The sequence below is a fragment of the Streptomyces sp. NPDC015242 genome, from assembly GCF_043079125.1.
GTDB lineage: Bacteria > Actinomycetota > Actinomycetes > Streptomycetales > Streptomycetaceae > Streptomyces.
Genome location: NZ_JBIBUF010000003.1, coordinates 168,829 through 226,499, shown reverse-complemented (window position 1 = coordinate 226,499; position 57,671 = coordinate 168,829). Strand labels below are relative to the sequence as shown.

The following is a 57,671-nucleotide window of genomic DNA, read 5'->3' as shown; positions in this document are numbered from 1 at the left end:
CCTGGTTCGCCACGTACACCAAGGACTACGCGGTCGTCATGACGATCTCCCAGGGTGGTACGGGCTCCGGCGCCTCGGGTCCGGCCGTGCGCAACATCTACAACGCGCTGTACGGCGTGTCCCCGGACGGCGACATCGACACGAAGAAGGCCCTGCTGCCCACGCCCCAGAAGACCCTGCCGAAGGTCAAGGTCGACGGCACCATCGCCTCCCCGAAGATGCCCAAGGACCCGGCCAAGGACCAGCAGGCGAACAAGAAGGACCCGAACGCCCCGGCCGACCCGCTCCAGCCGGCGACGGCGGCCCCGCCGACGCCCGAGAACCGTGACACCCGAAGGCGCCGGCGCCGGCGGGGAAGCCGGAGGTTGCCGACATGACCGGCGGTGTGAACAGCTTCCAGGTCTCCGGCTACGGGCCCGAGCGCTCCGGCTGGACCCGGCTGCTGGCCCGCGACTCGGTGGCCCGGCGGCTCGACTGGCCGATCCTGCTGTCGGCCCTGGCCCTGTCCCTGCTCGGCACGCTGCTCGTCTACTCGGCGACCCGCAACCGCACCGAGCTCAACCAGGGCGACCCGTACTACTTCCTCGTCCGGCACCTGCTGAACACCGGCATCGGCCTCGCGCTGATGGCCGGCACGATCTGGCTCGGCCACCGCGCCCTGCGCACGGCCGTGCCGGTCCTGTACGGCCTCTCGGTGCTGCTGATCCTGCTGGTGCTCACCCCGCTCGGCTCGACGATCAACGGCGCCCACTCCTGGATCAAGCTCCCCGGCGGCTTCTCGCTCCAGCCCTCCGAATTCGTGAAGGTCACGATCATCCTGGGCATGGCGATGCTGCTGGCGGCCCGGGTCGACGCGGGCGACAAGCAGTACCCCGACCACCGCACGGTCGTGCAGGCCCTCGGCCTGGCCGCCGTGCCCATGGTGATCGTGATGCTCATGCCCGACCTCGGGTCGGTCATGGTCATGGTCATCATCGTGCTGGGCGTCCTGCTCGCCTCCGGCGCCACCAACCGGTGGGTGTTCGGCCTGCTGGGCACTGGCGCCGCCGGCGCGATCGCCGTCTGGCAGCTCGGCGTGCTCGACGACTACCAGATCGCCCGCTTCGCCGCCTTCGCCAACCCCGAGCTGGACCCGGCCGGCGTCGGCTACAACACCAACCAGGCCCGCATCGCCATCGGCTCCGGCGGCCTGACCGGCTCCGGCCTCTTCCACGGCTCGCAGACCACCGGACAGTTCGTCCCCGAGCAGCAGACCGACTTCGTCTTCACGGTCGCGGGGGAGGAGCTGGGCTTCCTCGGCGGCGGCCTGATCATCCTGCTGCTCGGCATCGTGCTGTGGCGGGCCTGCCGCATCGCCCGGGAGACGACCGACCTGTACGGCACGATCGTGGCCGCCGGCATCGTCGCCTGGTTCGCCTTCCAGACGTTCGAGAACATCGGCATGACCCTCGGCATCATGCCGGTCACCGGCCTGCCGCTGCCGTTCGTGTCGTACGGCGGCTCGTCGATGTTCGCCGTGTGGATAGCGGTAGGCCTGCTGCAGTCGATCCGGGTGCAGCGGCCGATGTCGGCATGACCGCGCGCGGGGTGGCCCCCTGCCGCCCCGCGCCCGGTCCGACTAGATTCGGTCCATGGCGGACACCAAGCGTGAGATCGAGCGGAAGTACGAGGCCGGGGACCGCGGCCTGCCGGACCTGACCGGCGTGGCCGGAGTCGCGAACGTGGTCGACAGGGGGGTCGCCCATCTCGACGCGACCTACTACGACACCGCCGACGAACGCCTCGCGGCGACCTCCGTCACCCTGCGTCGACGCACCGGCGGCTCGGACGCGGGCTGGCACCTGAAGTTCCCGGCCGGCCCGGACACCCGGGACGAGATCCACGCCCCGCTCTCCGACACCCTCCCCGGCGAACTCGCCGGGCTCGTCCGCTCCCGCGTCCGCGACGGCGAGCTGCTGCCCCTGGTCCGGCTGCGCTCCGAGCGGGACGTACGGCACCTCGTCGACGCCGAGGGCCGCCTCCTCGCCGAGGTCAGCGTGGACGCCGTGCACGCCGAGCGGCTCACGGAGGGCGGCGGCCGGGCGCAGTGGACCGAGCTGGAGGTCGAGCTGGCCGACGGCGGCGACCCGGCCTTCCTCGACCGGGTGGAGAAGCGGCTGCGCAAGGCGGGCGTACGGCCGTCGAAGTCGCCGTCCAAGCTGGCACGGGCGCTGGCCGAGACGGCGCTCGGCAAGCGGCGCCCCACCGCGGAGCCGGGGGAGCCGGTGACCGCGGGAGACCACGTGCTCGCCTACGTACGCGTGCAGCGCGACGCGATCGTCGCGCTCGACCCCGCCGTGCGTCAGGACGCCGAGGACGCCGTGCACAGCATGCGCGTGGCCACCCGGCGGCTGCGCAGCACCTTCAAGTCCTTCCCGGACATCCTCGACCGGGCCGTCACCGATCCGGTCGCCGACGAGCTGAAGTGGCTGGCCGGGGAGCTGGGCCTGGACCGCGACCGCGAGGTGCTGGCCGGGCGGCTGACGGCGGCCCTGGAGGAGGTGCCCGACGGCCTGGTCCGCGGCCCCGTGGCCGAGCGTCTGCGCGACTGGTCCAGCGCCGAGCACCACACGGCCCGCGGCCGGCTCCTCGGGATCCTGGACTCGCGCCGGTACCTCGCCCTGCTCGACACCCTGGACGCGCTGGTCGCCGATCCGCCGCTGCTGAAGGCGGCCGGGAAGAAGCCGGGCAAGCCGCTCGCCGGGGCCGTGAAGAAGGACTTCCGCAAGGTGGCCCGGCTGGTCGAGCGGGCGCTGGAGCTGGAGAGCGGCACCGAGCGGGACGTCGCCGTGCACGAGGCCCGCAAGAAGGCCAAGCGCGCCCGCTACGCCGCCGAGGCGGCCGAGCCCGCCCTCGGCAAGCCCGCCGGCACCATGCTCAAGTCCATGAAGTCCCTGCAGAAACTGCTCGGCGAGCACCAGGACAGCGTGATGGCCCGGCAGACTCTGCGCGAGCTGTCGGCGGTCGCCCACGCGGCGGGCGAGAGCGCCTTCACCTACGGCCTGCTGCACGAGCGCGAGGAGCAGCGGGCCCTGCGCACGGAGGCCGGGCTGCCCGCGCTGTGGAAGGAGATCAAGGGCGCCGCCGCGGGGCTGTGAGGCGCACGGCGTACGGAGGCGCCCCGCGGCCGCGTTAGGCTGGATGGTCACCCCTGTCCGTTCAGTCCAGCTCACGAAGGTGCGCGACATGCCTGCCGAAGTCGCTGCGTCGGTGTTCCCGCAGCTCGAAGCTCTGCTCCCGCATGTGCAGAAGCCGATCCAGTACGTCGGCGGAGAACTCAACTCCACGGTCAAGGACTGGGAGTCCTGCGACGTCCGCTGGGCGCTCATGTACCCGGACGCGTACGAGGTCGGTCTGCCCAACCAGGGCGTCCAGATCCTCTACGAGGTCCTGAACGAGCAGCAGGGCGTCCTCGCCGAGCGCACGTACAGCGTGTGGCCGGACCTGGAGGAGCTGATGCGCGAGCACGGCGTCCCCCAGTTCACGGTCGACAGCCACCGGCCGGTGAAGGCGTTCGACGTGCTCGGCCTCTCCTTCTCCACCGAGCTCGGCTACACGAACATGCTGGCCGCCCTGGACCTGGCGGGCATCCCGCTGGAGTCGAAGGACCGCGGCCTGGACGACCCGATCGTCCTGGCCGGCGGCCACGCCGCGTTCAACCCCGAGCCGATCGCGGACTTCATCGACTGCGCCGTGATCGGCGACGGCGAGCAGGCCGTCCTGGAGATCACCGCCATCGTCCGCGCCTGGAAGGCGGAGGGCCGCCCCGGCGGCCGCGAGGAGCTGCTGTTCCGCCTGGCGAAGACGGGCGGCGTGTACGTCCCCGGCTTCTACGACGTCGAGTACCTGCCCGACGGCCGGATCGCCCGCGTCGTGCCCAACCGCAGCGGCGTCCCGTGGCGCGTGTCCAAGCACACCGTCATGGACCTGGACGAGTGGCCCTACCCCAAGCAGCCGCTGGTGCCCCTGGCCGAGACGGTCCACGAGCGCATGTCCGTGGAGATCTTCCGCGGCTGCACCCGCGGCTGCCGCTTCTGCCAGGCCGGCATGATCACCCGCCCGGTCCGGGAGCGGTCCATCACGGGTATCGGCGACATGGTCGAGCAGGGCCTGAAGGCGACCGGCTTCGAGGAGGTCGGCCTGCTGTCGCTGTCCTCCGCGGACCACAGCGAGATCGGCGACATCGCCAAGGGCCTCGCCGACCGCTACGAGGACGACAAGATCGGCCTGTCGCTGCCGTCGACCCGCGTGGACGCGTTCAACATCGACCTGGCCAACGAGCTGACCCGCAACGGCCGGCGCTCGGGCCTGACCTTCGCCCCCGAGGGCGGCTCGGAGCGCATCCGCAAGGTCATCAACAAGATGGTCTCGGAGGAGGACCTCATCCGGACCGTTGCGACGGCCTACGGCAACGGCTGGCGCCAGGTGAAGCTGTACTTCATGTGCGGCCTGCCCACCGAGACCGACGAGGACGTGCTGCAGATCGCGGACATGGCGACCAAGGTCATCGCCAAGGGCCGTGAGGTCTCCCGCTCGAACGACATCCGCTGCACGGTCTCCATCGGCGGCTTCGTCCCCAAGCCGCACACGCCCTTCCAGTGGGCCCCGCAGCTGTCCGCCGAGGAGACCGACGCGCGCCTGGCCAAGCTCCGGGACAAGATCCGCGGCGACAAGAAGTACGGCCGCTCCATCGGCTTCCGCTACCACGACGGCAAGCCCGGCATCGTCGAGGGCCTGCTCTCCCGGGGCGACCGCCGCATCGGCGCGGTCATCCGCGCGGTCTACGACGACGGCGGCCGCTTCGACGGCTGGCGCGAGCACTTCTCCTACGACCGCTGGATGGCCTGCGCGGACAAGGCCCTGGAGCCGTTCGGCGTGGACGTCGACTGGTACACCACCCGCGAGCGCACCTACGAGGAGGTCCTGCCCTGGGACCACCTCGACTCGGGCCTGGACAAGGACTGGCTCTGGGAGGACTGGCAGGACGCCCTCGACGAGACGGAGGTCGAGGACTGCCGCTGGACGCCGTGCTTCGACTGTGGCGTGTGCCCGCAGATGGACACCCACATCCAGATCGGCCCGACGGGCAAGAAGCTGCTGCCCCTGACGGTGAAGAACGCGGCCCCGGCACCGAGCGGGCACGCGCACTGACCCGGGCGCCGCGAGGGGTGAGACACCCGTCCCGGGGGACCCGCTGAAGAGGCGGCGTCGGTGACGCTCCCCCGGGGGACCGGCGCCGCCAGGTTCCCCCAGTTCAGACTGTGTGCTGGGGGAGCCGTCACCTCAGTCCGCCGTGCTCGCAGACGCGGCGGGCGACCTCCCGGAGCTTGATGTTGTTCTCCTGGGAGAACCGGCGCAGCACGTCGAAGGCCTGCTCCTCGGTGAGGCGGTGGCTGCCCATGAGGATGCCCATCGCCTCGCCGATGACGTGCCGGGTGGAGACGGCCTGCTCCAGCTGGGCGTGGCTGCGGGCGCTGGAGAAGGCGACGGCGGCGTGCGAGGCCAGCAGCCAGCCGGCGGTCTCGCTGTGCTCGGTGAAGGCGCCGGGGCGGCGGGAGTACAGGTTGAGCGCGCCGAGGTCCTCGTCCTCGGTGTACAGCAGGAAGCCCATCATGCTGCCGATGCCGAGTTCCTCGGCCCCCGTGGCGTAGTCCCGCCAGCGGGACCGTCCGGTGGTGAGGTCGCCGATGCGGAACACGCGCTCGCGGGTGCTGGTGCGGGCCGCGTCGAAGCAGGGGCCCTCGCCGAGGCGCTCCTGGAGCCGGTCGCTCTCCACCACCAGGTCGTGGGTCGGGGCGAGCGACTCCACGGCCTTGCCGCGCAGCAGCAGGATGCCGGCCGCGTCGCACCCCGAGACCAGGTCGACGGCCGCGTGGGTGATGCGCCCCAGAGTGGCCTCGACCGAGTTCTGGGCGAGCAGGTCCCGCGCCATGGAGGCCATCTCCCGTGCGAACAGGCGCCAGTCCACCGTCTCCTCCTCGGTCCGGGTGCCGGCCTTGGATGCCTGTTGCCACGCTTTCACGGGTCGCACGCCTCCGTGAGGGCGACCGCTTGCCATGTCTATCGAATCTCGATAGATTTCCATCGTAGGTCGATCGGGGAATGGGGGCTGGGATGGGAAAGATGGCCGTGGCCGCGTTGCGGGCGGTGCTGGTGGTGCTGCTCGCCGGGTCGTTGTTCGTGCAGGGCGTGATGGTCCCGCTGCTGGCGGTCGACATGAACGGGCTCAAGCCCGAGTACGCCCACCTGCGGACACCGATCCTGGTGATCCTGGTGCTGGGGGTCGTGACGGCCCAGGTGGTGCTGGTGTGCGTGTGGCGGCTGGTGACGATGGTGCGGCGGGGGACGGTGTTCTCCACGGGTGCCTTCCGGTACGTGCACCTCGTGATCGGCGCGTTCGTGGTGGCCGCCTGCCTGGTGTTCGCGCTCGGGGTGGTGCTCGCGCCGGGCGAGGCCGTCGCCCCGGGGGTGGTGCTGCTGCTCGGCGGGGCCGGCCTGGCGGTGCTCGGGGTGGCGCTCGTCGTGCTGGTGCTGCGGATGCTGCTGGCGCAGGCCGTCGACCGCGACATCGAGGCGGCCCGGATGCGGGCCGAGCTGGAAGAGGTCATCTGATGCCGATCGCCGTCGACATCGACGTGATGCTGGCCAAGCGGAAGATGTCCGTGGGCGAACTCGCCGAACGCGTCGGCATCACCCCGGCCAACCTGGCCGTCCTGAAGAACGGCCGCGCCAAGGCGGTCCGCTTCTCCACCCTCGCCGCGCTCTGCGAGGTGCTGGAGTGCCAGCCGGGCGATCTGCTCCGCTTCGAGCCGGACGGGGACGCACCCGCGACGACGTCCTGAGGGGCGGTGATGATGTCGACGTCGTCCCCGGGCCGCGGCACGGCGGCCCGGGCGGGCGGCTCGTCCGGGCCGTGCCGGCGGGGCGCGCGAGCCCGGAAGTCGCCCCGGCCGCTGCAGGCCGGTGCCGCCGGGACCCGGGCCGTGTGGGCGCGGGCGCGGGGGAGGACCCACGGTGAACGGGGCGGGATCGTGCGGAACGGGATCCGTACGGGACCCTGCGGCGTCTTCCACGGTATGGATCCGCAGAAACCGCCCGGCGAGGGCACCGAGCCGCGGGCCGATCCGCGGCAGAGCCCGGCCGGGCCGCCCGCCCGGCGGCAGCCCGAGGCGCCCGGGGCGCCCAGGGCGCCCGAAGGGTGTCTCGCCGTCGCGATCCGGATTCCCGTGCGGATCGTCGTCCTCGTCCTGGTCGTCCCCGTGCGGATGCTCTGGGACGCGCTCGCCGTCAGCGGCCGGTTCCTGTACGACACCCTGCTCCGGCCGCTCGGGCGGGCCCTGGTGTGGCTGGCGCGAGCGGTGTTCGTCCGGCCCTTCACCGGGCTGTGGCGATACCTCGTGGTGCCCCTGGGCACGGTCCTGGCCCGCCTCGGGAAGGTCCTCGTCGTCGTACCGCTCGTCTGGCTGTACCGGCACGCGCTGACGCCCGTGGGGCACGCGATCGCCTGGGCCGGGCGGGGCGCCGGCGCCGGCCTCGGCCTGGTGTACGCCCATCTGCTCACGCCCGTCGGGCACGCAGTGACGTGGGTCCTGAGGGGCGCCGGCGCCGTGCTCGCCGCGCTCGGGCTCGGCGTGTACACGGGCGTGGCCCGGCTCGGCCGGTACCTCGTCGTCCTACCGGCCCTCTTGGTGTACACCTGGGTGCTCACGCCCGTCGGGCACGCCCTGCTGTGGTGCGGCAAGGGGCTGGTGTGGCTGGTGAGCGGGATCGTCACCGGCGTCGGGACGGCCCTGTACTGGGTCGCGCGCATCCTGTTCGTCCTGCCCGCGCACGCCCTGTGGCGCTGGGTCCTCACGCCCGTCGGCCGCGCCCTCGCCGTCGTCGGACGGGAGGTGGGCGACGCCCTGGGCCACGCCTGGCGCGTCGCCGGGCACCTCTCGCTCGCCGTCGGGCGGTTCCTCGGCACGCTCCTGCGGTGGATCTTCGTCGAGCCGGCGCGCTGGGCGTACCGCACCCTGCTCACCCCCGTCGGGCACGCGGTGCGCGACCACGTCCTGCGGCCCGCCGCCGAGGCCGCCCGCGGTGCCGGACGGGCCGTCCGGCAGGCGCTGGCCGCCGCCCGCGCAACCGCACGGCAGGCCCGCGCCGACGTGTGGCGGACGCTGTTCGGGGAACGCGGACGACCCGCGCCGGTCGCCCGGAGGGAACCTTCCGGCCGCGAGGCACGTACTCTTGGTAGCAGTACGACCGCTCTCACGAAGGACTGAACGACACTGGGCAAGCGACAGCCCGAAGGCCCGCCGCCCGCACCCGCGGTGCAGCGCATCCGACTGCGCTACACCAAGCGCGGCCGCCTCCGGTTCACCAGCCACCGTGACTTCCAGCGCGCCTTCGAGCGTGCGTTGCGCCGTGCCGAGGTGCCGATGGCCTACTCGGCCGGATTCACGCCGCACCCGAAGGTGTCGTACGCCAATGCCGCACCCACCGGCACGGGCAGTGAGGCGGAGTACCTGGAGATCGCGCTGACCGCGCCCCGGGACCCGGAGCAGCTCAGGGCCCTCCTCGACGAGTCGCTGCCCGCCGGGCTCGACATCGTCGACGCGGTCGAGGCCCGTACCTCGGGCCTCGCCGACCGGCTGACCGCTTCCGTGTGGGAGCTGCGGCTGGACGGCGTGTCGCCGGAGGAGGCCCGCCGAGCGGCGGACGCCTTCACCGCGGCGGAGACCGTGGAGGTCCAGCGACTCGCCAAGAACGGCGTGCGCACGTTCGACGCCCGTTCCGCGGTCGTGAGCCTGGAGGTCCGCGACCTCTCGGAAACGCAGAGTGCGCTGGCTGATAGGCCGACCGACCAGCCCTGTGCGATACTGCGGCTGGTTGTTCGGCACGTGACGCCTGCCGTACGACCCGACGACGTCCTGTCCGGTCTCCGCGCCGTGGCCGACCTGGCGCCGCCGGTCCCCGCAGCGGTGACCAGGCTGGCGCAGGGGCTGTTCGATGAAGAGACCGGCACGGTGACCGACCCGCTCGCGCCCGACCGCGAGGCAGCGCAGGCCCCCTCAACGGCCGAACAGCCTGCCACCGCGACGGCGCCGGCGTAAGGAAGGTCCCGCGTAGGGACGGACGTCGTAGCGCCGCCCTCGGACTCGGGAGCCACCTGGGTCGGGCAGCGCACCGACCAGAAGACTTTCGCCAGGCCGTGCGCATTCGGCGTACGGAACCGGCGAGACAGGACACGGAGAGCTCCCGTGCGGCGCCCGCGCCCCGGACGGCGGCGACGCGCACAGCGCGAGCCGCGGACGTCACCGGCATCGCCGGACCAGGCGCGGCGCCCGGGAGCCTGACGGGAGAAAAGCCCGCATGCTCGAACCGACCGAACCCACAGAGTCCTCCGAGGGCTCCGAACAGAACACCCCGAGCGACACCCTGCCGCCCCGCCGGCGGCGCCGTGCCGCGTCCCGCCCGGCCGGCCCGCCCGCCGGTGGCGCGGACGCGCCGGCCGAGACCGTCGCGTCGGCCATACCGGCCGCCGAGGCCGATGAGCTCGCGGCCGACGCCGCGGACACCGGCGAGGCGGAGGAGACCGCCGAGGAGACCGTCGACGGGAAGACCGCCGCGGAGGAAGCCGCCCCCGAGGCCGCCCCCGAGGCCGCCGCCGACGTGCCGGAGCCCGTCGAGGCCCCCGCCGAGGACGCTCCGTCCGCCGGCCGCAAGCGGCGCCGTGTGGTGCGCCGCGCCGCCGCGCCGGCCGGTTCCCCGGCCGCCGAGGCCGCCGCCGAGACCGTGGTGCCCGCGACTGCCGCAGCTCCCGCCGCCCCCGAGGCGCCGGAGCCCGCCACCGAGGCGCCGGAGCCCGCCACCGAGGCGCCGGAGCCCGCCACCGAGACCTCCGCACCCGCCGAAGGCGCCGCTCCCCGGCGCACCCGGCGCCGCGCCACCCGCAGCGTCACCTCGCCCGCCGCCACTCCGGCCGAAACCGGCACGCCGGTCGGGACCGACGAGACGGCGCAGACCGCGCAGGCAGACTCCGCGCCGGCCGGCGAGCCGGCCGCCGAGGTCGCCCCTGCCACCGGCACCGCCGGTGCCGAGACCGCCGACGACGCCGCCCCGCGCCGCACCCGTCGGCGCGCGACGCGGCGCGTGTCCGCGCCCGCCGGGACGCCCGCGCCCGCCGAGACGGCCGACGCCGACGCCGGCCCGTCCGGCCCCACCGCCGCGCCCGCCGAGGCGCCCGCGGAATCGCCCGAGGAGGCGAAGGCCCCTGTGACCGAGAACCCCGCCGCCGAGCCGGCCCGCAGGTCCAGGTCCCGCTCCCGCGCCAAGGCCGCCGCCGAGCCGGCCCCCGCGTCCGAGGCCGCCGAGACGGCTGCGACCGAGACCGCGCCCGCCGCGCAGACCACCGACCCGGCCCCCGCCGCGTCCGAGGCCCCCGCCGCGACCGCCGCCCAGGCCCCCGCCGCCGAGCCCGCCGAGGACGCCGCCCCGCGGCGCCGGCGCCGGGTCGTGCGCCGGGCCGCCGGCGGGTTCGCCGAGCCGGCCCAGCCCTCCCGGCGCGCATCCGGAGAGGCCGCCGGCGACAGCGAGGGTGTGGCCCGCCCCGCGCGGCCCGCCGTCGCCCTCTTCCAGCCGCCGGTCTTCACCGAGCCCCAGTTCCAGACGCCCGAGCGGGCCGCCGCCGCGGCCGCCGCAGAGGCGGCCGGGGGAGCCGAGGAGCCCGAGGACGGCACGCAGGACGCGCCGGACGTACGGGACGACCGCTCCGACCGGGACGAGCAGGCCTCCGGATCCCGCCGCCGTCGCAGGCGCCGGGGCGGCGAGGAGACCGAGGCCCCGGCCGCCGAGGTGGCCGAGACCGCCGTCGAGGAGCCGGAGGAGGCCGAGGACTCCGCCGAGGACCAGGCCGACGCCGACGACCAGGACGACGCCGAGGGGCCCGGCTCGCGCCGTCGCCGCCGCCGGGGTGGCCGCCGCCGCCGGCGCGGTGAACTGAGCGAGCACGACGGCGACGCGGACACCGACACGGACTCCGACGACGTCGCCGCCGCTCAGGCCGCGCAGGACGCCGAGGACACCGCCGAGCAGACCGAGGAGGACCGGGAGGACGCCGACGAGGCCGCCGACCGGGACGACTCGGCCGGCGGGGGCGGCTCCAGCAGCAGCCGCCGTCGCCGTCGCCGCCGTCGCCGCGCCGGTGACTCCGGCCTCGAGGCCGAGCCCGGCGACGACGACCCCGAGCGCACCGTCGTCAAGGTCCGCGAGCCCCGCCCCGCCCGGGAGAAGGGCGCCGAGCCGTCCGACGAGGTGCAGTCCATCAAGGGCTCGACCCGTCTGGAGGCCAAGAAGCAGCGCCGCCGCGAAGGCCGCGAGCAGGGCCGCCGCCGCGTGCCGATCATCACCGAGGCGGAGTTCCTCGCCCGCCGCGAGGCCGTCGAGCGCGTGATGGTCGTACGCCAGCACGGCGACCGCACCCAGATCGGCGTCCTGGAGGACGGCGTGCTCGTCGAGCACTACGTCAACAAGGAGCAGTCGACCTCGTACGTCGGCAACGTCTACCTCGGCAAGGTGCAGAACGTGCTGCCGTCGATGGAGGCCGCCTTCATCGACATCGGCAAGGGCCGCAACGCCGTGCTGTACGCCGGCGAGGTCAACTTCGAGGCGCTCGGCATGGCCAACGGGCCGCGCCGCATCGAGACCGCCCTGAAGTCCGGGCAGTCCGTCCTCGTCCAGGTGACCAAGGACCCCATCGGGCACAAGGGCGCGCGTCTGACCAGCCAGGTCTCCCTGCCCGGCCGCTACCTGGTCTACGTCCCCGAGGGGTCGATGACCGGCATCAGCCGCAAGCTGCCCGACACCGAGCGGGCCCGGCTGAAGACGATCCTCAAGAAGATCGTCCCCGAGGACGCGGGCGTCATCGTGCGCACCGCCGCCGAGGGCGCGAGCGAGGACGAGCTGCGCCGGGACGTCGAGCGGCTGCAGCAGCAGTGGGAGGACATCCAGAAGAAGGCCAAGAACGGCAACGCGCCGACGCTGCTGTACGGCGAGCCGGACATGACCGTCCGGGTCGTGCGCGACATCTTCAACGAGGACTTCTCCAAGGTCGTCGTCAGCGGCGACGAGGCCTGGTCGACGATCCACGGGTACGTCTCGCACGTCGCGCCCGACCTCGCCGAGCGGCTGCAGCGGTGGACCTCCGAGGTCGACGTCTTCGCCACGTACCGGATCGACGAGCAGCTCGCCAAGGCCCTGGACCGCAAGGTCTGGCTGCCCAGCGGCGGCTCGCTGGTGATCGACCGGACCGAGGCGATGGTCGTGGTCGACGTCAACACCGGCAAGTTCACCGGCCAGGGCGGCAACCTGGAGGAGACCGTCACCAGGAACAACCTGGAGGCGGCCGAGGAGATCGTCCGCCAGCTGCGGCTGCGCGACCTCGGCGGCATCATCGTCATCGACTTCATCGACATGGTGCTGGAGTCCAACCGGGACCTGGTGCTGCGGCGCCTGCTGGAGTGCCTGGGCCGGGACCGTACGAAGCACCAGGTCGCCGAGGTGACCTCGCTGGGCCTGGTGCAGATGACCCGCAAGCGGGTGGGCCAGGGCCTGCTGGAGTCCTTCTCCGAGACCTGCGTCCACTGCAACGGGCGCGGTGTCATCGTGCACATGGAGCAGCCGACCTCCACCGGGGGCGGCGGCAAGCGCAAGAAGCGCGCGCGTGCCGGTGCCGCCGACCAGCCGCACGTCCACGAGGCGGCCGTCGAGACCGCCGAGCAGGAGGCGGAGACGGAGGCCGAGGTCGTCGCCGAGGCCGCCGAGCCGATCGCGCTGCCCGAGCCGGCCTTCGAGCCCGACGAGGAGCTGTACAGCAGCGCCGCCGAGGCGGAGGCCGCGGCCACCCGCGGGCGGTCGCGGCGCCGGGCGAGCCGGCGTGCGTCGGCCCCGGCGGGCGCGCCGCGCGGCGAGTCCGCCAAGGCGGAGCGCAGGACGCCCGAGCCGGTCGCCGAGGCGGCCGAGCAGACCGGCGTTCCCACGGCCCAGGACGTGACCGCGGCGGACGAGGCCGCGCGTCCCGTGCAGCCGGAGCCGGCCGCCGAGGCGCACGCCGAGCCGGCGGCCGTGGAGGACCCGGTGGTCGAGTCGGCACGGGCCGAGCAGCCCGCGCAGGCCGCCGCCGACGGGACCGAGGAGGCCGCGCCCAAGGGCCGCACCCGGCGGCGGGCCACCCGCAAGGTGTCCGCCCCTGCCGGTTCCCCCGCGGGGGCCGAGGCGGCCGTCGTGACGGTGACGGAGACCGCGCCCGCGGTGTCCGAAGTGCCGGAGGCCGAGGCCGCCGAGCAGGCCGCACAGCCCGCGCCGGCCGCCGAGGCACCCGCCGAGAGCGCGGCCCCGGCCCGTCCGCGGCGCCGCGCCGTGCGCAAGTCGACGGCGCCCACCGCGCCCGAGGAGGCGGCCGTCGTGGTCGTCCCGTCGGCCCCGGCGGAGGAGCAGCCGGCGCAGGCCGACGTCCCGGCCGCCGACGCGGGCGGGACGGCCGAGGCCGCCGAGGAGCCGGCCGCGGCCAAGAAGACGGCCCGCAAGACGGCGAAGAAGGCCACGGCGAAGAAGGCCGCCACCAAGAAGACCGCGGCGAAGAAGACCACCGCGGCGAAGAAGACGACGGCCAAGAAGGCGGCGAAGACCACCAAGACGGCCGCCAAGAAGGCCACGTCGAAGAAGACCGCGGCGGCGGAGCAGACGGTCTCCTCCGTCACGGCCTCCACCGACGAGGACTGATCCGTACGGCGCCTGACGGGGCGTGCGCGACCACGCGTACGCCCCGCCAGGCGGGCCGTGGGTCCGGAGTGACCGGACGCACAGCCCGCGGGCCCGGCTCGGTTTGACCCCCTCGACCGCGGCCCCGTAACCTTGACCGTCGGCGTGTCGACTGACACGTCACATCCCCGTAAACCTCATCCTCCGGGCGCCGGGCGCCCAGGAGAGGCCGCCCGCTCTGCCGGGCGGCTGGCCTGCGGGGGTGCCGTTTCCCGAGCGAGAGAGTGAGTTCCGCGTGTACGCCATCGTGCGCAGCGGTGGTCGCCAGCACAAGGTTGCTGTCGGCGACATCGTTGAGGTTGACAAGATTTCCACTGCCAAGGTTGGCGACACGGTCGAGCTCTCGACCCTGCTCGTTGTCGACGGCGACGCCGTGACCAGCGACCCGTGGGTGCTGGCCGGCATCAAGGTCCAGGCCGAGGTCGTGGACCACCACAAGGGGCAGAAGATCGACATTCTGCGCTACAAGAACAAGACCGGTTACCGCCGTCGCCAGGGCCACCGTCAGCAGTACACGGCGATCAAGGTCACCGAGATCCCCACGGCTGCGAAGTAAGGGACTGAGGAGAAATGGCACACAAGAAGGGCGCATCGTCCACTCGGAACGGTCGCGACTCCAATGCCCAGCGGCTCGGCGTGAAGCGCTTCGGCGGTCAGGTCGTCAACGCTGGTGAGATCCTGGTCCGTCAGCGCGGCACCCACTTCCACCCGGGTGCGGGCGTCGGCCGTGGCGGCGACGACACGCTGTTCGCGCTGCAGGCCGGTTCGGTGCAGTTCGGCACGCACCGTGGCCGCAAGGTCGTGAACATCGTTCCGGTCGCCTGATCGGACACTCTCGCGAGGCGGACCTCACTTCCCGTTGCGGGAAGGCGGGTCCGCCTTTCGCTTGTTGAACAAGTACATCTCGTTGAACAAGTAAATCTCGCACGTACTTCTGGAGGCACCCACCATGACCACCTTCGTGGACCGCGTCGAGCTGCACGTCGCCGCGGGTAACGGAGGCCACGGCTGTGCCTCCGTCCACCGTGAGAAGTTCAAGCCGCTGGGCGGCCCGGACGGCGGCAACGGCGGTCGCGGCGGGGACGTGATCCTCACCGTCGACCAGTCCGTCACCACGCTGCTCGACTACCACCACTCCCCGCACCGCAAGGCCACCAACGGCAAGCCCGGCGAGGGCGGCAACCGCTCCGGCAAGGACGGGCAGGACCTGATCCTGCCGGTGCCGGACGGCACGGTCGTGCTGGACAAGGCGGGCAACGTCCTCGCCGACCTGGTCGGGCACGGCACCTCCTACGTCGCCGCGCAGGGCGGCCGGGGCGGGCTCGGCAACGCGGCCCTGGCCTCGGCCCGGCGCAAGGCGCCCGGGTTCGCGCTGCTCGGCGAGCCGGGCGATCTGCAGGACATCGTCCTGGAGCTGAAGACGGTCGCCGACGTGGCGCTCGTGGGATACCCGAGCGCCGGCAAGTCGTCGCTGATCTCGGTGCTCAGCGCCGCCAAGCCGAAGATCGCCGACTACCCCTTCACCACGCTCGTGCCGAACCTCGGCGTCGTCACGGCCGGCTCCACGGTCTACACGATCGCCGACGTGCCGGGCCTGATCCCGGGCGCCAGCCAGGGCCGCGGCCTCGGACTGGAGTTCCTGCGGCACGTGGAGCGGTGCAGTGTGCTGGTGCACGTCCTGGACACCGCGACGCTGGAGTCCGAGCGCGACCCGGCCTCCGACCTCGACGTCATCGAGGAGGAGCTGCGGCAGTACGGCGGCCTGGACGACCGTCCCCGTCTCGTCGTGCTGAACAAGATCGACGTACCGGACGGCAAGGACCTCGCCGAGATGGTGCGGCCCGAGCTGGAGGCGCGCGGCTACCGGGTGTTCGAGGTGTCGGCCGTGGCGCACCTCGGCCTGAAGGAGCTGTCGTTCGCGCTCGCCGAGCTGGTGGCCAAGGCCCGGGCGGCGAAGCCCCGCGAGGAGGCCACGCGCATCGTGATCCGGCCCAAGGCCGTGGACGACACCGGCTTCACGGTGACGCGCGAGGCCGACGGACTGTTCCGGGTGCGCGGCGAGAAGCCCGAGCGCTGGGTGCGGCAGACCGACTTCAACAACGACGAGGCCGTCGGCTACCTGGCGGACCGGCTCAACCGGCTCGGTGTCGAGGCGGAGCTGATGAAGGCGGGCGCCCGCGGCGGCGACGGCGTGGCGATCGGCCCCGAGGAGAACGCGGTCGTCTTCGACTGGGAGCCGTCCGTGACGGCCGGGGCGGAGATGCTCGGCCGGCGTGGCGAGGACCACCGCCTGGAGGAGTCGCGTCCGGCGGCGCAGCGCCGCAGGGACCGGCAGGCCGAGCGGGACGAGGCGCAGCAGGAGTTCGACGACTTCGAGCCGTTCTGAGTGAACGCGCGGCGAACGCGCGACGGACTGCGGGGCAACCAAGTCGCCCCGCGGTGAGTCGTACGGGGCGGTGCGGAACTGATCTTGTCATTTCCGCACCGTCAATCGCCCGCAATCACCGGAGTTCACGTGCCCCCGTACATGAGCAAGCGCAGGCTCGGCCGGACGGCCGCGGCGGCCGTCGCCGTCGTCGCGGCCGTCACCGCCCCGACGATCGCGCACGCCGCGCCCACCGCCGCGGCCACCACGGCGAAGCTCCACGACGATCTCAACGGAGACGGCTACTCCGACCTGGTGGTGGCCGCCCCGAGCGCGACCGTCGACGGCACGAAGGGCGCCGGCTACGTCGCCGTCGTCTACGGCTCGGCGAACGGGCTGAACGTCACCACGCGGCAGGTCGTCAGCCAGAGCACGGCCGGCGTGCCCGGCAGCCCCGAGACGGGCGACGCCTTCGGCAGCGCGCTCACCACCGCCGACCTCGACCGCGACGGATACGCGGACCTGGTCGTCGGCGTGGGCGGCGAGGACACCGCCGACGGCGGCGCCGAGTCCGGGCTCGTCGAGGTGGTGTGGGGCGGCCCGAAGGGGCTGACCGGCAGCGCGGTCCTGGCCACCGGCAAGGCGTACGACGGCCTCGGGGCCCGGGGGCGCCTGGCCGTCGGCGATGTGAACGGGGACGGCGCCGGGGATCTGCTGACCGTCGAGAACCAGTTCAACCTGCGCGTGCTGAACGGGCCCTTCTCCCGGGACGGCTCCACCGCCCACGGCGGGCAGCTCGTCACGGACGAGTTCGACAGCCGCGTCCTCGACCTGGCCACCGGCGACCTCAACGGCGACGGCGTCAGCGACGTGGCCGCCACCGAGAACGACGGCGACGAGTACGACGCCCGGCGGGTCGTGTACTGGCTGGGCGGCGAGCGGGGGCTCGCGCCCTACACCACCGTGCGGGGCGGTGACGGTCACCGGCTCCAGGGCGGCGAGAACCTCGACATCGGGGACATCGACCGGGACGGCTTCGCCGACATCGTGGTCGGCCGGGCCGTCGACGGCTACGACAGCGACCTCGACACCCCCGCCGCCAAGGGCGGCCGGGTCACCTTCATACCGGGCGGCGCGGGCGGCGCCGACGGCACCAGGGCCGTGCACCTCAACCAGGACAGCCCCGGCGTGCCCGGCTCCGCCGAGAGGGGCGACGGCTTCGGCACCGACGTCCAGGTCGCCGACGTCACCGGCGACGGGCACCCGGACGTGGTGACCGGCCTGCCCGGCGAGGACCTGGGCACGGTCTCCGGGGCGGGCGCGGTCGTCGTCCTGCGCGGCGGCGCGGGCGGGCTCACCGGCACAGGCGCCCGGGTGGTCACACAGAACACGCCCGACGTGCCGGGTGCCGGCGAGGCGGGCGACGCCTTCGGCCAGGCCGTGCACCTGGCGGACGCGGACCGGGACGGCCGGGCCGACCTGGCCGCGGGCGCTCCGGGGGAGAACGGCAACGCCGGGTTCGTGTGGTGCTTCGAGTCCGGTCCCACGACCGTCGTGAGCCCCGACGGCACCACGGCCTTCGGCAACACGCTCCTCGGCACGACCGCCACGGGCGCCCGGCTCGGCACCGGCTTCGCTCACTGATCACTCGTCAGACCCGCCCCGGCAAAGGCTTGTTCCAGCGCTGGCGGCGGGTCTTCTTTTGTCTGCTTAGTTGTCATGTACGTGAACCCCGGCGTTCAGCGGGCGGACCGCCCGCGAGCATGAAGCTTCCCCGTGTCCAAGTGGCCAGCGAGGTAAGGGAGTCAGCCGATGACCGGAGCAGTATCCCCCGACCGACGCCGCTTTCTGACCGCGGGCGCCGCGGTGCTCGGCACCGCGGCCTCCGCCCAGCTGTGGCTCCCGGCCGCCGCGCGCGCGGCCGAGACGCCGCTGCCCGACGGGGTGTTCAGCCTCGGCGTCGCCTCCGGGGACCCGCTCCCGGACGGCGTCGTGCTGTGGACCAGGCTCGCTCCCGACCCGCTGAACGGCGGCGGTATGCCGGACCGCGTGGTGCCGGTGGAGTGGCAGATCGCGGAGGACCACCGGTTCAGAAAGGTCGTCCGCCGGGGCACCGCCCAGGCACGGCCCGAGTACGGGCACAGCGTTCACGTGGACGTCCGCGGGCTGCGCCCCGACCGCGTCCACTGGTACCGCTTCCGCACCGGCGGCCAGCTCTCGCCCGTCGGCCGCACCCGCACCGCGCCCCACCCCTTCAGCGCCGGCGGCTCCCTGCGCATGGCCCTCGCCTCCTGCCAGAACTGGCAGCACGGCTACTTCACGCCCTACGCGGACATGCTCGACCAGGACCCGGACGTCGTGGTGTTCGTCGGTGATTACATCTACGAGTCCACGCCCTCGGCGACGGCCCTGCGGCGGCACGAGGGCACCGGCGAGCCGTTCAGCCTTGTGCAGTACCGCAACCGGTACGCCCAGTACCGCACCGACCCGGACCTCGCGGCGATGCACGCGAACGCGCCCTTCGTGGTCACGTTCGACGACCACGAGGTGGACAACGACTTCGCCGGCGAGATCCCGCAGGATCCGGACAAGCAGCCGCACGACGCGTTCGTGGCCCGGCTCACCGCGGCCTACCAGGCGTTCTACGAGCACATGCCGGTCCGCGCCACCGCCGTCCCGAACGGCCCCCACATCCGGATGTACCGCCGCCTGGAGTTCGGCCGCCTGGCCCGCCTCAACGTCCTGGACACCCGCCAGTACCGCAGCGACCAGGCCACGAGCCAGGAAGGCGCCCAGGACCCGTCGCTGACCATGCTGGGCGCGCGGCAGAGGCAGTGGCTGCTGAACGGCCTGCAGGACTCGCCGGCCCGCTGGAACCTCATCGCCTCGCAGATCATGATGGCCGAGACGGACCTCAAGGTCGGCGAGGGCAAGCTCTGGTTCTACGACGCCTGGGACGGCTACCAGGCCGAACGCAACCGGTTCCTGGAGGAGTTCAAGCAGGTCCGCAATCCGGTGGTGCTCTCCGGCGACCGGCACCTGACGATGATCAGCGACCTCAAGGCGGACTACGCCGACCCGGACTCCGCGGTCGTCGGCGCCGAGTTCGTCGGCACCTCCATCTCCAGCAACGGCGACCAGGACCAGGAGGCCTTCCGCAGGGAGTGGGACCCGCGGCGGCCGGACAACCCGCACTGGAAGCTGCTCGACGCGCACCGCGGCTACCACCTGTTCGACATCCGCCGGGCCGGCATCGACGCGCAGGTGCGGGTGGTCGACACCGTGCGGCAGCCGCAGGCGACGCCCAGCACACTGGCCCGGCTGCGCGTCGAGGCGGGCCGGCCGGGCGTGGAGGTCGTCTGACCGCGGCGCCGGTACGCCGGGGCACACCGACGGGAGCCGTTCCGGCGCGCGGGTGCCACCTTGCCCGCGCCGAGACCGAATTGCTGCGGAATCTTGATCCAGAACTCCTTGTGGAGTTACTCACAGCAATGGGAGGGGCCCGCGCGACGGGCTGGAATCGTCTCGCCAATCACCAGCAGTACCAGGTGAATGACAGGTTGCGCGCACATATGCGGTGGAGGGCGCTCACCTTGCACTGCGGTAACCAAGAGTGGGACCATTTCGAAGTTCCCTGTCGCCCCAAGGTAGGTCACCTGTGTCCCAGCACATAGCCAAGCCCCGTACCACCGCAGTGATCCTGGCCGGTGGCACCGGTCAGCGGGTGGGTCTGTCGATCCCCAAGCAGCTGCTGAAGATCGCCGGCAAGGCAGTCATCGAGCACACGCTGACCACCTTCGAGAACGCCGACTCGATCGACGACATCATCGTGCTGATGGCGCAGGGCTACGTGCCCGACATCGAGAAGATCGTCGCGAAGGCCGGATTCAAGAAGGTCTCGAAGGTCATCGAGGGCGGTTCCACGCGGAACGAGACCACCGAGCGCGCCATCGCGGCCCTCGGTGAGGGTCTCGCCGAGGGCGAGGACGTCAACGTCCTCTTCCACGACGCCGTGCGCCCCCTGCTGTCGCAGCGCGTCATCGACGACTGCGTCGCCGCGCTGGAGCGCTACCAGGCCGTCGACGTGGCCATCCCGTCCGCGGACACCATCATCGTCACGCGCACGCACGGCGAGGACGGCGAGTTCATCACCGAGATCCCGGACCGCTCCCGGCTGCGCCGCGGCCAGACGCCGCAGGCCTTCAAGCTGTCCACGATCAAGCGGGCCTACGAGGTCGCCGCCGGCGACCCCAACTTCCAGGCCACCGACGACTGCTCCGTCGTTCTCAAGTACCTGCCCGACGTGCCGATCCACGTCGTCGCGGGCGACGAGTACAACATGAAGGTCACCCAGCCGGTCGACGTCTTCATCGCCGACAAGCTCTTCCAGCTGGCTTCCACGGCCGCGCCCGAGCAGGTCTCCGAGCAGGCCTACCGCGAGCTGCTCACCGGCAAGACGGTCGTCGTCTTCGGCGGCAGCTACGGCATCGGCAAGGACATCGCCGAACTGGCCGAGTCCTACGGCGCCTCGGTCTACGCCCTGGGCCGCTCCACCACCGGCACGCACGTGGAGAACCCGGAGGAGGTCGACGACGCGCTGTCCAAGGCGTACGCCGAGACCGGCCGGATCGACTACGTGGTGAACACCGCGGGCGTGCTGCGCATCGGCAAGCTCGCCGAGACCGACAACGCCACCATCGAGGAGGCGCTGAAGGTCAACTACCTGGCCCCGGTGCAGATCGCGCGCTCGTCGTACAAGTACCTGTCGGAGACCAAGGGCCAGCTGCTGCTCTACACCTCCAGCAGCTACACCCGCGGCCGGGCCGAGTACAGCCTGTACTCCTCGACCAAGGCCGCGATGGTGAACCTCACCCAGGCCCTGTCCGACGAGTGGGCCGGCGACGGCGTCCGGGTCAACTGCATCAACCCCGAGCGCACCGCGACCCCCATGCGCACCAAGGCCTTCGGCCAGGAGCCCGCCGGTTCCCTGCTGTCGTCCGAGGCGGTCGCCCGCACGTCGCTCGACGTGCTGCTGTCCGAGCTGACCGGGCACGTCATCGACGTCCGCCAGCAGGACCCGACGGCCGGCGCGGCCCGTGCGTCCGGCTTCGAGCAGGCCCTGGCCTCGGTGCTGGACCGGCAGGACGGCGTGTAATAATTGGCGCCAATTAGACTTCGGTAATTCAGGCCTCTGCGCCCTCCTGTTAACGGGGATCCGTCAACGGGAGTGTTCGCAGGGGCCTGAATCCATACAGTCCCGCGAATATTCACAGACCAGCCGCATTCAGAACCAAGACCGGCACACCCCTCTCAAGAGCAGGTTTCTCCGTGATATCCACCGCTATTCGCGTCGCCCGGGTGGGCAGCGCGGCCGAGCTGGCCGCGGCGGTCCTCATGGTGGCGGGGTTCCCCGCCCTCATGCTGGCCGCGCTCGTCCCGAGCGTTCCCGCCTTCGCGGCAGCGGCCGCCGTGACGTACCTGGCGGACCACTATCTGCACCGCAAGGGCAGCTACCTGATCAACCGCCTCGGCAAGGTCCGGGCCGGCCTGTCGATCCGCTTCCTGATCCGGCAGCTGCTCCTGGTCCTGCTGCTGGCCCGGCTGTCCCTCGCGGACAACCTGATCTACTACGGCGCGATCGCCTGCTTCATCGCCTTCTACGGTCTGCAGGCCCCGCACGGCGCGCTGGTGCAGCTCATCCGCAACCGGCGCCGTATGCCGGTCGCCACGCGCAACGTCGACCTGAAGTCCCGCATCCGCATCCCGGACGCCCCGCCGCGCCGGCTGCTGCACCGCTCCGCCGAGAAGATGCTCCACCTCGACCTCGCGGCGGTCGTCGGAGTCCTGCTCGCCGCGGAGCTGAAGTCGTCCCTGATCGGCTTCGCCGGCATCGGCCTCACGGTGGCCCTGGCCACCCTGTACGTCCTCGCGCTGGTGCCGTACGTGCGCGGCCGGAAGATCCCGCCGAACGCCGAGCGCGTGCTGGCCGCCGTCGACGACTGGCTGGGCGAGTACAAGCCGGAGACGGTGCTGTACTTCTCCGGTTCCAAGGACTCCGCGTACCAGGTCAACATGTGGCTGGACACCATGGAGAAGCTGGACTCCAAGCCGCTGATCATCCTGCGCGAGCGGGTCATCCTGAACAACCTGGCGCCCACCACGGTCCCCGTCATCTGCGTGCCCGGAGGGGTGCACCTGATGAACCTGGACCTGTCCACGGTGCGCGTCGCGCTGTACGCGGCCAACGTCGGCAAGAACATCCACCTGCTGCGCGTGCCCACCATGAAGCACGTCTTCATCGGCCACGGCGACAGCGACAAGCTCGCCAGCGTCAACCCGTTCAGCAAGGTCTACGACGAGGTGTGGACGGCCGGCCGCGCGGGCCGCGACCGCTACGCCATCGCCGACGTCGGTGTCCGCGACGACGACATCGTCGAGGTCGGCCGCCCGCAGCTGGCCCCCATCCAGCCCTGGCAGGGCGTCCCCGAGGGCCGCATCCCCACGGTGCTGTACGCGCCCACCTGGGAGGGCTGGGACGGCAACCCGGGGAACACCTCGATCGTGCTGGCCGGCGAGAACATCGTGCGCAAGCTGGTCGCCGCCGACCCGCCCGTGCGCGTGCTGTACAAGCCGCACCCGTTCACCGGCACGGTCAGCAAGGAGGCCGGCGCCGCGCACCAGCGGATCACCGCCCTGGTCCGCAAGGCCGCGGCCGAGCGCGCCATGGACCCGCGCTTCGTCGCCGACACAGCCACCCAGGCGCAGGCCAAGGCCGAGCTGGAGCGGATCGAGACCCGGCTGGCGCAGCTGTCGGGCGCCGGCAACGACCGCGGCGACGAGGCCGAGGCCACCCGTGAAGGGCTGATCGACCTCGCCCGCCACGAGGAGGTCGCCCGGCTGCGCGCCGAGTGGAACGACGCCTACTGGCGTTCCTTCCCGAGCTGGGAGCACCGGGTCATCACGGGCGCCGAGCCGCGGCTGTACGACTGCTTCAACGTCTCCGACGCGATGGTCTCGGACATCTCCAGCGTGGTCTCCGACTTCATCGCCAGCGGCAAGCCGTACGCGGTGACGGACTCCGCGGAGGTGGGCGTCGAGGAGTTCAAGCGGAACAACACCGCGGTGCGTGCCGCGGTGATCCTCTCCAACAGCGCGAGCGAGCTGGGCGAGCTGCTGGGCGCCGTGCGCGACCCGGCCGCCGACCCGCTGGCCGAGGACCGCAAGGAGCTCAAGCAGTACCTGCTGGGCCCGGACGAGCCGACCTCCCTGGAGCAGTTCAACACCGCCGTCGCGAACCTCGCCCTCAAGGCCGAGACCCGCAACGTCGGCCAGCAGTCACGGGACGCGGCCGCCCTGGCCCAGGCCGAGGCCGAGCTGGCGAACGCGGTGCCCGGGCAGCGGGTGTCCACGGCCGGTGACACGGACGGAGTCGGCACGGGCTGAACTTCCGCCCGCCGCTGAGGGGTTCGGCCCCCGAGGAGTTCCTCGGGGGCCGAACCCTTTTGCCGTCCCGTTTCCTGTCCGTTCACTTTGTGACGTGTCCCACTCATACCCGTGTGCGAGGCAACCGCTTGCCCCGTTCACCCGTCTACCTAGTAGCGAATGAGGCGATACGGGGGGAATATCCCATTGACTAGGGGGAAACGTGACCGTGACGCAGCCTGATGTGAGTGTGATCATCGGGGCGTACGAAGCGATGCCGTACCTGATCGAGTGCCTCTCGTCCGTCGAGGCGCAGACCATCGGTCCGGAACGCATCGAGGTCATCGCGGTGGACGACGGTTCGACGGACGGCACGGGGGAGTACCTGGAGGAGTTCGCCGAGCGGACTCCCCTGCACGTGGTGGTGATCCGGCAGGAGAACTCCGGCGGCCCCAGCGGCCCGCGCAACGTCGGCCTGGGCAAGGCGAGCGGACGCTACGTCTTCTTCCTCGACGCCGACGACCGGCTCGGCCCCGAGGCGCTGGAGCGGATGGTCGCCATGGCCGACCGCGCCGGCACGGACGTCGTCCTGGGCAAGGTCGAGGGCGTCAACCGCTCCGCTCCGAAGTCCATGTGGGGGAAGACGGTGGAGCGGACGGACGTCTACTCCTCCAACATCAAGTTCACGCTCAGCGCGCAGAAGCTGTTCCGCCGCGAGCTGCTGGACCGGCACGGCATGCGGTTCGACGAGTCGCTGTTCACCGGCGAGGACGCGCTGTTCACGATGGAGGCCTACCTCCGGGCGAACGGCGTCTCGGTGGTCGCCGACCACACCTGCTACTACCTGGTCGGCCGTGACGACGGCAAGCACGTGACCAAGAGCGGCAGTTACACGCTGCGCTTCGACTCCGCGCGGGCCCTGATGAACCTGATCGCCGAACTCGTCCCGGCGGGTCCCCGGCGCGACCAGCTGATGATCCGGCCGTTCCTGGTCACCCTGCTGCCGCAGTTCGGCCCGAAGTACGCCACCGACAGCGAGGAGGTCCGCCGCCACAAGCTGGAGCTGGCCAAGCCGCTGATGGACGCCTACTGGACCGAGGGCGTCGCCCGCCGCCTGAAGGTCCACGAGCGGCTGCGGCTGCACCTGGTCGCCGAGCAGCGCCCGGACCTGCTGCTGGACGTGGTGAAGTTCGTCAAGGCCAAGAAGCAGGCGGCGGCCCTGCTGGAGAAGAAGGGCCGCCGGGTCTACCTGGTCTATCCGCACTTCCGCGACCGCGCGGCGGGCATACCCGACGCGGTCTACCTGGCCGAGCCCCGCGAGGCGCGCGCGTTCCCGGGCTACCGGGAGGGCGGCGTCGACACGTTCGTACGGCGGGCGGTGCGCAAGGCGCGGCGTGTGCTGACCGCCCGTGAGGTGCGCCCGGCGGCCTGAACCGGGGCGTGCACGGGGGCGGGGCCGGGGGTCGCCCCGGCCCCGCCGTCGCACGCCGTGCCGGGGTCAGCGCGGCGCGGTGGGGACCTCCGCGCCCGTGCGCTGGCCGGGCAGCTCCGCGGCCAGCCGCTCCGCCACCCGCGCCCGGTGGTCCCGGGCCCTCGCGCACAGCGCCCGCACGGCCTCGCCGAACCGCTCCTGCGACGACGGCTCCGCCGGGCCGAGCAGACGCAGCTTCAGCTCGGAGCGCGCCTCGGCCAGTTCGTCCTTCTCCGGATGGCGCACGGCCTCCAGCAGACCCGGCACCCCGGACGCGTCCGGGGTCAGCACGGTCGCCGCCGCCACCGTCGGGAACGCCGCGCGGAAGGCGTCCTCGGACAGCCCGCTGGTGTTGGCCACCGCATACGGCTTCTCGCTGGCCAGGAAGTCGCTGATCACGCTGGACACATCGCTGATCAGCAGGTCGGCCGCGTTGAAGCAGGAGTACAGCGCGGGCCGGGCGTCCGTGATGATCTGGTGCTCGCCCGGCGGCAGCGAGGCCCAGTAGGTCTCCTCCCACGCGGCGGTCGCCCGCGCCACCGCCTCGGCGCGGCCCGGCTCCGGCGCCGTCTGCACCATCATCCGCTCCACCGTGTCGGCCCCGGACCGGAAGACCGACGTGGTGAGCCGCTCCAGCTCGGCGGTGCGGCGCGCCAGGTCCGCCCCGGCCGGTGCGCGCGTCGCCGCCCGCTCCCGGTTCGCCGCCCGGATCAGCTCCCGGACGCGCAGATCGGCCGCGCCGGCGCGCGGGTCCACCGACCCCGTCAGCGGATGCGGCTTGTACAGCACCCGCACGCCCGGGTCGGCGAGCAGCGCCCGCACCAGGTTCTCCCCGGCCGCGATCACCGACGTGTTGCCGGGGTTGCCGTCCCAGCCCTCCCAGGTCGGCGCGTAGAGGACGGTCGTGTACGCCCCGGCCGGCGGGCCCGCGCAGGGCAGCACGCCGTCCAGCTGCGGACGGCCCGTCTCCACCACGTCCTTGTCCTCGACGCCGACCTCGGCCAGGGCGTACCGCTCGCGCGCGGCGGGCCCGGCCACCCACACCTCGTCGTACGCCTTCGCGTACGGGTTGCACGAGGACAGCTTGTCGGACTCGCCGTGGTTGACGAACGTGTGCTTGATCGTGGGGATGCGCAGCACCTGGGAGGTCTTGCCGGAGTTGGCGGGGTGGATGAGGACCTGGAGCGTGGAGTGTTCCAGGCGCATCAGCGTGGACACCTTCGGCAGGCACACGATCGGGATGTCCGTCGCGGCGATCTTCTGCACCATGAACCGCTCGCGCAGCACGATGACCGGCCTGCCGTCCAGCTTGGCCAGCGGCTCCAGCCACATGTTCGCCTGGTAGGCGGAGGACACGCCGCCGGAGAAGTACAGGCCGACCGTCGGCCGGTAGGAGGACAGCCACGCGTCGAACCACTCCAGCACCCGCTGCTCGTCGGCCGGCCGCCGCCCCGGCAGCAGCCGCAGCAGCAGCGCGCCCAGGCCCGTCAGGGCGAGCAGCAGGGACAGCGCGATGCCCGCGGCCGCGTACAGCGGCCGGCCGCCCGCCGCCCCGGCCAGCAGCCCCGCCGTCGCCGGCAGGCCGAAGACCAGCAGCCGAGGTCCGGGGCGGCGCAGCAGCACGGGCGGGGCCGGGGACAGCCGCAGCGCCGAGGCGTCGATGTTGCGGGTCACCACCGGCAGGGTGCGGGTGCGGCGCACCAGCACGGAGACCGCCTGGATGGCGCAGTGCAGCGCGTAGAACGCGAGCAGCCCGCCCACCAGCGGCGCGTACACCGTCTCCCGGTCCTGCGCGCCGATCCGCAGCAGCGCCACGACCAGCAGCAGGTCCCGCAGGACGTGGCGCACGGTGATGTCCGCGTGCGACTTGGCGAACAGCGACAGCACACCGCGCTGCCACCGGTGCAGGACGCCTTCCACGGCCAGGGACACGACGGTCGCCGCGACCAGCAGCGGGACGTGGGGCAGCAGCGCCGCGACCGCCTGGGCGGCGAACGCGGCGGCCAGGGTGACGGTGACCAGCCCCTTCAGCAGGGCCGGCGGGCGGGGGAGAGGTACGGGCACTGCGGTCACTCCAGGAGTGTCGGTTCGGCGCGAGGTCGGCCGTCCGGGTTAACGCGCGGCGACCGCAGGACGACACGCGCGTGTCGCCGGGACCGTGGGCGCCCACCGCCCCGCCGCGCCGTCGGACGGTAGCGGAATCCCGGCTTCCTGTCGCGGGGCGGGGCCCGCCGGGCTCGCGCGGGGACCCCGGCCCGGGCTCCCTGCCGGGTACTGGCCCGGGACCGTTGCCGGGCTTCCGTCGGATCCGGCCGGGACCTTTGCCTGGCTTCTGCCGGGCCCATGCCTGGGTCCTCGTCAGGTCCGCGTTGGGGCCTCGCCGGGCTCCCTGCCGGTACTGGCCCGGGACCCTTGCCGGGCTCCCGCCGGGCCCATGCCCGGACCCTCACCGGGCTCCCGCCCGGCCCCGCGCGCCCCCGTGACGCCGTCCGTACCGTCCGTAGCGTGGACCGGCTCGGCGCCCTCCCCGTGCGTCCCGTAGATTTCCCGGTGAGGGACCGGAACGCAGCGAGGGGACGGACGGCGACGTGGCAGGGGCAAGGCAGGCCGTGGGCGAGGCCCGCAGGATCGTCGTCAAGGTCGGATCCTCCTCGCTGACCACCGCCTCGGGCGGCCTGGACGCGGACCGCGTGGACGCCCTGGTCGACGTGCTCGCCAAGGTCCGCGCCGGCGGGGAACGCGAGATCGTCCTGGTCTCCTCGGGCGCCATCGCCGCCGGTCTGGCCCCGCTGGGGCTGCGCCGCCGGCCGAAGGACCTGGCCCGGCAGCAGGCCGCCGCCAGCGTCGGCCAGGGCCTGCTGGTCGCCCGCTACACCGCCTCCTTCGCCCGCTACGGCGTCCGGGTCGGCCAGGTGCTGCTCACCTCCGACGACATGAGCCGCCGCGCCCACCACCGCAACGCCTCGCGCACCCTGGACAAGCTGCTCGCCATGGGCGCCTTCCCGGTCGTCAACGAGAACGACACCGTCGCCACGGACGAGATCCGCTTCGGCGACAACGACCGCCTCGCCGCCCTGGTCGCCCACCTCGTCCACGCCGACCTGCTGGTGCTGCTGTCCGACGTGGACGGCGTCTACGACGGCGACCCGGGCAGGCCCGGCACCTCCCGCATCGCCGAGGTGCGGGACCCGGCCGACCTCGCGCACGTCGAGATCGGCAGCGCGGGCAAGGCCGGCGTCGGCACCGGCGGCATGGTCACCAAGGTCGAGGCCGCCCGGATCGCCGCCGCCGCCGGTGTCCCGGTCGTCCTCACCAGCGCCGTCCACGCCGCCGACGCCCTCACCGGACAGGACACCGGCACCTTCTTCCACCCCACCGGCCGGCGCTCCGCCGACCGGCTGCTGTGGCTCCAGCACGCCTCCACCCCGCAGGGCGCCCTGACCCTCGACGACGGCGCCGTCCAGGCCGTCGTCGAGCGCCGCAAGTCGCTGCTGCCGGCCGGCATCGCGGCCGTCGAGGGCGAGTTCGCCGCCGGCGACCCGGTGGAGCTGCGCGACCGCACCGGGCACGCGGTGGCCCGGGGACTGGTCAACTTCGACGCCAAGGAGATCCCCCGGCTGATCGGCCGCTCCACCCGGGAACTCGCCCGCGAACTCGGACCCGCGTACGAACGCGAGGTCGTACACAGGGACGACCTGGTGGTCCTGCACCCGTAATGTGTCGAAACGTCCGCCCCCGGTGGTGGACGTTCCGCAAAACCGCCCCGCGATCTCCTGCGGCCTGCTCAACTTTGTCTCGGGGAACTGTTCCGCCGCAGCGCCACGAGCGGCGCCACTGAGCGAAGGAGACCGTCGTGAGACGAGTGCGCCCTGGGACACAGGCGTCCCGTGGTGGTACCGGCTCCCGCGCGGCCGGTGAGGGGCGGGCCCTGGCCAGCGTGGCGGCCGGAGACCGGTTCGACGCCGGGGAACCCGCGGACACCCCGCGCCTGTGGCACGTCACCCTCAGCGTCTCCGGCAAGGAGGCCCCGCTCCCCGAGGTGCGGCGCGCCCTGGAGCAGCTCGCCCACGACCACCCCTTCCTGCTGACCAGCCGCTACGCCGTCGACCACGCCGAGATCCGCTACTGGGAGGAGGCCCGCGACCTGCACGACGCGGCCGCCGTCGCGCTGCGGCTGTGGGGCGAGCACCGGCAGACCGCCGGACTGCCGCCCTGGGAGATCGTCGGCCTGGAGGTCATCGACCGCGCGACCTACCACCAGCGCGTCGCCGAGGGCTACGGACCGCCCCCGGCCTCACCCGTCGGGGTCCACCCGTTCTGACCGGGGCGGCGGGGCCGTCTCGCGCGGTGTCTCGGGGTGTGGAACACGCGAGGAACACCCTCGCCCGGCGCACTACCCTTCCCTCATGACCACGCTCTCGCCGTACGACTCCATGTCCCCGGTCACCGAGGCCGCCTACCGTGCCAAGGCGGCCGCCGCGAGCCTCGCGCCGCTGCCGCGGGCCGACAAGGACGACGCGCTGCTCGCCATCGCGGACGCGCTGGAGGTCCGCACGAGCGAGATCGTCGAGGCCAACGCCGAGGACGTCGCCAAGGCCCGCGAGGCCGGCCTCAGCGAGGGCATGATCGACCGGCTCACGCTCACCCCCGAGCGGGTCCGCGCCATCGCCTCCGACGTGCGCGACGTCGCCGCGCTGCCGGACCCGGTCGGCGAGGTCGTGCGCGGCTCCACGCTGCCCAACGGCATCGACCTGCGCCAGGTGCGCGTGCCGCTCGGCGTCGTCGGCATCATCTACGAGGGCCGGCCCAACGTCACCGTCGACGCCGCCGCCCTCTGCCTGAAGTCCGGCAACGCGGTCCTGCTGCGCGGCTCGTCCTCGGCGTACCGGTCGAACACCGCCCTGGTGCGCGTCCTGCGCGACGCCGTGGGCGGGGCCGGGCTGCCAGCCGACGCCATCCAGCTCGTCCCCGGCGAGAGCCGGGACAGCGTGCGCGAGCTGATGCGCGCCCGGGGCCTGGTCGACGTGCTCATCCCGCGCGGCGGCGCGTCCCTGATCAACACGGTCGTCCAGGAGTCCGTCGTCCCGGTCATCGAGACCGGCACCGGGAACTGCCACGTCTACGTCGACGCGCAGGCCGACCTCGACATGGCCGTCGAGATCCTGATCAACTCCAAGGCCCAGCGGGTCGGCGTCTGCAACGCCGCCGAGACCCTCCTGGTGCACCAGGACATCGCGGCCGACTTCCTGCCGCGCGCCCTGGACGCCCTCGCGGAGGCCGGGGTCACCGTCCACGCCGACGAGCGGGTGCAGGCCTACGCCAAGGACTCCAAGGCCACCGTCGTCGAGGCGACGGCCGAGGACTGGGAGACCGAGTACCTGTCGTACGACATCGCCGCCGCCGTGGTCGACTCCCTGGACAAGGCCGTCGAGCACATCCGGCTGTGGACCTCCGGCCACACCGAGGCCATCGTGACGACCTCCCAGCAGGCGGCCCGCCGCTTCACCCAGCTGGTCGACTCCACCACCGTGGCCGTCAACGCCTCCACCCGCTTCACCGACGGCGGCCAGTTCGGCTTCGGCGCGGAGATCGGCATCTCCACCCAGAAGCTGCACGCCCGCGGCCCCATGGGCCTGCCCGAGCTGACCAGCACGAAGTACATCGTCACCGGGGACGGGCACATCCGCCGCTGACCCGGTGCCCGGGTGCCGGGTCACCCGAACGGCGGAGCGGCGCGGGCGCGTGCGCCAGGGGCGGACCGCCCGGTCACGCGCCGGGCGCAGCCCCGTGGAAGCCGTCTCGGACGGCGGACGAATTTCCATACCGTCTGCCCAAATTGACCCCCCAGGTCTACTCTGGATCCGTGCCGGAGGACGTGGGGGGCACGCCGTTTCCGGACGGCCGGGAGCCCGACGACGACCACGACCGCGGGGTGTCGGACGAAGAGTTCGCCTCCGTGGTCTTCGACGAGGCCTTCGTACGCGCGGCCGTGGTGCACGAGCCGACCGCCGTGGAGCGCCTCCTGGCCGCCGCGCAGGCCAGAGCCGAGGCCTCCGAGGCGGAGGCCGCCCGCCGCGCCCACCTCAGGGGCGAGCGCTACGACGATGGGTACGGACCGGACGGCCCCGGCCGTTTCGGCCATGATCCGGACCTCGACGACCTGGACGACCCCGACCTCCTGGAGGACCACTACGGGGACCGGGGGCCGTACTCCAAACAGGTGCGCTGGCACCGCCCGGTGGCCTGGCTGCTCGCCCTGGTGATGGGGATCGGCATGGTCGCGCTGGCCTTCACGGCGGTCTACCGCGGAGCGTCCTCGAACCGCGAGGGCCCGGTGCCGCCGCCCGCCTCGACCGGCCTGGAACAGGGCGGCGGAGCGGCCCCTTCGGCCTCCGCCGACCACTCCCAGCCGGCCATGTCGGTGATCCCCCGCACCCCCTGACCGGATGCCGCCCGTTCTGATGAGTTCCTGTCAGAACTTGTGGAGCAGCCCGGCGTTTACCCGGGCTCGCGGCGACCTACCCTGAAGATATGGGCGGGCCAGGAGACCCACCGGAGGGGACACCCGAGGGCGCTCCCGGAGGTGAGGACGAATACCGATCCGTCGTCTTCGACGAGTCGTTCGTCCGTGCTGCCCGCCTCCAGGAGTACTCCGCGCAGGAGCGCATCGCCGACCACGCGCCCGCCGTGCGCCGCCGCCCGCCCCTGCGCCGCGGGCTGTCCCGGCAGGCGCTGGTCCTGGTCCTGCTGATCGCCCTCGCCTTCGGCACCGCGATCTACATGGGCGTCCGCCACCCCTACCAGACCCCCGCCGCCCGGGAGCCGGCCGAGCCGCTGCGGATGACCGTGATCCCGCTGGTCCCCGAGGGCAGGGTGCCCGGCGCGGCCGACACGGCGTACCTGTACGAGCACAGCCCCGCCGCGCAGTTCAAGACCGGCGCCGAGGGCGTGCCGCTGCCCCCCTCCCGGCGCACCGCGCACTTCTCGGACAGCCAGGTCGTGACCGCCCTGTCCACGGCCAAGGACTACATCGTCCGGTCCGCCCTCGACCCCGAGGTGATCACGGGCGGCGGGATCCGCGCCGTGCGCGTCCTGCTGGCCGGTGACCAGCTGGACCAGTTCGACCAGAGCTTCGCCCGCCCCACCGCGGACGGACGCCACGCGCCCACCGGCTGGCTCGTCCGCTTCGACCCGTCCCGGGCCGAACTGGCCGACCGCCGGGTACGGGTCCAGGGCACGCTCCAGGCCGCCGAGACCGACGCCTCCACGCTGGAGGTGACCGCCGACCACACGTTCGTGTACGCGCTGCGGCCCGCCGGGGCCGGGAACAAGGCCGAGGCGTCCCTGTTCACCGTCCGGCGCGAGCTGCACTTCCGCTTCGACCGGGAGGACCTGCGCCTGCACCAGGCGCAGCTCGTCGTCTCCTACGTCCAGGCCGGCCCGCTGTCCTGCGCCGAGGACTCCACGCACCACCTGAGGCCCCTGCTCGCCGGCCAGACCGCCAAGGAGGGCGGCCCCGCCGGCACCGACCCCTACGCGACGGGCAGCGCGACGGCCCTGTGCGGCTCCCTGGCGACGAGCGCGCTGCCGAAGGTGTGAGGAGGCGAGAGCGGGCCGCCCGGCCCGCGAAGGGAGCCCTGCGGCCCCGCGGCGCCCGAAGGCCTCGCCGGATCCGGTGCGGCCCCTCAGCGGTCGTCGCGCGGCGGGCGGTCGTCCCCTGGGGTGTCCGACGGGGTGTCCGACGCGCCCGGCGGCCGAGCGCCCCCGGGCGGCTGCGACGAGGTGCCCGTGAAGCCGCCGAAGCCCCGGCGCACCCGGTCGCCGAGGTCGCCCGCGCCGCCGGCCAGGTCCGTGACCAGCTTCATCAGCGGGTCCTTCGAGTTCTTCACCTGGGTGCCGTAGTGGTTCGCCGACTCGCGCCAGGAGTCCCGGACCGAGGTGTCCTTGTCCTCCTCGCGCCGCGGGTAGTGGCCGTCCATGATCCGCTGGTAGTCCCGCGACCCGGCCCACTTCTTCAGCTCCGCCGCCCGCACGGTCGTGAACGGGTGGGAACGGGGCAGCACGTTGAGGATCTTCAGGACGGAGTCGCGCAGGTCGCCGCCCGCCTCGTACTCCTCGGCCTGGGCGAGGAACGCGTCCACGTTCATCTCGTGCAGGTGGTTGCCGCCCGCGATCTTCATCAGGCCGCGCATGGACGCCTGGAGGTCCTGCCCGACCAGCAGCCCCGCCCGGTCGGCGGACAGCTCCGACTTGCGGAACCACTCCCGCAGCCCGGTGACGATCGCCATGATCGCGAGGTTGCCCAGCGGGATCCAGGCCACCCGGACGGCCAGGCTGGTCAGGAACAGCAGGATGGTCCGGTACACCGAGTGGCCGGACAGCGCGTGCCCCACCTCGTGGCCGACGACCGCCCGCATCTCCTCCTCGTCGAGCAGTTCCACGAGGCCCGTCGTGACGACGATGATCGGCTCGTCCAGGCCGATGCACATCGCGTTGGGCCGCGGGTCCTGGGTGACGTACATCGGCGGGACCTTCTCCAGGTCCAGGATGTAGCAGGCGTCGCGCAGCATCACGTTCAGATGCGCGAACTGCTGGTCCGAGACGCGCACCGAGTCGGACAGGAACAGCAGCCGCAGACTGCGCTCGGGGAGCAGGCCGCTGAGCGCCTTGAACACCGTGTCGAAACCGCTCAGTTTGCGCAGTGCCACCAGGGCGGAGCGGTCGGCCGGGTGCTCGTAGGTCCGCGAGGAGATCCCCGGGAAGCGCCTGCGCTGCCGGCTCGGCACGTGCTCGTGCCCGCTTCGCTCGTGGCCGTCGGACATGTCTTCCCCCATGCGTCTGGATGACCTTTGCGGCCCCTTGTGCGGCCCTTTGCTTCCCCGAGGCTGAGCCCAGCCTAGGCGGAGTTACGGTGGTCGGGCAGTACAGCGAAGGGAACCACCGTCATGGAGCACCACCCCGCCGCCTGGCTCGCCGCGGCCGCGAGCGCCGCCGACCGGCAAGGGGGACCGGGGATCCTCCGGATCGTTCTGCTCGTGATGATCGTGGGCTGTGCGGTGACCGCGTGGTTCCTGCTGCGCGGCTACAGACGGAAGGACGACTGAGGCGGCGCGAAGGTTCCGCGGCACCGACAGGCGGAGTCGGGGTGATCGCGGCGGAGGCGCCCGCTTACGATGAGCCGACGTCTTTATCCCGCCCACACGCGATAGGTCCTGCCGAAGATGAGCTTCCACAGCACCGCTGCCCAGTTGGTCACCCTCGCCGCCGAGGGCGGAGAGCACGGCGGAAACCACGAGAGCCTCAGCCCCTACCTCACCGGCGGCGCCGCCCTCTTCATCCTGCTGCTCCTGCTGTGGATCACCACCCGCTTCAACCGCGACCGCTGAGCTGAGGCAGGGCACCCCGCGCGGGGTGCCCCGGGGACCACGGGGGCGGCCGGAGCCCTCAGGCGGGGCCGGTAGGGTCTGCACGCATGGGAGAGCAGGACATGCCTACCGGTCCGGCGAACGAGACGCCGCACGACCCGGCACCGGACACGGCGAGCGGCACCGAGCGACACTCGGGGCCCCGCCGTGCCGCCGCGGCGACCCGCCAGATCGACGGCCCCGGCAAGAGCCCGTCGGAGCCCGGCAAGCGCCGGCTGGGCGTCATGGGCGGCACCTTCGACCCGATCCACCACGGGCACCTGGTGGCCGCCAGCGAGGTCGCCGCCGCCTTCCACCTCGACGAGGTGGTGTTCGTGCCCACCGGGCAGCCCTGGCAGAAGAGCCACCGCAGCGTCTCCCCGGCCGAGGACCGCTACCTGATGACGGTCATCGCGACCGCCGAGAACCCCCAGTTCTCCGTGAGCCGCATCGACATCGACCGCGGCGGCCCCACCTACACCGTGGACACCCTGCGCGACCTGCGCGCGCTCAACCCCGACACGGACCTGTTCTTCATCACCGGCGCCGACGCCCTGGCCCAGATCCTCACCTGGCGGGACTCGGCGGAGCTGTTCTCCCTCGCGCACTTCATCGGGGTGACCCGGCCGGGTCACCACCTCGACGACACCGGACTTCCCGAGGGCGGCGTCTCGCTCGTCGAGGTCCCCGCCCTGGCCATCTCCTCCACGGACTGCCGTGCGAGAGTCGCCAAGGGCGATCCCATCTGGTACCTGGTGCCGGACGGTGTCGTGCGCTATATCGACAAGCGCGAGCTGTACCGCGGCGAGTGAGCCGAGAGGGGCACCGGTGAACGACCGATACGACGCGGGGGCCGCGGGCCACGGCGCCGACCAGTACGAACTCGTCGGCTACGACGAGTACGGACAGCCTGTCTACCGGCAGGTCCCGGCCCAGCAGACCCAGCAGCAGACCTACGACCCGTACGCCCAGCAGCACCAGCAGGGTTACGGCTACGACCCGTACGCCGCCGGCGGGCAGCAGCAGCCGCCCGCGTACGGCTACGGCGCCGGCGGGCAGCAGTCCGCCGCCCCGTACGGCTACGACCCGTACGCCGCCGGGGCCCAGCAGGGCGGGCAGGCGCAGGGCGCCGCCCACGACCCCTACGGGCAGGCCCACGCGGGCGGTGCCCCCACGCCGCAGGCACGCCTCGCCGAGCAGCCCGCGCAGCAGACGGCGCACATCCCGCAGCAGGCCGGTCCCGCCGACGGGGAGCAGGACGGCGACCGGGAGTACCACACCGAGCAGTTCGCGTTCGTCGAGGAGCCGGACGACAACTCCGAAGACGTCATCGACTGGCTGAAGTTCACCGAGAACCGCACCGAGCGCCGCGAGGAGGCCCGGCGCCGCGCCCGCAGCCGGATCGTCGCCCTGGCCGTCGTCCTCGCGCTCGCCGCGGCCGGCGGCGTCGGCTACCTCTGGTACGCGGGGAAGCTGCCCGGCCTGTCCTCCGGCGACTCCGCGACGGGCACGGCGACCGCGGCGGGCGCCCAGAAGCGGGACGTCATCGTCGTCCACCTGCACGACACCAAGGGCGGCGGCACCGCCACGGCCCTCCTCGTCGACAACACCACCACCCAGCGCGGCACCACCGTGCTGCTGCCCAACTCGCTCGCGCTGACCAGCGACGACGGCACCACCACGACCCTGGCCAAGTCGGTCGAGGACGACGGCTCCGACGGCACCCGCGACGCGCTCGACGCGGTCCTCGGCACCGACATCCAGGGCACCTGGCGCCTGGACACCCCCTACCTGCAGAACCTCGTCGACCTCGTCGGCACCATCGACGTCGACACGAACGCCGACGTCCCCGACCCCGCCGCCAAGAAGAAGGGCGAGGCCCCGCTGGTCAACAAGGGCGCGGACCAGACCCTCAGCGGCAAGATGGCCGTCGCCTACGCCACCTACCGCGCCCCCGGCGAGACCCAGGACGCCCAGCTGGAGCGGTTCGGGCAGGTCCTGCAGGGCGTGCTGCGCAAGATGTCCTCCGACCCGCAGGCCGCGACCACCACCGTCCAGACCCTGGCGCAGATCCTCGACCCGTCCCTGACCGACAAGGACCTGGGCACCTTCCTGGCCGGGCTCTCCGACCTCGCCAAGGGCGGCGACTACCGCACGGACCTGCTGCCCGTGCGGGGCGACGGCACGCTCAGCGCCCAGACCGGCGCCGGGATCGTCAGGAACGTCCTCGGCGGCACGGCCAAGAGCCCCGACAAGGACGCCGCCGTCAGCGTCTCCGTCCAGAACGCCACCGGTGTGAAGGACAACACGGAGAAGGCCCGCGTGGTGCTCCTCAACGGCGGCTTCACCTTCCTGGAGGGCGGCACGGCGACAGCCGGCTCCACCTCGAAGGTCGTCTACGCCGACGCCGCCGACAAGACGAACGCCACCGAGGTGGCCAAGACGCTCGGACTGCCCGAGAGCTCCGTCGCCCGGGGCAAGATCTCGGCGAGCGCCGACGTCGCGGTGGTCCTCGGCCAGGACTACGAGCCCCCGGCCGGCTAGGCGGCGCGAGCCCGCCCCCCACGTGACCCCGCAATCGCGTGGGGGGCGCACGGCGGTCCGTGAGACCCTTGAGGGCAAACGACCGCCGACCGAAAGCCTTGTAGTGACCGTGACCGACCGCTCCCAGGAGCTCATCACCACCGCCGCGCAGGCGGCCGCCGACAAGCTGGCGCACGACATCGTCGCCTACGACGTCAGTGACGTGCTGTCCATCACGGACGCCTTCCTGCTGGCCTCCGCGCCCAACGACCGCCAGGTCAAGTCGATCGTCGACGAGATCGAGGAGCGCCTCCAGAAGGAGCTCGGCGCCAAGCCCGTGCGCCGCGAGGGCGACCGCGACGCGCGCTGGATCCTGCTCGACTACGTCGACATCGTCGTCCACGTCCAGCACAGCGAGGAGCGGGTCTTCTACGCCCTGGAGCGTCTCTGGAAGGACTGCCCCGAGCTCGACCTGCCCGAGGACGCCAGGGCCACCCGCGGCAAGGCCGAGGAGCACGCCAAGCTCCAGGCGGCCGAGGAGGCGGCGGAGCTGGACGGAGACTGGCGGTGAGCGCCTTCAGCGAGGGCGCCAGGACGGGCCGGGGCCGCCGCATCATCCTGTGGCGGCACGGCCAGACCTCGTGGAACGTGGAGCGCCGCTTCCAGGGCACCACGGACGTCGAGCTGACCGAGACCGGTGTCGCCCAGGCGCGCCGGGCCGCCCGGCTGCTCGTGTCCCTGAAGCCGGACGCGATCGTCGCCTCCGACCTCCGGCGCGCCGCCCGCACGGCCGCCGAGCTCGCCGCCCTCACCGGCCTCGACGTCACCCACGACGAGGCGCTGCGGGAGACCTACGCGGGCGTCTGGCAGGGCCTGACGCACGAGGAGATCATCGCCCGGCACGGCGAGGAGTACGCCGCCTGGAAGCGCGGCGAGGCCGTGCGCCGCGGCGGTGGCGAACTGGAGACCGAGGTGGCCGACCGCGCCGCCCCGGTGGTGCTCCGGCACGCCGAGAAGCTCCCCGAGGACGGCACGCTCGTCGTGGTCAGCCACGGCGGCACCATCCGCACCACCATCGGCCGTCTCCTCGGCCTGGACCCGCGCAACTGGGAGAGCCTCGGCGGACTCTCCAATTGCTGCTGGTCGGTGCTCGGCGAAGGCGCCCGCGGCTGGCGGCTGCTGGAGCACAACGCCGGCACGCTGCCCGAACCCGTGCTGGGCGACGACGACTGACCCCGGATTTCACTTTCCGGCAGGTCGCAGGCTAAAGTTCTTCTTGTTCGCCCGGCCCGCCGGGAAGGAACACGAGGGGCTATAGCTCAGTTGGTAGAGCGCCTGCATGGCATGCAGGAGGTCAGGAGTTCAATTCTCCTTAGCTCCACGTCAAGATCCCGTTCCCGTCCAGGGGGCGGGATTTTTCGTGCCCGGCGTTGAGTCACTCGGGCCCGTCGAGGCGTATACCTCTACGGTCGCGACGACTGCCGTGTCCGGACTGGTACTGAGGCGTCGCTGACCGTATTGGTCCGGCCGTGGCAGAATCAAACGGCCGGAAGGGGGCGCGGCCCGACGGGAGGAGCACCGATGCCTGCGAGCATCCTCGAGGAGGTCGACCACCTCCTCGGAGCAGCGTTGACCCGGGACATGTCCACCCGCCTCAGCTGCCCTTCCTGCGGATCCGCGCACGTGGCCCAGATGCTCGGCGACAACGGCGGGGTCTCCTACGTGTGCACGGCCTGCGGCCACAGCTGGAGCTGATCGATGGGTGCACACAGGCGGAAGTGCGACTGGTGCGGCAGCGGGACTCCGATCGTCCGTGACATGGAGCCGATCAATCCCGACTACCAGTACTGGTGCGAGGAGTGCGCGCGGGCGCTGATCATAAAAGGCGACCCGATCGAGACGTACCGTGAGCTGGAGGGCGAGCCGATCTACGGCCGTCTTCTGGAGGAGCACTGCACGCTCAAGCGGTTCTACTCGTTCGTGACGGCCTGAGGCGAGAAGGAGGGGTGAATCGGTCATATCGGGCACAAGGAAACCGATTTGGTGTTGGGCCCGCAGGACCAGTAAAGTTGGCGTCGCCGCCGGGGAAACCCGGAGGGCAACACCGCAAGGGGCTATAGCTCAGTTGGTAGAGCGCCTGCATGGCATGCAGGAGGTCAGGAGTTCAATTCTCCTTAGCTCCACAGCAGATGAGAAGGCGGGCCATCCGATCCGGATGGCCCGCCTTCTTGTCGTGCCCGTCCCGTCCGGCGAGGGTACGCGTACGGCGGGCCTCCCCGGAGGGAAACCCGCCGTACGCCGTATGTGCGCCTAGCGGCCGAGGGCGCGGCGGCCGCGGCCCTGGGAGAGCACCGGGAGGTTGCGGGAGGGGGCGCCCTGTCCGCGGGTGTCCTCCTCGATGCGCAGGGCCAGGGCCGGGCAGCGGCGCACCGCGCGCAGAGCCTTGGCCTCGGCGTACCGCGGCACCTGGGCCTGCGCCACGGTCGGGAAACCGTCGGCGCCCAGCTGGAACACCTCGGGGAGGATGTCCGCGCACAGGCCGTGGCCCCGGCACAGCGTCCAGTCGACGTAGATCTTCTGCCGGCTCGGGCCGTTCTCCTCGGACTCGCCGCCGCCCGGGATGCCCGTCGGGGCCCTGCCGCCCTCGAAGAGCGGCAGCACGCCCTCCACGCGCCGTCCGCAGCCGTTGCCGAGGACATGGGCCGCCAGGTCGTCCGTGAACGCCTTGATGGTCGACTCCAGGAACATCGCGGAGCCGTCGGGGTGCGAGCACGCCCCGCGCCGCTTCACGTTCTTGGCGACCTGCTTGAGCGCCTCGAGGGCCGCCGGACCACCGCCGTTGAGGATGTCCTCCAGGCCGCGCGCGGCGGCCGGCAGGCCGAGGTAGCAGGGACCGCACTGGCCCGCGCTCTCCTCCGCCAGCCACTGGGCGACCCGCAGCGACTCGCCCAGCGGGCAGGTGTCCTGGCTGATCGGCAGGATGGCGCCGGCGCCCAGGGAACCGCCCACGGCGTCCAGGGAGTTGCGGGAGACGATCGCCTCGTTGACCGTCGCCGCGTCGATCCACTTGCCGTGGTAGCCGCCGGTCAGCACGCCCTGCGGCACCGGCGGGGCGCCGGCCAGCTGCAGGACGTAGCGCAGCGGTACCCCCGTGGGGACCTCGATCACCATGGGCCGCGCGACCGCGCCGGAGACCGTGAGCATGACCGTGCCCGGCTCGTCGTACAGGCCCGTGTTGCCGTAGCGCTCCGGGCCGATGCGGGCGGCGATGGCCAGCTGGGCGAAGGTCTCGGCGTTGGACAGCAGGGTGGGCGCGCCGCCGACGCCGTTCTGCGAGGCGCTGACCTTGCGGCCGGGCGGGATGGCCGGGCCGCCGTCGATGGAGCGGATCAGCGACGCGGCGGCGCCGGTGACCATGCGGACCGGGTTGCGCTGCACGCGGGCGCGCAGGGCCGACCTGCGTCCGTTGCTCAGGCCGCGTTCGGCCAGCGCGGCCTCCATGGAGCGCTGCGTCGACTCCCGGGTGACCCCCACCACGAGCGTGCGGGCACCCAGGGCCTCGGCGCACAGCAGCGCGCCGTCCAGGATGAGGTGCGGGGCACGGTTGATGAGCACCGTGTCCTTGCGGCAGGCCGGTTCGTCCTCGCTGCCGTTCACGACGACGACCGGCCGGACGCCGCGCTTGATCGCCGCTTCGGCGACCGAGCGCAGCTTCTTGTGGAAGGGGAAGCCCGCGCCGCCGCGGCCCTTCAGGTTGATGCGTTCGGCGAGCTGCGCGAGCTGCTCGCCGCCCATCGGCTCGAGCGGGCCGTGCACCTTCAGGTGCATGGGCAGATCGAGCCGATCGACAAGGTCGAAGCCCGACGTGAGCTGGGGAAGACCGACCACGCGGACTTCGGGTACGTCGGGCAGGGCCTCGTTCACTTAAAGCCTCCGGAAGGCGTGTTCCAAGGTTCGCCCGATCCCGGTGCGTCGAAGTCGTAGGACGCACCGGGCAGTGTTTCAGTGGCGGGACCGCTGTTGTACGTGTCGTTCGGGTAGTACGTGTCCTGGACGGCGTTCGTCTCACCCGTGTCGTACACGTCACTCGATCCGTACCCGGAGGCGCCTGGATTGCCATAGGCCGGGATGCTTTGTCCGGTGTCCCGCAGGGGGTCGTAGGGCGGGATGTTGAAGCCGGTGTCCTGCAGCGGGTCGTAGGCCGACGGCGGGGCCTCGCCGACCGGGGGCGGGGACGGGATCGGCCAGCTGCCGGAGGTGCTGGAGGGGCCGTCCACGGTCGGGACGGCCCGGGTGGTCTGCAGGTCCAGCGGCAGTTCCATGCTGGTGGTCGGGCCCGGTGCGAAGGCCTGTTCCTGCGGCGGGCCCGAGACGGCCCGGTAGGCCGCGGCGAAGCCGTTCGTGGACTCCTGGGGCGCGGGGCGCTCGGCCCGCTCGTACAGCGGCCCGGACGGGGACGCCGCCGCCGCGGCCCGGGCCGGCCGGCCCTCGTAGCCGGGCAGCGCGGAGCCGGCGCCCGCCCGGGCCCGGCTCTCCTCCAGGTCACGGCGTCCCTGGCCGTCGCCGGGGCCGATGAACGCGGCGATTCTGTCGGCGACCTTGCGCTTGACCGGGCGCGGGGCGGCGCGCAGGGCCAGCGCCGCGGCCACGCCGACCAGCGACAGGCAGTACAGGATGACGAAGACGGGCTTGGCCGCGCGACCCGCGTAGAGCCCGTGCACGAGGGCGGCGCACCAGGCCGGGTAGGCCAGCATGTGCATGGCCCGCCAGCGGGCCGCGACGGGCGCGGGGGAGGCGAAGCGGTTGCGCAGCACGCCGGTGACGCCCACGAAGATCATGAGCATGCCCGCCAGGGTGCCCAGGCCGATCAGGAACGACCTGCCCCCGACCAGCTCCTCGTCGGTGAACACCAGGCCGAAGGGGATGACCGCGGCGACCCACGAGGTGTGGGACAGCGCCAGCTTCACCCCGATGTGCACCAGCAGGAAGACGATCGAGGCGACGGCCGTGGTCCGGTGCACGGCCTGCGCCAGGATGCGCCGGCGGGCGTCGAGCAGGATCCGGTCCTGGGCGACCAGACCCCAGATCACCGAGCAGGTCAGGCACACGAGGGACAGCACGCCCGCGCCGAAGTTGAGGAACTCGGCGAAGGAGTCGTCTGCCGTGGAGTCGTTGGGGTTCACGACCGGCCTCCCCGCATCCCGGCGGCCGGGGGGAGGGGGGAGGTACTGCGATGAGGGTTCATGGGGGCAACTCCGAGCGGTTCGGGAAAGCGGTCCCGCTGCCGCACTCTAAGCGGAGCCATACCGATGGGTACGAGGTTTGAGTTATTGCGTTGTTATCAAAGGACAATGCGGTTGTTGCGATGCCCCTTAGCTGCTGTTACGCGAAGTAACTCTTGACCTTGGTTCAGCTTCGCGCGTGCGGGACGAGCGTCGAGGGGGCCCGGCCGAAGCGCGTCGCGGCGCGCTGGGGGCCTGCGGTACCCTAACGCCATGCGTGCCGTACGCCTTCTGCTTAGCGGGCCGCGCTGATCAGTCCCGGCCACCGGACGAGTCGAGTGGCCGGAATCGGCGCGGCGTCCCCTCCTGTGCGAGGGGATTTTTCGTTTCTCGACACCACAGCCGCAGGCAGAGACGATCGATGGAGCTTTGAGGATCATGAGCGAGACGAACCCCGCGGCCACCTCCGAGGTGGCCGCGCCGCACCGCTACACGGCCGCGACGGCTGCCGAGATCGAAGCACGCTGGCAGGACTTCTGGGACGCGGACGGCACCTACGCCGCGCCCAACCCCAAGGGTGACCTGGCGGGCGACCCCGGGACCGTCGCCCGGCCCAAGAAGTTCATCATGGACATGTTCCCGTACCCCTCGGGCGCGGGCCTGCACGTCGGCCACCCCCTGGGCTACATCGCCACGGACGTCTTCGCCCGCTTCCAGCGGATGACCGGGCACAACGTCCTGCACACCCTGGGCTTCGACGCCTTCGGCCTGCCCGCCGAGCAGTACGCGGTGCAGACCGGCACGCACCCGCGCGTGTCCACCGAGGCCAACATGGAGAACATGAAGGCCCAGCTGCGCCGGCTGGGCCTGGGCCACGACAAGCGCCGGTCGTTCGCCACGATCGACCCGGACTACTACAAGTGGACCCAGTGGATCTTCCTGCAGATCTTCAACTCCTGGTACGACCACGACGCCCGGCGGGCCCGCCCGATCTCCGAACTGGTCGCCGAGTTCGAGTCCGGTGAGCGGCCCGTCCCCGGGCACACGCGCGCGTGGAGCGAGCTGAGCGCCGCCGAGAAGGCCGACGTCCTGGGCGAGTTCCGGCTGGCCTACGCCTCCGACGCACCGGTCAACTGGTGCCCCGGGCTGGGCACCGTGCTGGCCAACGAGGAGGTCACCGCCGACGGCCGCTCCGAGCGCGGCAACTTCCCGGTCTTCAAGGCCAAGCTGCGCCAGTGGAACATGCGCATCACCGCCTACGCCGACCGGCTGCTGGAGGACCTGGACGCGCTGGACTGGCCCGAGGCCATCAAGCTGCAGCAGCGCAACTGGATCGGCCGCAGCGAGGGCGCCCGCGTCGACTTCCCCATCGACGGCGAGCGCATCACCGTCTTCACCACCCGCCCGGACACCCTGTTCGGCGCCACCTACATGGTGCTGGCGCCCGAGCACCCGCTGGTCGAGAAGTTCACCCCGGCCGCCTGGCCGGAGGGCACCCACGAGGCGTGGACCGGCGGTCACGCGACCCCGGCCGAGGCCGTCGCCGCCTACCGCGCCCAGGCCGCGTCCAAGTCCGACGTCGAGCGCCAGGCCGAGGCCAAGGACAAGACCGGCGTCTTCGTCGGCGCCTTCGCGACCAACCCGGTCAACGGCGAGCAGGTTCCGGTCTTCATCGCCGACTACGTGCTGATGGGCTACGGCACCGGCGCGATCATGGCCGTCCCGGCCCACGACACACGCGACTTCGCGTTCGCCCGCGCCTTCGAACTGCCGATCCGCTGCGTGGTCGAGCCCACCGACGGCCGCGGCACCGACCCGGCCGAGTGGGACGACGCCTTCGCCTCCTACGACGCGAAGATCATCAACTCCACCGGCACCGGCGTCTCCCTGGACGGCTTGGGCGTCGTCGAGGCCAAGGCCCGCATCACCGAGTGGCTGGAGGCCGAGGGCGTCGGCGAGGGCACCGTCAACTTCCGGCTGCGCGACTGGCTGTTCAGCCGCCAGCGCTACTGGGGCGAGCCCTTCCCGATCGTCTACGACGAGGACGGCATCGCCCACGCGCTGCCCGAGTCGATGCTGCCGCTGGAACTGCCCGAGGTCGAGGACTACAGCCCCCGCACCTTCGACCCGGACGACGCCGACACCCAGCCCGAGACGCCGCTGTCCCGCAACGAGGACTGGGTCAACGTCACGCTGGACCTGGGCGACGGCCCGAAGAAGTACCGCCGCGAGACCAACACCATGCCCAACTGGGCCGGTTCCTGCTGGTACGAGCTGCGCTACCTGGACCCGCACAACAGCGACAAGCTGGTCGACCCCGAGATCGAGCAGTACTGGATGGGCCCGCGCGAGGGCCAGCCGCACGGCGGTGTCGACCTGTACGTCGGCGGGGCCGAGCACGCCGTGCTGCACCTGCTGTACGCCCGCTTCTGGTCCAAGGTCCTGTACGACCTGGGGCACGTCTCCTCCGCCGAGCCGTTCCACAAGCTGTTCAACCAGGGCATGATCCAGGCCTACGTCTACCGCGACAGCCGCGGCATCGCGGTGCCCGCCGCCGAGGTGGAGGAGCGCGACGGCGCCTACTGGTACCAGGGCGAGAAGGTCTCCCGGCTGCTGGGCAAGATGGGCAAGTCCCTGAAGAACGCGGTCACTCCGGACGAGATCTGCGCCGAGTACGGGGCCGACACCCTGCGCCTGTACGAGATGGCCATGGGCCCGCTGGACGTCTCCCGGCCGTGGGACACGCGCGCGGTGGTGGGCCAGTTCCGGCTGCTGCAGCGGCTGTGGCGCAACATCGTCGACGAGACGACCGGCGAGGTCACCGTCGTCGACGCCGAGCCCGGCGAGGACACGCTGCGCGCCCTGCACAAGGCGATCGACGGGGTGCGCGGCGACCTGGAGAACATGCGGTTCAACACCGCCATCGCCAAGGTCACCGAGCTGAACAACCACCTGACCAAGGTGGGCGGGCCCGTGCCGCGCTCCGTGGCCGAGCCGCTGGTGCTGATGGTCGCGCCGCTGGCCCCGCACATCGCCGAGGAGCTGTGGCGCAGGCTGGGCCACACCGACTCGGTCGTCCACCAGGACTTCCCGGTGGCCGACCCGGCGTACGTGGTCGACGAGACCGTGACCTGCGTCGTCCAGATCAAGGGCAAGGTCAAGGCGCGGCTGGAGGTCTCGCCGTCGATCTCCGAGGACGAGCTGGAGAAGGTCGCGCTGGCCGACGAGAAGGTCGTCGCCGCGCTGGGCGGGGCCGGGATCCGCAAGGTGATCGTGCGGGCGCCGAAGCTGGTGAACATCGTCCCGGCGTAAGCGCGCGTGACCCGGGGACCCTTCTCGGGGTGGTCCCCTACGGGCAGGTTCGGGGTTTTTCTGGAACTCCGGGCCTGCCTGTTGCGTTTACCGTGGAGACGACATGAGGTGGGCTCGGACGCCCTGAGGAGGAGCCGGTGGAAGCAGTGATCGCAGTATTCGCTCTGCTCGTCGTGCTCTTCGTGGTGCTCGGCGCCTACGCGACGGTCAAGGTGGTCGGCGCGGCCAAGCGCGGAGTGGACCGCGGCATCAGCCAGGCCCGGCGCACGGTCGAGGAGCACACCCTGCGGGCCAAGTCCTTCGCCCAGCCCGGCGCCGCGGGTGAAATCGCCCAGCTGCGGCTGAGGCTGCGCACCTCGATGCGCGCCACCCAGGACGCCCTGCAGGCGGCCGTCGCCGAGGACGCGTCGCTGAAGGAGTCCCTGGGCCTCTTCGAGCGGCTCAGCGCGCACGGCCACGAGCTGGACGGCGAGCTCAAGCGCCTGGAGTCCGAGCCGGACCGCGTGGAGCTCGCCGAGCGGCTGCCCGGCCTGCGCGAGCGCACCGAGCGCATCGTCGAGTCCGCCGACGCGCTGCGCTGGGCCGCCCGTGACCGGGCCCGCCGCTTCGCGGAGGACGACCTGGACACGCTCAGCGCCCAGATCGACATGGAGGCCGGCGCCCTGCGGCACTGGACGGCGACGGACTCCCCGTCCGCCGCTGCCTCCACCCCCGCGTCCGCCCCGAAGCCATGGCCGGAGGCGTCCGCCGCCGACGCCGCGACGGCCGGGCAGACCTGGCCGGAGACCCCGCGGTCCGGCCCGGCGCGGGAGCAGGACCGGCCCGCCATCACCCCGCCGGCGGCGCGTCCCACCTACCCGTGGCAGAAGAAGCCCCGCCCGGAGAGCACCACTTGATCCGGCCACGCGTACGGCAGGGCGTGGAGTCCGGGCTGCCGCACGGGCACTACGGCAGGTAACCTCCAGCTCATGTCCCGCCATGTCGCGATCGTCACCGATTCAACGGCCTACCTGCCGGCCCGGACGATGGAACGCCATGGCATCACAGCGGTCCCCCTGACGGTGGTCCTCGGCGACCGGGCGCTCCAGGAGGGCACCGAGATCTCCACCCGCGCCCTCGCCCAGGCTTTGCAGAAGCGGCGCCCCGTGACGACCTCGCGGCCCGGTCCCGCCGTCTTCGAGGAGACCTACCGCAAGGTGGCCGAGTCAGGCGCCACCGGCATCGTCTCCCTCCACCTCTCGGCCGAACTCTCCGGCACGTACGACGCGGCCGTGGTCGCCGCCCGGCAGGCGCCCGTGCCGGTGCGGGTCGTGGACACCGGCATGATCGCGATGGCGCTCGGTTTCTGCGCGCTCGCCGCGGCGGAGACCGCGGAGGCGGGCGGCACGGTGGACGAGGCGGTCACCGCGGCGGAGAAACGAGCCGCCGGCACGTCCGCCTACTTCTACGTCGACACCCTCGACTACCTGCGCCGCGGCGGCCGGATCGGCGCCGCCCAGGCGCTGTTGGGCTCCGCGCTCGCGGTGAAGCCGTTGCTGCAGCTGGCCGACGGCCGTATCGAACCGCTGGAGAAGGTGCGCACGGCGTCGAAGGCGATCGCCCGCCTCGAGGAGATCGCCGCCGAGCGAGCGGGTGGTGCCCAGGTCGACGTCGCCGTCCACCATCTCGCCGCCACGGACCGCGCGTCGGCGCTCGCCGACCGGCTGCGGGGGAGGCTGTCCGGGCTGGCGGATCTGCATGTCAGTGAGGTCGGGGCGGTGATCGGGGCGCACACGGGGCCTGGATTGCTGGGGGTCGTGGTTTCGCTGCGGTGAACGTTGCGGTGGGGCTCGTCTCACTCGTGTGAGGGACGGAGTTTTCCACAAGTGGGTGGTTGTCCCCGGGAATCGTCCATGATCATCGCGGGTGGGCCGGTGTGTCCGATCCTCGTCGCATGGCACTTCGATCACGTTCACGCACAGCGACCGTCACCAGTGGGCCGGGCCGGGGGCCCGCCTCCGACGGGCGCGTCCGTCATCGCCGGCACCGGCAGGGGCCCGGGGCGCGTGGCCGGGGCCGGCACGGTCACCCGTCCGCGTCGGCGTCCGTCTCCGCGTCGGCGTCCGTGTCCGCCGAGGAGCTCCGCCGTCGGGCGGAGGTGCTGTTCGGGGAGCACGCGGAGTCCGGGGGACGTGCCGAGTCCGGGGAACGCGCCGGTCCGGGGGAACGGGCGCGGGAGCAGGGGGAGTCGGGGCAGGGGCCGCCGGGGCCGCCCGGAAGTGACGCTGGTGAGATCTCGCAGGGGGATTGGACCGGTGGAACGGGGGCTGCCGCGCCTGTCCCTGTTCCGGCGGGAGCGCACGGCGGTGGCGGTCCCGTCGGGGCAGGGGCGCACGGCGGTGGCGGTTCCGTCGCGGCAGGGGAGTGGCGGCAGCGGGCCGGGCTCTCGCTGCGGGAGCGCATGCCGCTGTGGTTGCAGACGAGGTGCGGCCTGGAGCGGCGGAACGTGCTCGCCCTGACGGTGGTGCTCGTGGTCGCCGCGGCCTTCGCCGTGCAGCACTTCTGGACGGGCCGTACCCAGTCCGTGCGGCCGCCCGAGGTGGTGCGCGCGGCGGCACCGTACGGGGAGGAGCCGGGGCGGGGCGGTCGGGCCGGGGCGGAGGGGCCGGACGCGTCGGCCGGGCCGGCGCAGGGAACGGGCGTGAGCGGTGCGGCAGCCGCGGTGGGGGCGGCCGGTGCGGCGGGGTCCGCGCAGATCGTCGTGGACGTCGGCGGCAAGGTCCGTGAGCCGGGGATCCACCGGCTGCCGGCTGGCTCACGGGTCGCGGACGCGCTGCGCGCGGCGGGTGGCGTGAAGCCCGGCACGAACATCGACGGGCTCAACAGGGCGCGCTTCCTCGTGGACGGTGAGCAGGTCGTCGTCGGAGCTGCCGCCCCCGCCGCAGGTGCCGGAGCCGGTGGCGCCGCCCTCGCGGGGCCGGCGGGCGGACCGGTGGGCGGGGCCGCGGGCGGTGCGCCGCCGGCGGCCCCGGTCTCCCTCAGCACGGCCACCCTCGACCAGCTCGACACGCTGCCCGGCGTCGGGCCGGTGCTGGCGCAGCACATCGTCGACTACCGCACGCGGCACGGCGGGTTCCGTTCCGTGGACGAGCTGCGCGAGGTGAACGGCATCGGCGACCGCCGCTTCGCCGACCTGCGGAACCTCGTACGGCCATGACGGGTCCTGTGCGGCCGGACGGGGATGCGGCCGGGGACCGTTCCGCCCGGCCGTCCGTGCACCGGGCCTCGGGCCACCGGCTCGGCCTCGCACGCCCGCGGCAGGAAGGGCCCACCGACCTGCGGCTCGTCCCGCCCGCCCTCGCGGCCTGGGGCACGGCGGCGCTCGTGCTCGACGTGCCGGCACCCGGCGCCGTGGCTGTCGTGACCGCCTGCCTCCTCGCTGTCGCCCTCCTGGCCCTGGTCCGGGGACGCGGGCCGGCGTGGCCGCGGGTGTCGGCCGCCGCCGTGCTGCTGTGCGTCGCTGCGGCCGCCGCCTCGGCCGGGCTGCACGGCGCGGATCTGCGGCGGGGCCCGGTGCCCGAGCTGGCACGGGAGTACGCGTCGGTGACGGCCGAGGTCGAGCTCACCTCCGACCCCCGGCTCACCCGCCCCCGCGTCCGGGGTGATCGCCTGGCTCCGGCCGCCGTGCTGATCGACGCCGAGGTGCGGCGCGTCCACGGGGCCGGGGGTGCTTCGGTGGTGACGCGGACGCCGGTGCTCATGATCGTCGACGTGGGGGCGGCCGGCCGGCGCGAGGGGAGTGGACGGCCGTTCGCCGGCGGGACGGCGCCGTCGGCGTGGCTCGGTCTGCTGCCCTCGACGCGGCTGCGGGTCGGCGCGCGGTCGGCACCGGCGATGGCCGGCGGCGACCGGGTGGCAGCCGTGCTGCGGGTGCGGGGTGGGGACGGACCGGAGGTGGTGGGGGAGCCGTCGGCGGCCCAGCGGTTCGCCGGAAGCCTGCGCGCCGGGCTGCGGGAGGCGACCGACGGGCTGCCGGCGGACGCCCGGGCACTGCTGCCGGGGCTGGTCGTCGGGGACACCTCGCGGATCACTCCGGAGCTTGAGGAGGCGTTCAAGGAGACCGACCTCACACACACTTTGGCCGTAAGCGGGGCAAACTTCACCATCCTGCTCGCGCTGCTGCTCGGTCCGCCGGGTCTGGCCCAGCGGGCGGAGCGGAGGGGACTCGCGCCCCGCCTCGGGATCTCCCTGCGGGGGACCGCGGTGCTCGGGGGCGCGCTCTCGCTCGGGTTCGTCGTGGTGTGCCGGCCGGATCCGAGCGTGGTGCGGGCCGCGGCCTGCGGAGCCGTCGCGCTGCTCGCCCTCGCGACCGGCCGCCGCAGGTCGATGATCCCGGCGCTGGCGACGGCGGTCCTGCTGCTGGTGCTCTACGACCCGTGGCTGGCGCGGAGTTACGGCTTCCTGCTGTCCGTCGTCGCCACCGGCGCCCTGCTCACGCTCGCACCGCGCTGGAGCAGGGGGCTGCGCCGGCGCGGGGTGCCGCCGAGGCTCGCCGAGGCGCTGGCCGCCGCCGGTGCCGCGCAGGCCCTGTGCGCACCCGTGGTCGCCGTGCTGTCGGCACGGGTGAGTCTGGTGGCGGTGCCGTGCAACCTGCTCGCGGAGATCGCGGTCGCGCCGGCGACCGTGCTGGGCTTCGCCGCGCTGGCCACGGCTCCGGTGGCGATGCCGGTGGCCGAGGTCCTGGCGTGGTGCGCCCAGTGGCCCGCCGAGTGGATCGCGGGGATCGCCAGGAGCGGGGCGGCGCTGCCCGGAGCGGGCGTGGACTGGCCGGGCGGCTGGACGGGCGCGGCGCTGCTCGGCGCCGCCACGCTGCTCGCGGTGCTCCTGGGCCGGAGGCTGCTGCGGCACCCCTGGTGGTGCGGGGCCTGCGGCGTGCTGCTCCTGCTGGCCGTGGTGCAGCCGCCGCCGCTCACCCGGACGCTCACGGGCTGGCCGCCGCCGGGCTGGCGGCTCGTCATGTGCGACGTGGGGCAGGGCGATGCCCTGGTGCTGGCGGCGGGTGAGGGCGCCGGGGTGGTGGTGGACGCGGGCCCCGATCCACAGCGCGTCGACCACTGTCTGCGCTCGCTCGGCATCACGAGGGTCCCGCTGGTCGTCCTCACGCATTTCCACGCCGACCACGTCGCGGGCCTGCCCGGGGTGCTGCGCGGCCGGTCGGTGGGCGCGATCGAGACGACGGGTCTGGAAGAGCCCGTGGAGCAGGCCGCGTTCGTGCGGAGACTCGCGGCGGCCCGGCGGGTTCCCGTGACGCGGGCCGCGGCGGGCGAGCAGCGACGCGCAGGGGAGCTGTCCTGGCAGGTGGTGTGGCCGCCGCCCGTCCCGCCGCCGGGCTCGCCTGCGGGCGCGGTGTGGGCCCACCCGGTGCCGGAGGGGCCGAACGACGCCAGCGTCGCCCTGCTGGTCCGCTCGGGCGGGCTGCGCCTGCTGCTCCTCGGGGACCTGGAACCCCCGGCCCAGCGGGCGCTGGCGAGATCCCCGGCGGCCGGGGCGCTGCGCGGCGTGGACGTGCTCAAGGTCGCCCACCACGGCTCGGCGTACCAGGACCCGGGACTGATGAGCCGGGTCGCTCCGCGGCTCGCCCTCATCAGCTGCGGCGAGGACAACCCGTACGGACACCCGGCGCCCGGCACGGTCGCGGCGCTGCGGGCCGGGGGCGCGGCGGTGCTGCGGACGGACCGGGACGGCGCGCTGGCCGTCGTGGGAGAGGGCGGCCGGCTGACGGTGGCGCGAGACTGAGGGCATGAACTCAGCACAGGTTGACGCCTATCTCAGGCGTCTCGGGGTCGAGCACCCGGCGTGGCCCACCGTCGACGCGCTGCGCGAGCTGCACGTGCGCCATCTGCAGACCGTGCCGTTCGAGAACCTCTCGATCCACCTCGGCGAGGAGATCGTGCTGGAGGAGAAGCGGCTGCTGGACAAGGTGGTGGGGTCGGGGCGGGGCGGCTTCTGTTACGAACTGAACGGCTCGTTCGGGTGGTTGCTCGCGGCGCTGGGATACGGGGTGGAGCTGCTCGCGGGGCGGGTCTACGGGGACGGGGAGCGGCTCGGGATCCCGTACGACCATCTCGCGCTGCGGGTGCGGACGGTGGACGGGGGCGACTGGCTGGCCGACGTCGGGTTCGGGGCGCACAGCCACCTGCCCCTGGCGTTCGGGGAGAGGGGGGAGCAGCAGGACCCGGCGGGCACGTTCCGGATCGTCGAGGCCGGGCCGGACGCGGCCGGGGTGCGCGGCGGGCACGACAGGGTGGAGGCGGCGGACCTGGACGTGATCCGGGGCGGCAGCGCGCAGTACCGGCTGGAGGTGCGGCCGCGGGTGCTCGGCGACTTCGTGGCCGGGGCGTGGTGGCACAGCAGCTCACCCGCCTCGCACTTCACCCGGTCACTGGTCTGTTCGCGGGTCACCCGGGACGGAGGGCGGATCACGCTCAGCGGGCGCCGGTTCACGACGACGGCGCCCGACGGGACGCGGCAGGAGAGGGAGCTGGGCACGGACGAGGAGGTGCTCCGCGCGTACCGGGAGCGGTTCGGTATCGAGCTCGACCGGGTGCCCGCGGTCCGGCCCGCCGGCCCCGGACGGATCACGGACGGGGTGGAGCAGGCGCGGTGAGGGGCCGCGGCGTCCCGGTCCGCGGCCGTGCCGGACAATGTCCGGCGTGAGTGATGTGCGACATGTGCTGGTGCTGCCCGACCGGGACGCCGCGGAAGAGGTGGCCGAGGCGCTGCGGGAGCGGTTCGGGGTCGTCGAGGAGCCGCAGCTGGTGCGCGACGCGCTGGCCGGGGAGGACGACGCCGAGGACGCCCAGTGGCTGGTCGTCCTGAGGGACGAGGAGGAGCGGCTGGACCCGGAGGAGCTGGACCGCTTCGCCGGCGAGTGGGAGGGCTGGCGGGAAGAGCCCTAGGGGCCCGGCCGGCCTCGTGGTGTCAGTGGCGCGTGGGATGCTTGGCGCGATGCCCAGGAAGACTGCGAACGACGACCCCCTCGCCCCGCTGACGCTCGCCGTGGGCCAGGAGGAACTGCTGCTCGACCGTGCCGTGCAGGAGGTGGTGGCCGCCGCCAAGGCCTCCGACGCCGACACGGACGTACGCGACCTCACGCCGGACCAGTTGCAGCCCGGCACCCTCGCCGAGCTGACGAGCCCGTCGCTGTTCGCGGAGCGCAAGGTCGTGGTCGTGCGCAACGCGCAGGACCTCTCGGCCGACACGGTCAAGGACGTGAAGGCGTACCTCGGGGCGCCGGCCGAGGAGATCACCCTCGTCCTGCTGCACGCGGGCGGCGCCAAGGGCAAGGGCCTGCTCGACGCGGCGCGCAAGGCGGGGGCGCGCGAGGTGGCCTGCCCGAAGATGACGAAGCCGGCGGACCGGCTGGCGTTCGTGCGGCAGGAGTTCCGGGTGGTGGGCAGGTCGGCCACGCCGGAGGCCTGCCAGGCGCTCGTCGACGCGATCGGCAGCGATCTGCGTGAGCTGGCCTCGGCGGTATCGCAGCTGGTCGCGGACGTCGAGGGGACGATCGACGAGGCGGTCGTCGGGCGGTACTACACGGGCCGGGCCGAGGCGTCGAGCTTCACGGTCGCCGACCGGGCGGTCGAGGGCCGGGCGGCGGAGGCGCTGGAGGCGCTGCGCTGGTCGCTGGCGACCGGGGTGGCGCCGGTGATGATCACGAGCGCGCTGGCGCAGGGCGTCCGGGCGATCGGCAAGCTGTCGTCCGCGCGCGGGGGCCGGCCGGCCGACCTGGCCCGGGAGCTCGGGATGCCGCCGTGGAAGATCGACCGGGTGCGGCAGCAGATGCGCGGGTGGACGCCGGACGGTGTGTCCGTGGCGCTCCGGGCGGTGGCCGAGGCGGACGCGGGCGTCAAGGGCGGGGGCGACGACCCCGAGTACGCCCTGGAGAAGGCGGTGGTCACGATCGCCCGCGCGGCCCGCTCCCGGGGCCGGGGCTGACGATCCCGGCCGGTCGGCCACGGACCGGCCCCCGGCCGGCCTCCTCGCGGACCCAGTACAGGGAAGGCCGGTACCCGGAAGACTCAGTACAGCGGCTGACCGATCCCCAGCAGGTTCCCCTCGCTGTCGCGGAACCAGGCGCCGCGTTCGCCCCGTGCCCCCTTGCTCGGGTAGTGCCCCTCGACCTCGGCGATCCCGTCCCGGGTGCGGAGGCCGGGCAGGTCGACCTCCTCGAAGACGACCCCGCGCCGTTTCAGCTCCGCCACGGCGGCGTCGACGTCGTCGACCTCCAGGGCCATCTGCGTGAAGGTGCCGGGCGAGGCCCCCGCCGACCGGAACAGCGCGAACTCCGCGCCGCCGCACCGGTACAGCAGCCCGCCGGGCCGTTCGTCGACCGGTTCCAGGCCGAGCTTGTCGGCGTAGAAGCGCCGCGCCCGGTCCAAATCCTGCGCCGGGAGCCGGGTCGCCACACGGGCCCCGGCCAGCACGGTCGTGTCGTCAGCGTCCATCTCTCCACTGTGCCCCGGAATGTGCCGTGCGGGCGGCCCGGAGGGAGAATCGGGAGTGTCAGCCGTACATCGCCGAGTGATGGAGAGGTGGCGAGGGACATGGCTGAGCACCCGCACGCGGCGCTGGTCCGCAAGGGATTCGAGGCCTTCTCGCGCGGGGACATGGACACCCTGCGCGGCTTGATGGCGGGGGACGCCACCCACCACGTGCCCGGGGACCACCCGTTGTCGGGCGACTTCAAGGGGGTGGACTCGATCATCGCCATGTACGAGCGGCTCAGCGCCGAGACCGGCGGGACGATGCGGGCCGAGCTGATCGGCATCGCCGTCGACGGCCGCGGTCACGCGGTCGGCATGACCCGCTTCACGGCCGAGCGCAACGGCCGGCACCTGGACGACACCGGCTGCATCGTCTTCCGGATCGTGGGCGACAAGGTCACCGACCTCGACGAGTGCGTCGAGGACATCGACGCGAACAACGCGTTCTGGTCCTGACGACACCCCCGCCTGAACACACCGCCTGAACACACCGCCTGAACACGCCGAGGGCCGGGCGCCCTCCCATGGGGAACAGGAGAGAGACCCGGCCTACGGTTCACATCTGGTGGATCCGCGCCCGCGTGGCGAACGCAGGCCGCGCGCGGATCCGAAGGGTGCCGGACGGGAGCGGATGAGAGAGGGCCCGCTCGATTCCCTCCGGCGTCACATCAAACGTCAGCCCTTGAGCGCGGCGACCTTCTGAGCCAGCGCCGACTTCTTGTTGGCAGCCTGGTTCTTGTGGATGACGCCCTTCGAGACGGCCTTGTCGAGCTGACGCGCGGCAGCGCGCTGGTACTCGGTGGCCTTCTCGACGTCACCCGCGGCAGCGGCCTCGCGGGCCTTGCGGATCGCGGTCTTGAGGGAGGACTTCACGGCCTTGTTGCGCAGCCGCGCCTTCTCGTTGGTCTTGATCCGCTTGATCTGGGACTTGATGTTCGCCACGAATGAGCCTTTTCAGGTTCTGGCACGGGGCCGTACGAGGCCGCACGGATCCGCGCCGGGTGATTTCTTGAGGTCGTGCCTCCTGCGAGAGGGCATGAGACACAGCCACCCAGGCTACCAGCGGGTGCATTCCCGGCCCAAACCCGTCCATGGTCCCCACCCGTGGGACGATGGAGGCTACGTATCGATCCGACCCGAGACCGCAGACACTGCGGACGCCTCAAGAATCAGGACCCTGCGTGCCCGCGATCCCCAGCCACGTGCCCGAGCCGAGCCGTACCGACCCGGCTCTGATCCGCAATTTCTGCATCATCGCGCACATCGACCACGGCAAGTCCACGCTCGCCGACCGGATGCTCCAGCTGACCGGAGTGGTCGAGCAGCGGCAGATGCGCGCCCAGTACCTCGACCGCATGGACATCGAGCGCGAGCGTGGCATCACGATCAAGTCTCAGGCGGTGCGTCTGCCGTGGGCCCCGACCCACGACAAGAGCAACACGCACATCCTGAACATGATCGACACCCCGGGGCACGTCGACTTCACCTACGAGGTCTCGCGGTCGCTCGCCGCCTGCGAGGGCACCATCCTCCTGGTCGACGCCGCCCAGGGCATCGAGGCCCAGACCCTCGCCAACCTGTACCTGGCGATGGAGAACGACCTCACGATCATCCCGGTGCTGAACAAGATCGACCTGCCGGCCGCGCAGCCCGAGAAGTTCGCCGAGGAGCTCGCCCACCTCATCGGGTGCGATCCCGCGGACGTGCTCAAGGTCTCCGCCAAGACCGGGCTCGGCGTCGAGGCGCTCCTGGACAAGGTCGTCGAGCAGGTCCCGGCCCCGGTCGGCGTCAAGGACGCCCCGGCGCGCGCCATGATCTTCGACTCGGTGTACGACTCCTACCGCGGCGTGGTCACGTACGTCCGGGTCATCGACGGACAGCTCAACAAGCGCGAGCGCATCAGGATGATGTCGACGGGCGCCACGCACGAGCTGCTGGAGATCGGCACGAACTCGCCGGAGATGCTCGGCGCCGACGGCCTGGGCGTCGGTGAGGTGGGCTATCTGATCACCGGTGTGAAGGACGTCCGCCAGTCCAAGGTCGGCGACACGGTCACCAGCCAGTCCAAGGGCGCCACCGAGGCGCTCGGCGGCTACAAGGACCCCAAGCCCATGGTCTTCTCGGGCCTGTACCCGCTGGACGGCTCGGACTACCCCGAGCTGCGCGAGGCCCTGGACAAGCTGCAGCTCAACGACGCCGCGCTGGTCTACGAGCCGGAGACCTCCGCCGCGCTCGGCTTCGGCTTCCGCGTCGGTTTCCTCGGCCTGCTGCACCTGGACGTGATCCGCGAGCGGCTGGAGCGCGAGTTCGGGCTCGACCTGATCGCCACCGCGCCGAACGTGGTCTACCGCGTGGTCATGGAGGACGGCAGCGAGCACACGGTCACCAACCCGAGCGAGTTCCCCGAGGGCAAGATCTCGGAGGTCTACGAGCCGGTCGTGCGGGCCACCATCCTGGCGCCCAGCGAGTTCATCGGCTCGATCATGGAGCTGTGCCAGACCCGGCGCGGCACGCTGCTCGGCATGGACTACCTCTCCGAGGACCGGGTCGAGATCCGCTACACCCTGCCCCTCGCGGAGATCGTCTTCGACTTCTTCGACCAGCTGAAGTCCAAGACCCGCGGCTACGCCTCGCTCGACTACGAGCCCACCGGCGAGCAGACCTCCAGCCTGGTCAAGGTCGACATCCTGCTGCACGGCGACAAGGTGGACGCCTTCTCGGCGATCACCCACAAGGACCAGGCGTACGCCTACGGGGTGCGGCTCGTCGCCAAGCTGAAGGAGCTCATCCCGCGGCAGGCCTTCGAGGTGCCGGTCCAGGCCGCCATCGGCTCCCGGGTCATCGCCCGCGAGACCATCCGCGCCATCCGCAAGGACGTCCTCGCCAAGTGCTACGGCGGTGACATCTCCCGCAAGCGGAAGCTGCTGGAGAAGCAGAAGGAAGGCAAGAAGCGGATGAAGATGGTGGGTTCCGTGGAGGTTCCGCAGGAGGCCTTCATCGCGGTCCTGTCGAGCGACGACAGCGCGGGATCGGGCAAGGGTAAGAAGTAGTCACGGATTACCGTGGGTTACACCCCAAACCGGGGAGAACGGGGGCCCGCCGCGCGAAAGCGTGGCGGGCCTCGTGCGTCCACAGGGTAGCTCTCTGTACGAAGTGACAGGCCGCGGCCCCTTACGCGGCGGCCGGTCGGCCTTTACTCTGATCCCTGCTCGATAGTTACTCGCGAGTTAAACAACGGGGCGTGCACCGCGCCTCGTGACGTCTCGTGAGTGCCCACCAGCCGCACCTGAGCCAGCCGCACTGTCGCGGGCCCCGGAGGATGTCGTGAGCGACACACAGACTTTGATCGAGAACCGTCCGCCGTCCGTCGCGGGTCTCTTCCTGGAGCGAGTGGCGGCCACGCCGGACGCCGAGGCCTACCGGTATCCGGTCCCCTCGTCCTCCGGCCAGGGGCCGGACGAGTGGAAGTCGCTGACCTGGGCGCAGGCCGCCGAGCGGGTCTACGCCATCGCGGCGGGCCTGATCGAGCTGGGCGTGCAGCCCGAGCAGCGGGTCGCCCTCGCCTCCAGCACCCGGGTCGAGTGG

Annotated in this window: 48 protein-coding genes and 2 tRNA genes (2 of these 50 only partly in view); 43 read left to right on the top strand and 7 right to left on the bottom strand. The window is 72.6% G+C overall.

Annotated features, from left to right (window positions below):
- The 4 genes from mrdA to ACF07N_RS12550 all read left to right on the top strand — a co-directional run.
- On the top strand, positions 1–377 hold the end of the coding sequence (mrdA, locus tag ACF07N_RS12565) for a penicillin-binding protein 2 (RefSeq protein ID WP_392111529.1). It extends 1,870 nt beyond the left edge of the window; the window shows 377 of its 2,247 coding nt (coding positions 1,871–2,247); the start codon falls outside the window, past its left edge; the stop codon is at positions 375–377.
- Positions 374–1,576: a rod shape-determining protein RodA gene (gene rodA, locus ACF07N_RS12560; protein ID WP_383339988.1), complete on the top strand. Its 1,203-nt coding sequence runs from the start codon at positions 374–376 to the stop codon at positions 1,574–1,576. The genes mrdA and rodA overlap by 4 nt, the downstream gene beginning before the upstream one ends.
- Before the next feature lie 55 nt (positions 1,577–1,631).
- A complete protein-coding gene (locus ACF07N_RS12555) occupies positions 1,632–3,137 on the top strand; it encodes a CHAD domain-containing protein (RefSeq protein WP_392111526.1) in 1,506 nt (501 codons plus the stop codon).
- Positions 3,138–3,225: 88 nt separating this feature from the next.
- Positions 3,226–5,190, top strand: coding sequence for a TIGR03960 family B12-binding radical SAM protein (locus ACF07N_RS12550; RefSeq protein ID WP_392111523.1), 1,965 nt, complete (start codon positions 3,226–3,228; stop codon positions 5,188–5,190).
- Positions 5,191–5,317: 127 nt separating this feature from the next.
- Here the strand turns inward: ACF07N_RS12550 and ACF07N_RS12545 are convergent, their stop codons facing one another.
- A complete protein-coding gene (locus ACF07N_RS12545) occupies positions 5,318–6,007 on the bottom strand; it encodes a GAF and ANTAR domain-containing protein (protein ID WP_392112399.1) in 690 nt (229 codons plus the stop codon).
- Positions 6,008–6,153: 146 nt separating this feature from the next.
- Here ACF07N_RS12545 and ACF07N_RS12540 point away from each other — a divergent pair, with 146 nt between their 5' ends.
- The 13 genes from ACF07N_RS12540 (at position 6,154) to ACF07N_RS12480 (ending at position 25,061) form a co-directional block, all read left to right on the top strand.
- Positions 6,154–6,651, top strand: a complete 498-nt coding sequence (locus tag ACF07N_RS12540; RefSeq protein ID WP_392111520.1) for a DUF2975 domain-containing protein — start codon at positions 6,154–6,156, stop codon at positions 6,649–6,651.
- Entirely contained in the window at positions 6,651–6,881 is a 231-nt protein-coding gene (locus tag ACF07N_RS12535) for a helix-turn-helix domain-containing protein (RefSeq protein WP_383322460.1), read from the top strand. The genes ACF07N_RS12540 and ACF07N_RS12535 overlap by 1 nt, the downstream gene beginning before the upstream one ends.
- A gap of 234 nt (positions 6,882–7,115) precedes the next feature.
- Positions 7,116–8,306 carry a hypothetical protein gene (locus tag ACF07N_RS12530; RefSeq protein ID WP_392111517.1) on the top strand — a complete coding sequence of 397 codons (1,191 nt, stop codon included), beginning with the start codon at positions 7,116–7,118 and terminating at the stop codon, positions 8,304–8,306.
- 48 nt (positions 8,307–8,354) lie between these two features.
- Complete coding sequence (locus ACF07N_RS12525; protein WP_392111514.1) at positions 8,355–9,137, top strand: TIGR03936 family radical SAM-associated protein; 783 nt, start codon at positions 8,355–8,357, stop codon at positions 9,135–9,137.
- Positions 9,138–9,396: 259 nt separating this feature from the next.
- Positions 9,397–13,803 (top strand): ribonuclease E/G, encoded by a 4,407-nt coding sequence (locus tag ACF07N_RS12520; protein ID WP_392111511.1) that lies wholly within the window; start codon positions 9,397–9,399, stop codon positions 13,801–13,803.
- A gap of 274 nt (positions 13,804–14,077) precedes the next feature.
- Positions 14,078–14,398 carry a 50S ribosomal protein L21 gene (gene rplU, locus ACF07N_RS12515; protein ID WP_003990208.1) on the top strand — a complete coding sequence of 107 codons (321 nt, stop codon included), beginning with the start codon at positions 14,078–14,080 and terminating at the stop codon, positions 14,396–14,398.
- Between the two features lie 14 nt (positions 14,399–14,412).
- Positions 14,413–14,667 carry a 50S ribosomal protein L27 gene (rpmA, locus tag ACF07N_RS12510; RefSeq protein WP_010041940.1) on the top strand — a complete coding sequence of 85 codons (255 nt, stop codon included), beginning with the start codon at positions 14,413–14,415 and terminating at the stop codon, positions 14,665–14,667.
- A 124-nt stretch (positions 14,668–14,791) separates the two neighbouring features.
- A complete protein-coding gene (gene obgE, locus ACF07N_RS12505) occupies positions 14,792–16,228 on the top strand; it encodes a GTPase ObgE (protein ID WP_383322474.1) in 1,437 nt (478 codons plus the stop codon).
- A 141-nt stretch (positions 16,229–16,369) separates the two neighbouring features.
- Entirely contained in the window at positions 16,370–17,851 is a 1,482-nt protein-coding gene (locus tag ACF07N_RS12500; RefSeq protein ID WP_392111506.1) for an FG-GAP-like repeat-containing protein, read from the top strand.
- Positions 17,852–18,019: 168 nt separating this feature from the next.
- Positions 18,020–19,570 carry an alkaline phosphatase D family protein gene (locus ACF07N_RS12495; protein WP_383322480.1) on the top strand — a complete coding sequence of 517 codons (1,551 nt, stop codon included), beginning with the start codon at positions 18,020–18,022 and terminating at the stop codon, positions 19,568–19,570.
- A gap of 295 nt (positions 19,571–19,865) precedes the next feature.
- A complete protein-coding gene (locus tag ACF07N_RS12490; protein WP_383322483.1) occupies positions 19,866–21,362 on the top strand; it encodes a D-ribitol-5-phosphate cytidylyltransferase in 1,497 nt (498 codons plus the stop codon).
- A gap of 203 nt (positions 21,363–21,565) precedes the next feature.
- Positions 21,566–23,650 carry a hypothetical protein gene (locus ACF07N_RS12485; RefSeq protein WP_392112396.1) on the top strand — a complete coding sequence of 695 codons (2,085 nt, stop codon included), beginning with the start codon at positions 21,566–21,568 and terminating at the stop codon, positions 23,648–23,650.
- A gap of 202 nt (positions 23,651–23,852) precedes the next feature.
- Complete coding sequence (locus ACF07N_RS12480) at positions 23,853–25,061, top strand: glycosyltransferase family 2 protein (RefSeq protein WP_392111503.1); 1,209 nt, start codon at positions 23,853–23,855, stop codon at positions 25,059–25,061.
- 66 nt (positions 25,062–25,127) lie between these two features.
- Here ACF07N_RS12480 and ACF07N_RS12475 read toward each other — a convergent pair whose 3' ends face one another.
- A complete protein-coding gene (locus tag ACF07N_RS12475) occupies positions 25,128–27,164 on the bottom strand; it encodes a hypothetical protein (protein WP_392111500.1) in 2,037 nt (678 codons plus the stop codon).
- A gap of 545 nt (positions 27,165–27,709) precedes the next feature.
- Between ACF07N_RS12475 and proB the strand changes: the two genes are divergently transcribed.
- From proB to ACF07N_RS12450, 5 genes are all read left to right on the top strand, one after another.
- A complete protein-coding gene (proB, locus tag ACF07N_RS12470) occupies positions 27,710–28,816 on the top strand; it encodes a glutamate 5-kinase (RefSeq protein WP_383323679.1) in 1,107 nt (368 codons plus the stop codon).
- 137 nt (positions 28,817–28,953) lie between these two features.
- Positions 28,954–29,421, top strand: a complete 468-nt coding sequence (locus ACF07N_RS12465) for a hypothetical protein (protein WP_392111497.1) — start codon at positions 28,954–28,956, stop codon at positions 29,419–29,421.
- 85 nt (positions 29,422–29,506) lie between these two features.
- Entirely contained in the window at positions 29,507–30,793 is a 1,287-nt protein-coding gene (locus tag ACF07N_RS12460; RefSeq protein WP_383322494.1) for a glutamate-5-semialdehyde dehydrogenase, read from the top strand.
- Positions 30,794–30,936: 143 nt separating this feature from the next.
- Positions 30,937–31,542 (top strand): hypothetical protein, encoded by a 606-nt coding sequence (locus ACF07N_RS12455; protein ID WP_383340028.1) that lies wholly within the window; start codon positions 30,937–30,939, stop codon positions 31,540–31,542.
- Positions 31,543–31,631: 89 nt separating this feature from the next.
- Complete coding sequence (locus ACF07N_RS12450; RefSeq protein ID WP_392111493.1) at positions 31,632–32,699, top strand: hypothetical protein; 1,068 nt, start codon at positions 31,632–31,634, stop codon at positions 32,697–32,699.
- An 86-nt stretch (positions 32,700–32,785) separates the two neighbouring features.
- On the opposite strand, the gene ACF07N_RS12445 is transcribed toward ACF07N_RS12450, so the two are convergent.
- A complete protein-coding gene (locus ACF07N_RS12445; RefSeq protein ID WP_392112393.1) occupies positions 32,786–33,922 on the bottom strand; it encodes a M48 family metallopeptidase in 1,137 nt (378 codons plus the stop codon).
- A gap of 123 nt (positions 33,923–34,045) precedes the next feature.
- On the opposite strand from ACF07N_RS12445, the gene ACF07N_RS12440 reads away from it, so the two are divergent.
- The 10 genes from ACF07N_RS12440 to ACF07N_RS12395 all read left to right on the top strand — a co-directional run bounded on the left by ACF07N_RS12440 (position 34,046) and on the right by ACF07N_RS12395 (position 39,210).
- Positions 34,046–34,204 carry a hypothetical protein gene (locus ACF07N_RS12440; RefSeq protein ID WP_383322503.1) on the top strand — a complete coding sequence of 53 codons (159 nt, stop codon included), beginning with the start codon at positions 34,046–34,048 and terminating at the stop codon, positions 34,202–34,204.
- 117 nt (positions 34,205–34,321) lie between these two features.
- A complete protein-coding gene (locus ACF07N_RS12435) occupies positions 34,322–34,486 on the top strand; it encodes a hypothetical protein (RefSeq protein WP_383322506.1) in 165 nt (54 codons plus the stop codon).
- 86 nt (positions 34,487–34,572) lie between these two features.
- Complete coding sequence (nadD, locus tag ACF07N_RS12430) at positions 34,573–35,316, top strand: nicotinate-nucleotide adenylyltransferase (RefSeq protein WP_392111489.1); 744 nt, start codon at positions 34,573–34,575, stop codon at positions 35,314–35,316.
- A gap of 16 nt (positions 35,317–35,332) precedes the next feature.
- Positions 35,333–37,048: a LytR C-terminal domain-containing protein gene (locus tag ACF07N_RS12425; RefSeq protein ID WP_392111486.1), complete on the top strand. Its 1,716-nt coding sequence runs from the start codon at positions 35,333–35,335 to the stop codon at positions 37,046–37,048.
- 103 nt (positions 37,049–37,151) lie between these two features.
- The gene (gene rsfS, locus ACF07N_RS12420; protein WP_383322515.1) at positions 37,152–37,598 is read left to right on the top strand and encodes a ribosome silencing factor; all 447 of its coding nucleotides are present in this window, start codon (positions 37,152–37,154) and stop codon (positions 37,596–37,598) included.
- Positions 37,589–38,260: a histidine phosphatase family protein gene (locus ACF07N_RS12415; protein ID WP_392112390.1), complete on the top strand. Its 672-nt coding sequence runs from the start codon at positions 37,589–37,591 to the stop codon at positions 38,258–38,260. Before rsfS ends, ACF07N_RS12415 begins: the two co-directional genes overlap by 10 nt.
- 75 nt (positions 38,261–38,335) lie before the next feature.
- Positions 38,336–38,408 (top strand) — tRNA-Ala (locus ACF07N_RS12410).
- 200 nt (positions 38,409–38,608) lie between these two features.
- Positions 38,609–38,782 (top strand): hypothetical protein, encoded by a 174-nt coding sequence (locus tag ACF07N_RS12405; RefSeq protein WP_365087936.1) that lies wholly within the window; start codon positions 38,609–38,611, stop codon positions 38,780–38,782.
- Between the two features lie 3 nt (positions 38,783–38,785).
- The gene (locus ACF07N_RS12400; RefSeq protein WP_006136074.1) at positions 38,786–39,019 is read left to right on the top strand and encodes a hypothetical protein; all 234 of its coding nucleotides are present in this window, start codon (positions 38,786–38,788) and stop codon (positions 39,017–39,019) included.
- Positions 39,020–39,137: 118 nt separating this feature from the next.
- Positions 39,138–39,210, top strand: a tRNA-Ala gene (locus ACF07N_RS12395).
- Positions 39,211–39,337: 127 nt separating this feature from the next.
- Here the strand turns inward: ACF07N_RS12395 and ACF07N_RS12390 are convergent.
- Positions 39,338–40,951, bottom strand: coding sequence for an NADH-ubiquinone oxidoreductase-F iron-sulfur binding region domain-containing protein (locus ACF07N_RS12390; protein ID WP_383322519.1), 1,614 nt, complete (start codon positions 40,949–40,951; stop codon positions 39,338–39,340).
- The gene (locus ACF07N_RS12385) at positions 40,948–42,210 is read right to left on the bottom strand and encodes a cytochrome b/b6 domain-containing protein (protein WP_392111481.1); all 1,263 of its coding nucleotides are present in this window, start codon (positions 42,208–42,210) and stop codon (positions 40,948–40,950) included. Before ACF07N_RS12385 ends, ACF07N_RS12390 begins: the two co-directional genes overlap by 4 nt.
- A 477-nt stretch (positions 42,211–42,687) precedes the next feature.
- Between ACF07N_RS12385 and leuS the strand changes: the two genes are divergently transcribed.
- The 8 genes from leuS to holA all read left to right on the top strand — a co-directional run bounded on the left by leuS (position 42,688) and on the right by holA (position 53,538).
- On the top strand, positions 42,688–45,561 hold the full coding sequence (leuS, locus tag ACF07N_RS12380) for a leucine--tRNA ligase (protein WP_392111478.1): 2,874 nt from the start codon (positions 42,688–42,690) through the stop codon (positions 45,559–45,561).
- A gap of 137 nt (positions 45,562–45,698) precedes the next feature.
- Complete coding sequence (locus ACF07N_RS12375) at positions 45,699–46,457, top strand: hypothetical protein (protein WP_392111475.1); 759 nt, start codon at positions 45,699–45,701, stop codon at positions 46,455–46,457.
- Between the two features lie 72 nt (positions 46,458–46,529).
- Complete coding sequence (locus ACF07N_RS12370; RefSeq protein ID WP_383322532.1) at positions 46,530–47,375, top strand: DegV family protein; 846 nt, start codon at positions 46,530–46,532, stop codon at positions 47,373–47,375.
- 119 nt (positions 47,376–47,494) lie between these two features.
- A complete protein-coding gene (locus ACF07N_RS12365) occupies positions 47,495–48,757 on the top strand; it encodes a helix-hairpin-helix domain-containing protein (protein WP_392111472.1) in 1,263 nt (420 codons plus the stop codon).
- Positions 48,754–51,336, top strand: a complete 2,583-nt coding sequence (locus ACF07N_RS12360) for a ComEC/Rec2 family competence protein (RefSeq protein ID WP_392111469.1) — start codon at positions 48,754–48,756, stop codon at positions 51,334–51,336. Before ACF07N_RS12365 ends, ACF07N_RS12360 begins: the two co-directional genes overlap by 4 nt.
- Before the next feature lie 4 nt (positions 51,337–51,340).
- Positions 51,341–52,207: an arylamine N-acetyltransferase gene (locus ACF07N_RS12355; RefSeq protein ID WP_392111466.1), complete on the top strand. Its 867-nt coding sequence runs from the start codon at positions 51,341–51,343 to the stop codon at positions 52,205–52,207.
- Between the two features lie 46 nt (positions 52,208–52,253).
- A complete protein-coding gene (locus ACF07N_RS12350) occupies positions 52,254–52,499 on the top strand; it encodes a hypothetical protein (protein ID WP_383340048.1) in 246 nt (81 codons plus the stop codon).
- Positions 52,500–52,548: 49 nt separating this feature from the next.
- Complete coding sequence (gene holA / locus ACF07N_RS12345; protein ID WP_383322550.1) at positions 52,549–53,538, top strand: DNA polymerase III subunit delta; 990 nt, start codon at positions 52,549–52,551, stop codon at positions 53,536–53,538.
- 83 nt (positions 53,539–53,621) lie between these two features.
- On the opposite strand, the gene ACF07N_RS12340 is transcribed toward holA, so the two are convergent.
- Positions 53,622–54,047, bottom strand: a complete 426-nt coding sequence (locus tag ACF07N_RS12340; protein WP_392111461.1) for a VOC family protein — start codon at positions 54,045–54,047, stop codon at positions 53,622–53,624.
- Positions 54,048–54,146: 99 nt separating this feature from the next.
- Here ACF07N_RS12340 and ACF07N_RS12335 point away from each other — a divergent pair, with 99 nt between their 5' ends.
- Entirely contained in the window at positions 54,147–54,542 is a 396-nt protein-coding gene (locus ACF07N_RS12335) for a nuclear transport factor 2 family protein (protein WP_392111458.1), read from the top strand.
- 219 nt (positions 54,543–54,761) lie between these two features.
- Here ACF07N_RS12335 and rpsT read toward each other — a convergent pair whose 3' ends face one another.
- Complete coding sequence (gene rpsT / locus ACF07N_RS12330; protein WP_010042013.1) at positions 54,762–55,028, bottom strand: 30S ribosomal protein S20; 267 nt, start codon at positions 55,026–55,028, stop codon at positions 54,762–54,764.
- Between the two features lie 239 nt (positions 55,029–55,267).
- Here rpsT and lepA point away from each other — a divergent pair, with 239 nt between their 5' ends.
- Entirely contained in the window at positions 55,268–57,136 is a 1,869-nt protein-coding gene (gene lepA, locus ACF07N_RS12325) for a translation elongation factor 4 (RefSeq protein ID WP_392111455.1), read from the top strand.
- Between the two features lie 274 nt (positions 57,137–57,410).
- Positions 57,411–57,671 carry the 5' portion of an AMP-dependent synthetase/ligase gene (locus ACF07N_RS12320; RefSeq protein ID WP_392111452.1) on the top strand. 1,614 nt of this gene lie beyond the right edge of the window, so the window shows 261 of its 1,875 coding nt (coding positions 1–261); the start codon lies at positions 57,411–57,413; its stop codon lies beyond the right edge, outside the window.

Bases quoted from the DNA above. Each gene is read 5' to 3' on its own strand.
- ACF07N_RS12495 (WP_383322480.1), top strand. From the start codon at position 18,020: ATGACCGGAGCAGTATCCCCCGACCGACGCCGCTTTCTGACCGCGGGC.
- ACF07N_RS12365 (WP_392111472.1), top strand. From the start codon at position 47,495: ATGGCACTTCGATCACGTTCACGCACAGCGACCGTCACCAGTGGGCCG.
- obgE (WP_383322474.1), top strand. From the start codon at position 14,792: ATGACCACCTTCGTGGACCGCGTCGAGCTGCACGTCGCCGCGGGTAAC.
- rpmA (WP_010041940.1), top strand. From the start codon at position 14,413: ATGGCACACAAGAAGGGCGCATCGTCCACTCGGAACGGTCGCGACTCC.
- ACF07N_RS12400 (WP_006136074.1), top strand. From the start codon at position 38,786: ATGGGTGCACACAGGCGGAAGTGCGACTGGTGCGGCAGCGGGACTCCG.
- ACF07N_RS12445 (WP_392112393.1), bottom strand. From the start codon at position 33,922: ATGTCCGACGGCCACGAGCGAAGCGGGCACGAGCACGTGCCGAGCCGG.
- ACF07N_RS12540 (WP_392111520.1), top strand. From the start codon at position 6,154: ATGGGAAAGATGGCCGTGGCCGCGTTGCGGGCGGTGCTGGTGGTGCTG.
- ACF07N_RS12435 (WP_383322506.1), top strand. From the start codon at position 34,322: ATGAGCTTCCACAGCACCGCTGCCCAGTTGGTCACCCTCGCCGCCGAG.
- nadD (WP_392111489.1), top strand. From the start codon at position 34,573: ATGGGAGAGCAGGACATGCCTACCGGTCCGGCGAACGAGACGCCGCAC.
- ACF07N_RS12535 (WP_383322460.1), top strand. From the start codon at position 6,651: ATGCCGATCGCCGTCGACATCGACGTGATGCTGGCCAAGCGGAAGATG.
- ACF07N_RS12555 (WP_392111526.1), top strand. From the start codon at position 1,632: ATGGCGGACACCAAGCGTGAGATCGAGCGGAAGTACGAGGCCGGGGAC.
- ACF07N_RS12520 (WP_392111511.1), top strand. From the start codon at position 9,397: ATGCTCGAACCGACCGAACCCACAGAGTCCTCCGAGGGCTCCGAACAG.
- ACF07N_RS12500 (WP_392111506.1), top strand. From the start codon at position 16,370: ATGAGCAAGCGCAGGCTCGGCCGGACGGCCGCGGCGGCCGTCGCCGTC.
- rodA (WP_383339988.1), top strand. From the start codon at position 374: ATGACCGGCGGTGTGAACAGCTTCCAGGTCTCCGGCTACGGGCCCGAG.
- ACF07N_RS12550 (WP_392111523.1), top strand. From the start codon at position 3,226: ATGCCTGCCGAAGTCGCTGCGTCGGTGTTCCCGCAGCTCGAAGCTCTG.
- ACF07N_RS12335 (WP_392111458.1), top strand. From the start codon at position 54,147: ATGGCTGAGCACCCGCACGCGGCGCTGGTCCGCAAGGGATTCGAGGCC.
- leuS (WP_392111478.1), top strand. From the start codon at position 42,688: ATGAGCGAGACGAACCCCGCGGCCACCTCCGAGGTGGCCGCGCCGCAC.
- ACF07N_RS12355 (WP_392111466.1), top strand. From the start codon at position 51,341: ATGAACTCAGCACAGGTTGACGCCTATCTCAGGCGTCTCGGGGTCGAG.
- ACF07N_RS12460 (WP_383322494.1), top strand. From the start codon at position 29,507: ATGACCACGCTCTCGCCGTACGACTCCATGTCCCCGGTCACCGAGGCC.
- ACF07N_RS12440 (WP_383322503.1), top strand. From the start codon at position 34,046: ATGGAGCACCACCCCGCCGCCTGGCTCGCCGCGGCCGCGAGCGCCGCC.
- ACF07N_RS12340 (WP_392111461.1), bottom strand. From the start codon at position 54,047: ATGGACGCTGACGACACGACCGTGCTGGCCGGGGCCCGTGTGGCGACC.
- ACF07N_RS12370 (WP_383322532.1), top strand. From the start codon at position 46,530: ATGTCCCGCCATGTCGCGATCGTCACCGATTCAACGGCCTACCTGCCG.
- ACF07N_RS12450 (WP_392111493.1), top strand. From the start codon at position 31,632: ATGGGCGGGCCAGGAGACCCACCGGAGGGGACACCCGAGGGCGCTCCC.
- ACF07N_RS12360 (WP_392111469.1), top strand. From the start codon at position 48,754: ATGACGGGTCCTGTGCGGCCGGACGGGGATGCGGCCGGGGACCGTTCC.
- ACF07N_RS12405 (WP_365087936.1), top strand. From the start codon at position 38,609: ATGCCTGCGAGCATCCTCGAGGAGGTCGACCACCTCCTCGGAGCAGCG.
- ACF07N_RS12530 (WP_392111517.1), top strand. From the start codon at position 7,116: ATGGATCCGCAGAAACCGCCCGGCGAGGGCACCGAGCCGCGGGCCGAT.
- holA (WP_383322550.1), top strand. From the start codon at position 52,549: ATGCCCAGGAAGACTGCGAACGACGACCCCCTCGCCCCGCTGACGCTC.